A 51,006-nucleotide genomic window follows, 5' to 3' on the forward strand; every position below is an offset into this window, starting at 1 on the left:
CTAATCTATCATGGCCAAAATCTTCAATATCTTCCCAGCCTTGGCACCCAGATATGACAGCGCTGACAGCTAAGAATATGATATCAAAAAGTTTATGGACAACTTTACCCTGCTGGCGAGGGTCGTCAATTGATTCGAAATATTTAAATAGTTGAATATCAGGCATGGGGGCTCCTTAAAAAGGAGTATAAGATCATACTTTTAAGTCAAGGTAAAGTTCGTGATCTTGCCCTGGGTACTTTAGCTTTTTTATATGTTTCTTCGGTGGTTACAACTCAAAATCAGTTTTTAGATTTACCAATTAAGGGGTCGGTACTACTTTCTCTATATGACTTTGTGACAATATTTTCTTCACTAGATGATTCAAAATCACTTATTTCTTTTTTCAACTACCTACAACAAGATGAACTTACTTTCGGTTTATCAGGCCCTGTAGACAAACTTGCAGCCTATGTTGATTCGCATTCTGTTTTAGTCGACGGAGCAAATGAACCGACTCATATAATGTTAGACCCTCATTACGGTTGTGATTGGCGATTTGGTAAGCTAAAAGAGTACTGGTGTAAAGCCCCAAAACAATTTCCAGTAAAATATAAGTCTTGGTGTTTGGAAAGTAATTATGATGAGATTTACTCAATAATAGCCAAAGATGACTTCACAATCTCTTGGTATACAGTAATTGGTGAGTGTGAAGTTCACTTTTACAGTGTGAACATTAGTGAAAATTTAGAGATCGAAGATGCTAAAATTCTTACCCTTGCTTTAGAAGCTTTTACTGATGCACTTAAGCAAAGAGAGGAATTAATTTCGAGCCTAAATATATTTTGCAGAAGCTTTATTAGGATTAATTGTATTGCTGCTCCGGCTAAATATGATGATAAAAATATCACGGATGCATTAAATAGCGACTTCTTAACAAATTATCATCTAACAAAGAAAGATAATGAAGTATTAGAATTAACTACCAACTTTAATCTAAGCTCTATTTTTGCTCACTTTCGTGAAGCTAAAGATGCTTCAGCACAAGCAAAAGCTGTTCATGAGTTAATTGTTATGCTGAGAACATTAGCTAACTCAGATTATCCAGAGAATGTAGCTAAAGCTATCAAAGAAAGTTGTTCTAGATCCCCAAGGGTTTTGATTAATGCAATTGAAAAAAATATTTCCTTACCTGAGTATTCAGATTATGAGACTGCAAATCCTCGAGATTATAAATTAGCTAGAAAAGAGTTAGCTATTATTTTAAAAAGTTTGGGGGTGAAACCAGGTCGCTATGAACTAAGCGCTGCTAAGAAAATAATAAATGATGCAAGAGATAAATTTAGGGTTGATATTCATAGGAAAATACAGAGTTTTAACAGGGTTAAGCTGATAGAGCTATGTGTAACCCAACATGAGAAGTTATTTGTAAAATCTAAGGAGTTCCAGCAGCGAATTATACAGAGTTTGAAGCATGAAGTTGCATATGATCGAGAAGAAAAGCTTCATGAAACTAAAGATAAAAACTCTAAGGACTCTCAAAATATAAGATACCTAATAGAGTTTTGTGTTGGTATGGAGTGGGATGGAGGAATTAATTGTAAACTTCAAAATTTTCAAGAATTGATTGGAAAAGTTGATTGGTTAAGTGTTCTATATTCTGCTAGTGATATTTTACATAATGGAATTCAAGTAGCTGGAATAGAAATTAATGACGACTTTATTCCAGAAGTTTTCTATTCAAAAGAACGCGAAGACCAAGAAAAAAAGTTTACTCGACTAGAATCAGAGATCAAACTTGGAAAAGGTTTAAATGAAGAAGACCAGGTAAGCTCAAAGCTTGAACGGTTTGTTCCTAGTTTGGATTCTGCGTTTGAAACAGATTTAGGTTTTAAATTTACATTGATGATTGAAGTGCTCTCGGTTATGTCAAAGTGGACACAATATAAAGAAGGCGTGAAAGAGTCATTTATATATCAAAGCGAGCCAAGAGAGTTGGTAAATGTTATATCAATGGCTTTAGGCGAATCTAATCGAAATGCAATAAATAATGCTATTAACTTCCTCACTCTAGAACCAAAGAAAACTCTAATTTTGTTTGGAAAAAATACTAAGGAACCAGATGTTCCTGTATGGGAGCATAACAAGAGGGCTTACAGGTATACATTAAGGCCTATTGTTCCACTCTTAGGGAGTAATGATTTGTTGTGGGGAGCTGGTATGGCAGAACAGGCTCGAAATATTTGGGCTGGAGCTATAGCTGAAGGATACCTACCTACGGAACAAAGCTCTAAATTGATAAATGGATCTGTCAGGAGAATTAAAGAGAGCATTGAAAAAGATCTTGAGTACGCATCTGAAAAAGTTGTGCGTAGATACTCGAATTATGTTTTACGCGGTATCGATTTCAAAAGACGCTTCAAGTCAGAGAATTTTGACGACGTTGGTGACTATGATGTCCTAGCATATTGGCCAAATGAAAATCGTTGGCTCACTATTGAGTGTAAGTACGTTCAACCATCATTTTGTATAAAGGACTCAAAGCGGTTACAGGAAAAAATGTTTGATAAATCTAAAGGTAAAAGCCATTTATGTAAAATAGCTAAAAGGAGAGAGTTTTTATTAAAAAACCTAGAAAAATTAAGAGAGCTATTAAAATGGCCCGCCGTCACAAATAGTAGTGATGTAGTAATTGAAGAGCTCTATGTTAGTAAAAATACCTATTGGTGTATGTATGTAACACCATATCCCGTTCCGACTGAATTCGTGCAGATAGATAGGCTAGATAATTGGTTTATAACTAACGGTTTTACTAAATGAGGAGCTGCATAATGAGGGGAGTAGAAATAATTACGATACCTGTATATCGTATTGAAAGGGGGAAATATAACAAACAAAAAGATTTGTTTTCTGAAAAGGTAATGTTTGGAGGCCCTGATGGTGAATTTAAAAGAGCTTATGCTAAAAGTGATAGGAATTGGTATTTAAATTTCAAAAGTCACTTAGATGAAAACTTTGGTGGTTCTTGGGAATATAATGAAATCATCGGTTATTTAGAAATTTATATACTTGGTAATCAAGTTAGAGCTCAATATTGGCAAGACAATAAAAAAAGAATTGTAAAAACAAGGAAAAAACTATTTGTATTTAAAACACACAAATTAGTTCCAGAAGTTAGCTTTGATAGAAGCCCCACAAATGAAGATATTTTTGATGTCATAAATGAGTGCATTTCAGATTGTAAGCAAGAATTAAAAGGCAGGTTCCTTGATACAAGTACTCTAGATCGTTTAGGGCCCTACATAAATTGGAAGGAATTGATCAAAAATGAGAATTGACACAATTAATCGTGTATAAAAACCACTCCTTTCAAATCCTGTAAAGCCATAAATCGGAACCTTTCAAGCCGGGCACCCCTTATTTCGTAACCCTTTGGGCGATTTCTAGCTTGACTGGCTTTTCAAATAAAGCGGGAAAGAGGGAATATAAAAAACTATATTAATTTGTTTTTATTATACTTTCCCATATTTCCCAACCTAATATCCCTTATTGAAATAGACTTGGTAGGGTGGTCATAGCCTCTTTTCGTTTACGATCTATAATAACTTCCTCTTTGGTGGACCAATAGTGGCCCATAACAAAGATAGTGGTGGGCCATTCAAGACCCATATTATGTAACTAAAGGAAACTATTGAAAGATTAAAAATCTATTAGATTTATGAATAAATTAGATATTTTAACTTTCGTTGGATGTTTGTTTCCTTTAGTTTACCTTGTTATTTACCGATACAAAACGAGCTGAAAATTTTGCCAAGTAGATCGTCAGAGGTAAATTCACCGGTGATCTCGTTTAAGTAGTTTTGTGTTAAACGTAGTTCTTCAGCTAGGATCTCACCGGCAATATGCATCTCTAATTGGTCTTTGCCAGTTTGTAAATGATGAGCTGCGCTATCGAGTGCATCCAAGTGACGACGACGGGCCATAAAGCCGCCTTCGGTAGCTCCCTGAAAACCTATACATGCCTTTAAGTGAGTACGAACTAACTCTATACCATCAGCATTTTTAGCACTTAAGCTGATCACTGGATATTGCTGGTTTTCGCTCATACCGACTTCGTCACCCGATAAATCGGCTTTATTTCGGATCACGGTTACGCCCATACCGGCAGGTAGTTTTGCCATAAACTCTGGCCAAATAGCATGTGGGTCAGTGTCTTTGGTATCAGTGCCATCAAGCATAAACAACACGCGGTCGGCTTGTTTTATTTCATCCCATGCGCGTTCAATGCCTATTTGCTCAACGCGGTCTGGGCTTTCGCGCAGGCCTGCAGTATCTATAATATGTAGCGGCATGCCATCAATGTGAATGTGTTCTCGTAGTACGTCACGGGTGGTGCCGGCAATTTCAGTAACAATAGCGGCTTCACGCCCTGCAAGTGCATTTAGTAAACTAGATTTGCCTGCGTTAGGGCGCCCAGCAATCACCACGCGCATACCTTCACGCATAATGCTGCCTTGTTTTGCTTGATTGGTCACATTGCTTAGCTGAGTGATAATGGCATTTAGATCACCAGAGACTTTACCGTCAGATAAAAAGTCTATTTCCTCATCGGGAAAATCAATGGCCGCTTCAACGTACATACGCAAGTGAATGACTTTTTCAACTAAGGTATCAATGTGCTTAGAGAACTCGCCCTGGAGTGATTGTAAGGCGCTTTTGGCTGCTTGTTCTGAAGTGGCATTAATTAAGTCAGCAATTGCTTCTGCTTGGGTTAAGTCCATTTTGTCGTTCATAAAGGCGCGCTCAGAAAACTCGCCTGGCTTTGCTAATCGCACACCTTCAATTTGGCTAATTTCTTTAAGTAGCATATCCAGTACTACAGGACCTCCATGGCCTTGTAGTTCAAGTACATCTTCGCCAGTGAAAGAGTTTGGCCCGGCAAAATAAATAGCAATACCTTGATCAAGTTGCTCGCCAGCAAGACTGTTAAATGGCACGTAATCGGCGTAACGCACCTTAGGGCAACGACCAATAATCTGTTCGGCGACGGTTTTTACTAAACTGCCAGAAACGCGAATAATACCAACGCCACCACGACCAGGTGCGGTTGCTTGTGCTGCAATTGTGTCTTGATTGATCATGCTAATAGTTTGCCAACTTAAAGAGTAATGGTATGGGCGTATTGTAACCTATGCAGTTATGACTGGCGAATAGCGGGCAATAAAAAAGGCGACCAATGGTCGCCTTAATTTAAGTAACTGAGCAAATTAGCCCCTGACTTTTATTCCTTGCTTTTCCATACCGCGATAGATGATCAGCATCTGTGCGATAGAGATAAGGTTTGATACTAACCAGTAAAGTACTAGACCAGATGGGAACCAAAGGAAGAACACTGAGAAGATAACCGGCATAAAGGTCATCATCTTTTGTTGCATCGGATCAGTTACCGTCATTGGTTGTAGCTTCTGAGTAATAAACATACTGGCACCAAATAAGATTGGTAGTACGTAGTATGGGTCTTTCGCAGATAAGTCAGTTAACCAAAAAATAAATTCAGCATGACGCAGTTCTGTTGATTCTAAGAATACATAAAATAGCGCTAAGAAAATTGGCATTTGCAGCAAAATAGGGAAACAGCCACCCATAGGGTTTACTTTCTCTTTGCGGTACATTTCCATGGTTGCTTGGCCGAATTTTTGACGGTCATCACCAAACTTTTCTTTTAATGCAGCCATTTTAGGCTGTAGGGCACGCATCTTCGCCATTGACGTATATTGCGCTTTGGTAAGTGGGTACATTGCTGATTTAACAATCACAGTAATGGCGATAATTGCCACACCCCAGTTACCTAGTATGCTATGTAGCCATTTTAATAGTATAAATAACGGCTGTGAGATAAACCATAACCAACCGTAATCGACAGTTAAATCTAAGTTCGGATGAATAGCTTCAAGTATATCCGACTCTTTAGGGCCCATATAGTAAGTTGCACCAAGAGTTGCTTGTTGGTTCGCTTGTACATTTATCGGCTCACCTTTAGCACCAATAATTGCTGCGTTGCCTTTAGCAATTAAGCTGTAAAGGGTATTTTGCTGTTCTTGCGAAGGAACCCACGCACTTACAAAGTAGTGCTGAATAAAAGCAATATAACCACCTTGCGTATTAATGCTAAGGTTTTTGTCGGCCATATCAGAAAAGCTATATTTCTCGTACTTTTCCTCAGCAGAACCATAGGCAGCACCTAAGTAGTTTTGGTCAACTAAGCTGCCTTTATCTTGTACTGTGCGTTTTACTTGCGTATACAGCTGTACTTGAATTGGCTCTGCGGTGGTGTTATTTACTGAGTATTCTAAAGCAACATCGTATTGACCTTTTTTGAATACATACGTTTTAGTAAAACTAACACCTTTGCTATCAGTAAATGTAAGTGGTACGCGAAGTTCGTCACCTGTTAAAGCAAATGTTTTTTGCTCAGAGTGATAAACCGGGCGACCTTCTGCAGATGCATCTGGGCCATTTAAGCCTATTAAACCACTTTGAGAGAAATATTGTTTACCATCAAACTCACCAAGTAACATATAAGGCGTTTCGCTGCCTTTTGTTTCTTCGTATTGCAGTAAGTCAGCTTCAACAATATCACCACCACGGGTGTCAATTTTAACTTTGAATACGTCAGTCGTAATTTCAATAACTGAACGTTTCGCGGTTGTTGCTGCAGTAGGTAATTCACCATCGGTTGATGATGGAACATAATCATCGGAGTCAGGGGAATTAGTTTGTAGTGTTTGTGTGTTGGCACTAGGATCGACTTTTGGTGCGTTGTAGTCTTTATTCCACTCTTGGAACAATAAAAACGATACAAGCATCAGGCCGATGAATAAAAACGTGCGTTGCGATTCCATAACAGCTCTTATTTCTCGTGTTGGTGGTTAATATGGGTTAATTTTTCAGGTACGGGATCATCCCCACCTGAATGTAAAGGATGACATTTTAATATGCGTTTAACCGCTAACCAACTCCCTTTTACAGATCCATGCAAATTAATTGCTTGAATAGCATAACTAGAGCAGGTTGGATTAAAGCGACAATGCGGACCTAACAGCGGACTAATCCACTTTTGATAACCACGAATTAATAACACTAAACAGCGCTTAGGAAAAGCAACAAGTGGTTTTAGTAACCTCATGATGTTCAAGCCTCTGCGTAATATTTAGTGAATGGATACCATGAATTTAAACGCCCAAAATGGAATTTTAAATGCATGATTAAAAGGTGAGCTAAAGATACCTTAATTAACCATGTAATTCTATTGCTATTGGCTCTGTTTATTGGATTTAGCCGATTTGTTGGGGCGTTTTTTAAACGGCGGTGGTTTTGGTGCACCAGGTTTACAGCGTTCGTTAATCTTGCGCCATAATTTAGTGAGTTGTTTAGTTAGCTCTTCATTTGACTGTTCATCAATACCACTTTTAACCATCAGCACAATATCGACATTATCAATAGTGTGTTGGTTTAAACGAAAACTTTCGCGAGCAAGACGTTTAATACGGTTTCGTTGGCAAGCTTTTTTAACCCGTTTTTTAGCGACAGTGAGTCCTAAGCGAGGTTTTGCTTGGTCATTGGGTTTTGCTAATAAGGTAAAGAAAGGAGTTGCGGCCCGAGCGGGTTCATTAAAGATGCGAGAGTAATGCGAGGGAGTTAACAGACGTAACTCCCTGCCAAAGTTAAAGTCTTCCACTTATATATTAAGCAGAAAGAACTTTGCGGCCTTTAGCGCGGCGACGAGCTAATACTTTACGGCCATTTACAGTTGCCATGCGAGCACGGAAACCGTGTGCACGTTTGCGTTTTAAAACGCTAGGTTGAAAAGTTCTTTTCATAACAATTCCATCCGATCGGTTAAAGGTTAAAACATCCTATGCAGGTCGCGATCCTGGCACAGGTGCCATTGCGAGCGCGAGATATTATCGATGAAGTGCCTTAAAGTCAACCATAATCGCATTTATAATAGAGGGGCGATAATAGATCTGTTGGCAGGATCTGCTAGGATCCTTATATTAAAGAAGTTTTCCACAGGCTCTGTATAAAAAGTGCATAAAAGCTTGGGGTAAGTAAAATAGATCACATAATTTGATCGCGATCCAAGCCCTTTTTTGCTATGATCATACTTTGAAGTTAAAAATAATTGCTATTAAAAATCAACGTCTTGCTTGTTTTTTTTAGCCAGATCATATTTTTCAAAAAAATCAATCTTGTACTTGTGGATAAAGTGCATTCATAATACTCGGTCTTGGGTTAATAAATTGCCTAAATAATAGTAATAAATGTATGATTTCCGGACACTAAAGATGACCGGGAATAAATACTAAGTCTTTGGGAGTTTAACTGTGTATCTGTCGGTTTGGCAAAGTTGTTTATATGTATTGCAAGATGAACTGCCTTCGCAGCAGTTCAGTATGTGGGTAAGACCACTACAAGCAGAAAGTACCGAAGATACCCTGACGATTTATGCACCTAATCGCTTTGTGCTTGATTGGGTAAGAGAAAAGTACTTAAACCGAATTAATGAATTACTTGTTGAGATTTGTAAGGATGAAGCGCCAGAGTTACGCTTTGATGTAGGTAGCAAGCCAATCCACAATGCGCAAGTGATTGCGCCTGCAACAACTGGCTCTGCGACCCCGATGAATCAGCCGGCAGCAAAGCAGCAACCAAAAGCAGCTAAAGCTGTGGTTGAGCCTGCTCCTAAGTCTGGTTACAAATCAAACATTAAAGAAAACTACACCTTTGATAGTTTTGTTGAAGGTAAATCTAACCAGTTAGCAAAAGCTGCTGCGACGCAAGTTGCGGATAATCCTGGTGCTGCCTTTAACCCGGTATTTATATATGGTGGAACGGGTTTAGGTAAAACGCATTTATTACATGCGGTTGGCAATGGCATTATGGCAAATAAGCCAGATGCAAAAATTGTTTATATGCACTCAGAACGCTTTGTGCAAGATATGGTTAAAGCCCTGCAAAATAATGCTATTGAAGAATTTAAGCGTTATTACCGCAGTGTTGATGCTTTAATGATCGATGATATTCAGTTTTTTGCTAACAAAGAACGCTCACAAGAAGAATTCTTTCATACTTTCAATGCATTACTTGAAGGTAACCAACAAATTATTTTAACCTCAGATCGTTATCCAAAAGAGATTGAAGGGGTTGAAGATCGCCTTAAATCACGTTTTGGTTGGGGTTTAACCATCGCGATTGAGCCGCCAGAGCTTGAAACGCGAGTGGCTATTTTGATGAAAAAAGCCCAGCAGAGTAAAATAAATTTACCTCACGAAGTGGCCTTTTTTATCGCTAAAAAATTACGTTCAAATGTGCGTGAGTTAGAGGGCGCGCTTAATCGTGTGATTGCTAATGCAAACTTTACTGGTCGACCAATTTCGATCGACTTTGTAAAAGAAGCATTACGTGACTTGCTCGCTTTGCAGGACAAACTGGTCACGATAGACAATATTCAACGTACGGTTGCTGAATATTATCGTATTCGTGTCTCAGACCTGCTATCTAAGCGCCGCAGCCGCTCTATCGCAAGACCTCGTCAAGTTGCTATGGCACTGTCTAAAGAACTTACCAATCACAGCTTACCTGAGATTGGTGATGCCTTTGGTGGCCGCGACCACACTACAGTATTGCATGCTTGCAGAAAGATTAAATCACTACGTGATGAAAGCCACGAAGTGAAAGAAGATTACCAAAACCTAATAAGAACATTGTCATCTTAGGGCTGACTTTATTATGCAAATAACTATATCAAGAGAACAATTTTTAAAACCTTTGGTGCAAGTATCCGGCGCAATTGAACGCAAGCATACCTTGCCAATTTTATCTAACGTTTTGTTAGAGGTTGAAAATGGCGAGCTTTCAATGACAGGCACAGACCTTGAAATTGAACTTGTTGCAAAGGTTTTTGTTGGCGATGATACCGCTGATACTAAATTGACTTTGCCAGCTAAAAAATTACTCGATATTTGTAAAAGTCTGCCAGACGGTTCAGATTTAACGTTGAGCAGTCAAGATCACCAACTATTACTGACCAGTGGAAAAAGTCGCTTTTCATTAACTACACTCGCTGCGGAAGACTTTCCTAATCTTGAGCAGTGGGACGGTGAAGTTGAATTTCAACTAACGCGCTTAGAACTGCGAAAGTTACTTGAAAGCACTCACTTTTCGATGGCCAATCAAGACGTACGCTATTACTTAAATGGTATGTCGTTTGAAGTAGATAATACTGATATAAAAACAGTGGCTACTGATGGTCACCGTTTAGCAATTGCGCAAAAACAATTAACGCAATCGTTAAACACTCAACGTCAGCTAATAATTCCGCGTAAAGGCGTACAAGAAATTATGCGGCTAATGGTTGCTGATGATGAGTTGGTGACAATTCAATTTGGTGCAAATCATATTCGTATTTTAGATACAGAGTTTACTTTTACTAGTAAATTAGTTGATGGGCGTTTTCCTGATTACCGCCGAGTATTGCCACGTGGTGGTGATAAAGTGATTACCGCAAATCGTGAATGGTTACGCAGTGCGTTTCAACGGGTATCTATTTTATCGAACGAGAAGTTTAGAGGTGTACGGTTAAACTTATCGAACGGACTATTAAAAATTACCGCCAACAACCCAGAGCAAGAGCAAGCTGAGGAAGTGGTTGAAGTGAGCTATCAAGGTGATGACTTAGAAATTGGCTTTAACGTATCGTATGTTTTAGATGTATTAAATACATTAAAAACAGAAGACGTTTTATTTACGCTTGCTGATTCAAATAGTAGTGCATTGATAGAAGGTGCTGGCGATGAAGAAGCCATGTACGTTGTTATGCCAATGCGCTTATAAGGCACTATGAGTTTAAGTCATTTGAGCCTCAATAATTTTCGGAATATTGAGGCACTCACTGTAGAGCCAGTGAATGGTATTAACATAATTTATGGTGAAAATGGCAGTGGCAAAACCAGCCTTCTTGAGGCTATTTATTACCTTTCTCATGGCAAGTCTTTCCGCACCCCAAAACACAAAAGTATCATTACGCACCATAAAGAAAAATTCACCATTCATGGTCGTAAATCACTTTATAACTTATCAATTCCAATCGGTATTAGTAAGACTTTAAGTGGTGAGACCGAATTAAAAATACAGGGTAAGTCTAGTCGTCGAGTGTCTGAACTTGCCCAGTTAATGCCAGTACAAGTGATCACCCCTGAAAGCTATTCGTTGTTTTTTGGAGGTCCAAAAGAACGCCGAAAATTTTTAGATTTAGGATTGTTCCACGTGGAACAAGACTTTTTTTATTTGTGGCAATCTTTCAATAAAGTATTAAAGCAACGTAATGCATTATTGAAAAGTAAGCCTAAGAATTATTTTGATCAAATCAAGTTTTGGGATAAAGAATTTGTTAGACTGGCAGACCAAATAAATAATTTACGAATTGCGTATATAAGTAGGTTTAAGCAGCAATTTTTTGATAAAATGTGTGCAGAATTAACGCTTATACGCGATTTAGAAATAAGTTTTTATGCTGGTTGGAAAGAAAATGAATCTCTAGCCGACGCTCTCGAACAAAGCTTTGAGCGTGATAGTCGCCAAGGTTTTACAAATAAAGGGCCGCATAAAGCTGATTTCAGTTTTAGTGTCGCTGGCAATAGTGTGGAAAACACCTTTTCACGCGGTCAATTGAAACTATTGCTTTATGCGTTAAAAGTAACGCAAAATAGTTTGATTGAGTCAGAGACAGAAAAGCAATCAATATTGCTAATAGATGATCTACCTTCAGAGTTAGGGGAAGATACGAAAGAGAAAGTAGGACAGTTATTGTCGCACTGTAGCTCTCAAATATTTATCTCTACAATTCAATCTGAAAGTATTTCTGCTGTGGTGGAACCCATGCAACGAGAACTACAAATGTTCCACGTGAAACATGGCAACCTAATAACAAGATAAGTGGGATTAACCATGTCTGAGAATTACGATTCGTCGAGTATTAAAGTACTAAAAGGATTAGACGCAGTAAGAAAGCGTCCTGGAATGTATATAGGGGACACCGATGATGGCACAGGCTTACACCACATGGTGTTTGAAGTCGTTGATAACTCTATCGATGAAGCCTTAGCAGGTCATTGTGATGACATCTTTGTCTCAATTCATTTAGATGGTTCAGTCTCTGTTCGAGATAACGGCCGTGGTATTCCAACTTCAATTCATGAAGAAGAAGGCGTGTCAGCTGCTGAAGTAATTATGACAGTACTACATGCTGGTGGTAAGTTTGATGATAACTCATATAAAGTATCAGGCGGCTTACACGGTGTTGGTGTTTCAGTAGTAAATGCGCTTTCAGAAAAATTAAAGCTAACAGTTCGTCGTGAAGGCAAGTTACATGAGCAATTTTACACTATGGGTGTTCCTGATGCGCCACTAGCTGTAATTGGCGAATCAGAAACCACAGGTACTGAACTTCGTTTTTGGCCAAGTGGTGAGACTTTCACAAATTTAGATTTCCATTACGATATTTTAGCTAAGCGCTTACGCGAGTTATCATTCCTGAATTCAGGTGTGAGTATTATTTTAAATGATGAACGCGAAGAAAATAAAACAGACCACTTTAAATATGAAGGGGGTATTCGTGCCTTCGTTGAGTATTTAAACCGTAACAAGACACCTATTCATAAAGGTGTATTCCACTTTACTCATGAACGTGAAGAAGATGGTATTAGCGTTGAAGTATCAATGCAGTGGAATGATGCTTACCAAGAAAACATTTACTGTTTTACAAACAACATTCCACAACGTGATGGTGGTACTCACTTAGCCGGTTTTAGATCTGCGCTAACTCGTACACTTAACAACTATATGGAAAAAGAAGGCTTTAACAAAAAAGCTAAAACAACCAGTAATGCAACAGGCGATGATGCCCGTGAAGGCTTAACTGCAGTTGTTAGTGTTAAAGTTCCTGATCCTAAGTTCTCATCACAAACCAAAGATAAGCTAGTTTCAAGCGAAGTTAAATCAGCTGTAGAACAGGCAATGGCTGAGAAATTCACTGAATTCTTATTAGAAAATCCAGTAGATGCAAAAATAGTTGTTGGTAAAATCATTGATGCTTCTCGTGCTCGTGAAGCGGCGCGTAAAGCCCGTGAAATGACTCGTCGTAAAGGCGCAATGGACTTAGCAGGTTTACCTGGTAAGTTAGCGGATTGCCAAGAAAAAGATCCAGCCCTGTCTGAACTATATATAGTGGAAGGGGACTCTGCTGGCGGATCAGCCAAGCAGGGTCGTAACCGTAAGAATCAAGCGATTCTTCCGCTTAAAGGTAAAATACTAAACGTAGAGAAAGCGCGTTTTGATAAGATGTTATCTTCACAAGAAGTTGCCACGTTAATTACAGCCCTTGGTTGTGGTATTGGTCGCGATGAGTATAACCCTGAAAAATTACGCTATCACCGCATCATTATCATGACCGATGCTGACGTCGATGGTTCGCACATTCGTACGTTACTATTGACCTTTTTCTACCGTCAAATGCCAGAAATCGTTGAACGTGGTTATATCTATATTGCTCAACCACCACTTTATAAAGTGAAAAAAGGTAAACAAGAGCGCTATATTAAAGATGATCCAGCACTTGTCGAATACCTAACTTCATTAGCATTAAATGGTGCCGCACTTTATACCGGTGCTGATGCATCTGCACTTGAAGGTGAAGCTTTAGAGGCTATCGTTCATGATTATCAAAACACAGTTAAAGTTATTGAGCGCTTAAAACGTAAATACCCGAATACGGTTATGGAACGTTTGATTTATCAAACAGAGCTAAACGAAACTGATTTAGCCGATGAAGCTAAAGTAATCGAGTGGACCAAAACGTTAGTCGATGACTTAGTCGCACGTGATGAAGATGCAACTATCTTCGCTGCTGCAACAGAGCATGATACTGAACGTAACTTATATTACCCAGTTATCAATATTCGCCAACACGGTGTTGATAAGGCACACGTACTAAGCCATGACTTTATCTCTTCACGTGATTATAAACGCATCGCAGTAACTGGTACTAACATTGCCAATATCTTAAGTGAAGGTGCTTATATTCAACGTGGTGAGAAGACTCTAGCTGTTGATAACTTTGTGGATGCATTGGAATGGTTGATCGCAGAATCTAAGCGTGGGCTATATATCCAGCGCTATAAAGGACTAGGTGAGATGAATCCAAGTCAGCTGTGGGAAACTACCATGGATCCTTCAGCGCGTCGCATGTTACAAGTAACCATTGAAGATGCTGTTGGTGCAGACCAATTATTCGCAACCTTGATGGGTGACCAAGTTGAGCCGCGTCGTGAGTTCATAGAAACGAATGCACTACGTGTAGTTAACTTAGACGTATAATTAAATTATAGTAATTACAAAAAAGGAGCCTTAGGCTCCTTTTTTATTTTCTCAATTGCACAAACTGCTTAAAACATGACTACGCACAAGGTATACTGAAGGTAATTTTCACGCTACATCACAGCAGATACTAAAAGCCAAATATGCAAAAATATGACGTTAAAACCTTTCAAGGTTTGATCCTGGCTTTACAGGATTACTGGGCACAGCAAGGCTGTGTCATTATTCAGCCACTTGATATGGAAGTTGGTGCAGGCACATTTCATCCGCAAACATTTTTAAAGTCTATTGGTCCTGAACCAATGTCGAGCGCGTATGTGCAACCATGTCGTCGTCCTACCGATGGCCGTTATGGTGAGAATCCAAATCGCCTGCAACATTACTACCAGTTCCAAGTTGTATTAAAACCATCACCAGATAACATCCAAGAGCTATATTTAGGCTCATTAGCGGCTGTTGGCATTGATACCCTTACTGACGAAGTACGCTTCGTTGAAGACAACTGGGAATCACCTACGCTAGGCGCATGGGGTCTTGGTTGGGAGATCTGGTTAAACGGTATGGAAGTAACCCAGTTTACCTACTTCCAACAAGTAGGGGGCTTAGAGTGCTCTCCTGTTACTGGTGAGATCACTTATGGTCTTGAGCGTTTAGCTATGTACATTCAAGGCGTAAATAGCATCTACGATTTAGTATGGGCTGATGGCCCAATGGGCCGTGTTACTTACGGTGATGTATTCCATCAGAACGAAGTTGAGCAATCAACTTATAACTTTGAGCATGCAAATGTTGACGATTTATTTGCCCAGTTTGATAAATGCGAAGCTGAGAGCCAAAAGCTAATTGAAGCAAGCTTACCATTACCTGCTTATGAGCAAGTAATGAAAGCATCACACGCATTTAACTTATTGGATGCACGTCACGCTATTTCGGTGACAGAGCGCCAGCGTTATATCTTGCGCGTTCGTGCATTATCTAAAGCGTGTGCACAAAGTTATTATGACAAACGCGAAGCGCTTGGTTTCCCGTTGTGTAAGGATAAGTAAGCATGTCAGCACAAAATTTATTAGTAGAAATTGGCACCGAAGAGTTGCCACCAAAATCATTGCGTAAACTTGCCGAAGCATTTGCTGCAAATCTGACTGCAGAGCTTGAGAGTCTAGAGCTTAATCACCAAGGCGTAAGCTGGTATGCATCTCCTCGTCGCTTAGGTTTACAAGTAACAGCACTTGAAGCTCAGCAACAAGACAAAGAAGTAGAAAAACGTGGTCCAGCAACGAAGGCTGCATTTGATGCCGATGGCAAGCCGACCAAAGCTGCAATGGGTTGGGCTCGTGGTTGTGGTATTGAAGTAAGTGAAGCGCAAACACTCGAGACCGATAAAGGTGCATGGTTGTTACACATTGCTAAAGTAGCAGGCAAAGAAACCACAGCCTTGATGGCTGATGCGGTAAATAAAGCGTTAGCTAAACTTCCTATTCCTAAACCAATGCGTTGGGGGGCGAATAAAACACAATTTATTCGTCCTGTTCATACCGCAACTATTTTGTTTGGCGAACAGCTAATTGAAGGCGAAGTCCTTGGTAAAGCAGTGGGTAACCAACTGCAAGGCCATCGTTTTCATCATCCAGAAAAAATCACAATCAAACACGCTGATGATGTTTTTGAGGTGCTTAAGTCTGCACATGTTGTTGCTGATTACCAGCAGCGTAAAGCACAAATTCGTAGCCAAATCGAAGCTGCAGCAACAGCCGTTAATGCAGTAGTAGCTATGGATGAAGATTTACTTGAAGAAGTAACTTCATTGGTTGAATGGCCAGTAACTCTTACTGCAACATTTGAAGAAGCGTTTTTAGATGTACCAGCCGAAGCGCTGATCTACACTATGAAAGACGATCAAAAATACTTCCCATTACTTGATCAAGACGGCAAGCTACTTAATAAGTTTTTGTTTGTTTCAAACATCGAAAGTAAAAACCCAAGCGTAGTTATTGCTGGTAACGAGAAAGTAGTGCGCCCGCGTTTAGCTGATGCGCAGTTCTTCTTTGAAACAGATAAAAAGAAAACTCTTGAAAGCCGTTTAGAATCACTTAATAGCGTATTGTTCCAACAGCAATTGGGTACGCTTAAAGATAAGTCAGAGCGTATTAGTGAACTTGCTGGTTACATTGCTGAGCAATTAGGTGCCGATAAAACACTTGCTAAGCGTGCTGGTTTATTAAGTAAAACCGATCTAATGACCGAAATGGTGATGGAGTTTACTGACGTACAAGGTGTGATGGGGATGCACTATGCACGCCATGACGGTGAAGCTGAAGATGTTGCCATTGCCCAAAACGAGCAATACATGCCGCGTTTTGCCGGTGATAATTTACCTACAAACTTAATTAGCTGCGCGGTAGCGATTGCCGATAAGTTCGATACACTGGTAGGTATTTTTGGTATTGGCCAAGCACCAAAAGGTGATAAAGATCCGTTTGCGCTTCGTCGTGCAGCCATTGGTGCGCTGCGTATCATGGTAGAAAAAGAACTACCACTTGATATTTTAGATCTAGTCGCAAAATCACAAACCCTGTTTGGCGACAAGCTAACTAACTTAAATGTATCAGCCGATGTGTTTGAATTTATGCTAGGGCGTTTTCGTGCATGGTATCAAGATGAAGGTATTGAAGTAGACGTTATTCAAGCTGTACTAGTACGTCGCCCAACTAAGCCTGTTGATTTTGACCGTCGTGTTAAAGCGGTAAGTCACTTCCGTACATTAGACGCCGCAGAAGCGCTTGCAGCAGCTAATAAACGGGTAAGTAATATTCTGGCTAAAAATGACATTACAACGCAAGGCACTGTTGATGAGAGCTTATTAAGCGATGATGCCGAAAAGGCATTAGCGGCACAAGTTGCTAAGTTTGCCACTGAATTAGCGCCGTTATACGCGGCTGGCGACTATCAAGAAGCGCTTGCCCAACTTGCGGGTATTCGTGAAAGTGTTGATAACTTCTTCGACAACGTGATGGTAATGGCAGACGATGAAGCCGTTAAGCAAAACCGTTTAGCATTACTAAGTCAACTGAGTGGTCTATTTTTAGATATTGCTGATATTTCTGTATTACAGAAATAAATTCAGCTTCGCTTAAAAAGCCAGCAGCTATGCTGGCTTTTTAGTATTAGAGGGAATACCTATGAAACGTATATTAACAGTGGCTCTAGTTGCTTTACTGAGTGCTTGTTCGAGCCAAATACAAATGCCAGATCTTAGCGATGTACTGCCAGGCCAAGAACTTGACCGTACAATGTACCTACGCGGCGACTTCAATTTATGGGATGCAGAAACGCAATATGAATTTACTCAAGTCGCGCCTGCGCTTTATCAAGCACAAGTAAAGTTTTCAACACCGGGTAAAGTGTATGAGTTTAAAATCGCTGATATGGAGTGGAGCGCAGGTTATAACTGTGGGTTCAGTGAACAAGATCCAACCGGTCAATCTCTGACGTTAGGGCAAAGCGTTGTTGCCGATTGTGACACTACTTATAATTATTTTAGCTTCACTCCTGCAATTAAAGGCAGCTACATCGTTAGCATCGATTATCATAATAACGATCAGCCAAAAGTAACAATAACTAAAAAATAGAGCTACAGGGTAAATATTGCCATTATAATGTCTGATTATATTTACAGAAGTAATAACACCCTGTTAAAATTGGTACAGACTTTTTGTAATAATCGAAGTCAATTATTTTTGAGTACTATATCAAAAATAATTTAAAACCTCTAAAGCGCCAAATATAATCATAATATACTTGGATCGTTAATATGAATAAAAAAAATTAAAATAGGATTACAGATGTTAAAAGCTACAGTAACAGCAGTTGTTTTAGCGGGGGCTTTTATAGCCGCTCCATTACAGGCTAAAGAGGGTCTTAACCCTTGGCAGGATTGTGGTATCGGCGCAATGGTATTTCCAGAGAATGGAACCGCAGCAGCAATTTCAAATATTATTTGGGATTTAGGTACTACAGCAGTATCTTCAAATATATCATCTGTTGGTAGCTGTGAAGGCGCAGGTGCAAAAACAGCTCTATTTATTCAACAAACATTCCCTGTACTTGAGCAAGAAATTGCTGAAGGTGAAGGTGAGTATGTTACTGCAATGCTAAATGTACGTGGTTGTGACGCTAGTTCTCATGGTCAAATTGTAAATGCTATCCGTAACGATTTTGCGACTAAACCTGCTCAAAATCCTCAAGCATTATATGCAATTGTTGAAAGCAAAGTGACTACACAGTTTGCAGCTACTTGCCCAGTTATTTAACTGTTAATAGAGTAGGTGTCAGCACCTACTCATACTTATGACTACAATCAAATACTTACCAGCACTAGCACTGTTTGCTACGTTTTCATCTTATTCATCTAGCTCACTTTCCGAGCATCCAACCTGGTTGAAATTAGGGCATTATAAAAACGCATCATCTCCTCAAAGTTATATTGAGAGTGATTCATTTTTTATCTCAAAAAATGGCAAAAATAACCCTTCATCCGAGTTAAAAGCAACGATTGATGCATTTAATAAAGACGCACAAATGCAATGCAAGTATCCTGCTAGATATCAGTGGTTACTATCACAAGGGCTTGAATTCTCAGAGCCAAAGGTTGAATGCACCGAACTTATAGAGTGGAGAGATAAACAACCGATTCACTCTGTAAGTTTAGTCTTTGCTTCAGGGTATATGAGCAATCCGGCTTCGCTTTATGGCCATATGCTTTTAAAGCTAAATAGATCAACGCCAGAGCACAATAAGTTACTAGATTACAGCTTAAATTATGGGGCACTAGTTCCTGATAATGAAAACGGTTTGGTCTATATTACGAAAGGGTTATTTGGCGGTTACGAGGCTGGTTTTTCTGATCAACTATTTTACCGTCATCAACATAACTATGGTGAAATAGAGCTGAGAGATATATGGGAATATAAGCTTAACTTTAGCCAAGAAGACGTCCTCTTTTTAACTAATCATTTATGGGAAATTATGGGGGCTAAGTATTCTTACTATTTTGCGGATGAAAACTGTGCATTTCATATCGCAAGGGTTGTTGAATTAATTATAGGGGAGCAGTTAACGAATGAGCTTTCGCCTTGGGTTATTCCTGCGACTATTTTTTCTCGCTTAAATAGTGCTCAATATAATAACGAAAAGCTAGTAAAGCAGATTGAGTTTACTCCTTCAAGAAGTAGTGTTTTTCATCAATATGAAAACAATCTTTCAGTAAAAGACTCTAAGCTGGCTTTAGCTATTTATCATTCGCAAAATATACTTTTTGAGCCGACATTTACAAATCTAGATGTGGTAACTAAAAAACGAATTATTGAAACTCTTTTTGAGTTTGTTCAGTTGCAGCAAATAAAAAAATATGATGTTGAACACATTGAAAAGTTAAAAAAAGCTCTTATTAAAGCTCGTTTAGTCCTACCTCCAGGTAAAGAAACCTCTTTTATTAATTATGATAAATATGCACCGCATTCAGCTCAGAAACCCTCAAATATATCTATTTCTTCGACTGTGTATAAAAATGAACAAAGCCTAAATTTAGGTTTCAGATTGAGTTATTTTGATTCATTAGCTTCTGATATTGCCAGAGTTCCTTACTCTAATTTAGAGATGTTGGATGTTGAGGTTGCTTTATTTGATTCGCAGTTATATCTAGAAAAATTACATCTTTTAGATCTAGAATCATTTAACCCAGCCTATAGTCAGTGGCCAAATGAAGGCGGTTGGGCATGGCAGATAAATGTAGGTTATGAAAGAAATCGCAGTCAGTGCTTTAGTTGCTCAAGTACATTTGCCATGGCAGGAGTTGGAAAGTCATGGTTATTAAATGCTAATCAGTCGCTAGTGTACGGTATGATTAATGGTTATGCTGGTGAATTACAAAGCACCCAACAATGGCTGGATACTTCAATAGAGCTAGGATTTTTAACGACTGTAACTTCTAATTTAAAACTAAGAACATCAATTGAGAAGTTTTATCACCAACAGTTAAGCGGTATTGCAACGAACATCGAGCTATCAGTGCCTATCAATCAAGATTTCGACATACGATTTGGTTATAAACATGCAACAGAGTTTCAGTGGCAGTTGAAATTAAACTTTTACTGGGATTAATGAATGTTTTAATTAGGGTTAATTATTGATTTATAGCCCTTTTTTAACTAAATATCGATACGGTATGGCATCTACTTCTTTTTCTAACAGTGTATGATCCATAAACATACAAAAGCTGGGGATATCACGGGTGGTTGATGGATCGTCGGCAATAATTAATAAAGTTTCGCCATTTTCCATTTTACGTACCGCGCTTCTGATCATCATTACAGGCTCCGGACAGCGTAGGCCAATGGCATCTAATTGGTGATCGGGATTCTCAAAACTCATTGCATAACCTTTACTGTTTATTTAGCGCTTAACGATTAATTTAAGGCTGCTAGTTTAACGACCTCAGCCTGATAAATAAAGTCACTTCACTTGTGCTTATAAAGCGACATAACTTAGCTGCAAAAAATTAATTATAAAAAAGCCGCGTTGATTTAATCAACGCGGCTTTTTATCACCAAGGTATTACTTAATACATTTTATTAATCTTGCACACGTTCAAATACAGTTGCGATGCCTTGGCCTAAACCAATGCACATAGTTGCTAAACCATATTTTGCGTTTTTATCTTCCATTAAGTGAATAAGTGAGGTGCTGATACGTGAACCAGAACAACCTAAAGGATGACCCAGAGCAATAGCACCGCCGTTTAAATTCACTTTTTCATCAACTACATCAGCAAGACCTAGGTCTTTTAATACTGGTAGTGACTGTGCTGCGAATGCTTCGTTAAGCTCAGCAACATCGATATCATCAATAGTGATACCGGCTTGTGCTAATGCTTTTTTACTTGCTGGTACTGGGCCGTAACCCATGATTGATGGATCGCAACCTGCAACCGCCATGGCTTTAACACGTGCACGAATTGGTAAGCCTAAAGCTTTGGCTTTTTCTTCGCTCATTACTAACATAGCAGATGCGCCGTCAGAAAGAGCTGAAGACGTACCGGCAGTGACTGAGCCTGATGCAGGGTTAAATACTGGGCGAAGCTGTGATAAGCCTTCTACCGTTGTTTCTGGACGAATTACTTCGTCATCTTCAACTAAAATCAGTGAACCATCTGCGTCATGACCTTCCATTGCGAGGATTTCGCGGCGGAAACGTCCTTCAACCGTTGCTGCATGAGCTCGTTGATGTGAGCGGTATGCAAATTGGTCTTGCTGCTCACGGGTAATACCGTGAATAGTTGCAAGGTACTCTGCGGTTAAGCCCATTGAGCCAGATGCTTGTGCAATTGAAGTTGCTAAGCCTGGGTGAAAGTCGTTACCGTGGGTCATTGGCACATGACCCATGTGCTCAACACCACCAATGATGTAGGTATCACCAGCGCCAGTCATGATTGCGCGAGCAGCATCGTGTAATGCTTGCATTGATGATCCACATAAGCGGTTTACTGTTACCGCTGGCACTGTGTGAGGAATGCCGGCAAGTAATGCGGCATTACGAGCAACGTTAAAACCTTGCTCTAAAGTTTGTTGTACACAACCCCAATAGATATCGTCAATCGATGCTGGATCAACGGCTGGGTTGCGATCAAGTAAGCCCTTCATTAGGTGGGCGCTTAAATCTTCGGCACGCTTATGTTTAAATACACCGTTTTTTGAACGGCCCATTGGCGTGCGGATACAATCTACAATTACTGGAGTATTCATGGTCTTATCCTTCCACCTTATAGAAAATACGGCCTTCTTCAGCCCATTTGCGAGTTTGTTCAGATACTTGGTAAATCGCACCTAGATGAGCGTATTTGTCAGCTGTTGCAACAAAGTCAGCTAGTCCAGTTTGATCTAAGTAACGGAACGCGCCGCCTCTAAATGGAGGGAAACCAATACCGTAAATAAGTGCCATATCAGCTTCTTGTGGAGAAGCAACAATGTTTTCTTGTAAACACAGTAGCACTTCGTTGATCATAGGTATCATACAACGGTCGATAATTTCTTGTTTATCAAACTCTTTCGGTGCATCAGTGATTGCACTAAGTAGCTCAACTGCTTGTGGATCTTGAGCTTTTTTCAAGCGACCTCGACGATCCGGAGCATACTGGTAGAAACCCGCTTTGTTCTTTTGACCAAAACGCTTTTCGTTAGCGAATATTGTTACCGGATCTTTTTCGGCACGTGACATGCGCTCAGGGAAACCATCTGCCATCACGCCAGTACAGTGGTAAGCCGTATCAATACCGACAACATCAAGTAAGTATGCAGGACCCATAGGCCAGCCAAATACGTTTTCCATTACTTTATCTACTTTGGCAAAATCAGCGCCTTCAACAACTAACTTACTAAAGCCGGCAAAGTATGGGAATAATACACGGTTTACAAAGAATCCTGGGCAATCGTTAACAACGATAGGTGATTTACCTAACTTTAAGGCGTAATCAACAACGGCGTTAATCGTTTGCTCTGAAGTTTTCTCACCGCGAATAATTTCTACCAGTGGCATTTTTGGCACTGGGTTAAAGAAGTGCATACCACAGAAATTTTCAGGTTTTTCAAGAGCTGTGGCTAATTCATCAATACGAATAGTTGATGTGTTAGACGTTAAGATAGTGCCTGCAGGCATGTCTTTTTCAAGACCTGCTAAAACGGCTTGTTTAACTTTAGGGTTTTCAACAACTGCTTCAACAATGATATCAGCGCTTTGTAAATCGCTATCATTAAGAGTTGGTTTGATTTTACCTAACGTTGCTACCATTTTGTCCATCGCCATATGGCCGCGTTGAACTTTTTGACCTAATAGCTTAGATGCTTCACCCATACCTAAATCAAGCGCATCCTGTTGGATGTCTTTCATTATAATAGGTGTTCCTTTATAAGCTGACTGGTAAGCGATACCGCCACCCATAATACCAGCACCAAGTACTGCAGCTTGTTTAATTACTACATCACTGGTTTTAGCTTGTTTGCGCGCTTTCCCCTTGATGTATTGATCTGCTAAGAAAATACCCGTTTGGGCTGCGGCTTCTGGAGTGCGTGCTAATTTAGCAAAGTTGGCATTTTCAATCGCCATTGCTTCATCACGAGTACAGTTTGCTGCTGCTTTAATAGTACGAACTGCCATAATAGGAGCAGGATAGTGGCCTTTGGTTTTACCCATTACCATACCTTCTGCCATTGCAAAGCTCATACCTTGCTCAACACGGTTCAATTTAAGTGGTTGTAATTTTACTTGTCGCTTAGCTTGCCAATCTAGTTTTCCAGAGATTGCTAATTCAAGCGTTGAAATTCCTGAATCTATAAGTTTGTCAGTACTAACTACCGCATCAACTGCACCTACTTTTAAAGCATCAGCTGCGCGGTTTTCGGCACCAGAGGTGATCCAAAGCATCGCATTATCAGCACCAACAATGCGTGGTAAGCGAACTGTGCCGCCAAATCCAGGCATGATGCCAAGTTTTACTTCTGGTAGGCCAATTTTAGCATCAGTGCTAGCAACACGATAATCGGTAGCAAGTACCCACTCACAACCACCACCAAGTGCTAAGCCATTGATAGCGCTTAAAGTTGGGAATGGTAAATCTTCTAGCGCGTCAAAAACATCAGTGGCATCTTTGATCCACGTTACTAATTCAGCTTCTGGTTTAGTAAAGGTAGGTAAAAATTCGAAAATATCGGCGCCAATAATAAAGTGTTCTTTATCACTGGTAAAAATCATGCCTTTGATATCACTGTTTGCGGCTAATTCTTTTAATGCAGAGGCGCAATCTTTCAAGGTTTGCTGAGACAAAGTGTTTACAGAACCTGCAACACAAAATTTGAACTCGGCGATATTATCCTTGATGAAAGCAACTTCAAAGGAATCGCTTTTATATAACATTATTATTCTCCCTAGTTAGTGAACTAAGACTGGTACGATGAGTTTGCATTTCAATCAGTGTGCTTGCTTTAAATTAAAAATGCAACGAAAAATTTACTGTGGTGCCTTACTACTGGTTAAAATATAGCTTGTTTGGTGCTAAGGTGTAGGCGAAGTGTTTGTCTTTTATTTACCTTTGAATATTTAAGGTCATCATGAAAAAACAATTTTTAAGTGTAACGGCAGCAGCATTATTATTTCCTTTATTTTCTGCCTACGCTAATACTGAACATGACGCATTTTTAGATGCTGAAAGAAAAGTTAAATATGCTAGTTATCAGGAGTTTAAAGAAATAACAGCACAGCTAGACCATCCATTAAAGCCTTATGTGGAACAAGTCTATTGGCAGCGCCATCCCGATATTGAGCACCAATCTGAAATAGAGCGTTATTTAACTATTTACCAAAGTACGCCTTTAGAGTGGCCAGTGCGCAAAGCATGGCTGCAGAATTTGCAAAAGCAAAACCGCAAAGCCGCTTTTATTAATAATTATCGTGAGACTACAAATACTGAACTGACTTGCACTTACCTGCAGTATCAGCTTGATTTAGGGGCACCAGAACAAGCGATAATGAGACAAGTAACAAATTTATGGACTGTTGGGAAATCACAGCCTGAAGAATGTGACCTATTATTTAGTACTTGGCGTAAAAAAGGTTATATGAGCCAAGAGCAAATATGGCAACGTATTACGTTATCAGCACAAGGTGGTTCGCAAAGTTTATTGCCATACTTAAAAACTTTATTACCAAAAAATGAGCAATACTTGGCTGACTTTTATCGAAAAGTTCGCAGCGATCCCAGTGCAGTTGCAGGAATGTATCGTTACAAGCATAAAACAGTTAAGGAAAGCGAAATTGCACACTATGGAATTAAACGCTTAATTTGGCGAGATAAAACCTTAGCGCTCAAGGCGTGGGAAAAGTTAGACAAAATGTTTAACTATTCTGACGAGCAAAAGGCTGATGTGTATTATAGTTTTGCTTTAGCGTTGGCATCAAGAGGTCATCCTGAGGCACGTTTCTGGTTGAGTAAAGTGCCCAAAGATCGTCAAGATCGTAAATTAATGCAATGGCAGTTAGGCAATATGCTGAAAACTCAGGATTGGTCGGGCATCGTTGCGTTTTTTACAGGTAAAGAAAATCTCAGTCTGGGTCAGCAATATTGGTTAGCCTACAGTTTAGCTCAACGAGGTGATACACAGCGTGCTAAAGCTATTTGGCAAATAGTCGCAAAAGAGCGTGACTATTATGGCTTTTTGGCTGCCGCGCGGTTGGGGTTACCTATTGAACTCAATAATCAACCATTGTTAGTGAGCGATAAATTAATGCATGAGGTCGCTAATGCCCCAGGTTTTAAACGTGCTAAAGCGATGTATGAACTTGAGCGGTTTACTTCGGCTCGTCGCGAATGGAATTATTTAACAAGCACTTCTAGCGATGGAGAAAAGCTCGCGGCTTCAAAACTCGCAGCAGAATTAGATTGGTACGACAGTACTATTTATACTTTAGCGCAAATTAAGGCATGGGATTATGTAGAGTTACGTTTCCCATTTGCTTTTCAAGATTTATTTGAGCGTTATAGTAAACGTAATCATATAGATGTTACTTGGAGCATTGCTATTTCGCGCCGTGAAAGCTCTTTTGCACCTGATGCGCGTTCTCACGCCAATGCGCGTGGTTTAATGCAGTTATTACCAAGTACAGCGAAGTATGTCAATAAAAGTACTGTTTCAGGAAGTCGCTTAAATCAGCCGAAAACAAATATACGTTTAGGCACAGAGTATTTAGAATATTTAAAAAACAAAAACCATGGCAACGAAATACTAGCAACTGCCTCGTATAACGCTGGTTACCATAGAATCAAAAAGTGGTTACCAAATGAAGCTATGCCTGCTGAATTATGGATTGAGCTTATCCCGTACCGTGAAACTCGGGAGTACGTAAAAAATGTGTTTGCTTATCGTCAGGTTTATCACACGCGTTTAGGGCGCGAAGGAAACATACTGGCACCAATATTGGATATGAAGATGGGTGGCTAAGGCACAAGTGCTTTAGCGCATCTGCATTGGGGTTAAACAGGGTCTATGTTAGACTTAAAATAAGTTAAATTTAACAGATGGGTTTTCTATGGATAAATTAGCCGTTTTATACGCCGAACATATTGCAACACTGCAGCAGCGTACTCGTACTATTATTGAGCGTGAAGGATTAGAAGGTTTAGTGATCCATTCAGGACAAGCTAAACGTCAGTTTTTAGACGATATGTATTATCCGTTTAAAGTCAACCCGCATTTCAAAGCTTGGTTACCGGTCATCGATAATCCACACTGTTGGATTGTTGTGAATGGCAGTGATAAACCAAAACTGATTTTTTATCGCCCTGTCGATTTTTGGCACAAAGTACCAGATGAGCCACGAGATTTTTGGGCTGATTACTTTGATATCGAGCTATTATTACAGCCTGATCAAGTTGAAAAACTATTACCATACGATAAGGCGAAGTACGCTTATATCGGTGAATACCTAGAAGTAGCTCAAGCGCTAGGCTTTAGCATTATGAACCCAGAGCCGGTGCTCAATTACTTTAATTACCACCGTGCTTATAAAACTCAATACGAACTTGAATGCTTACGCCAAGCTAATCGTATTGCGGTTGATGGCCACAAAGCTGCGCGTGATACCTTTTTTAACGGTGGCTCTGAATTTGATATTCAGCAAGCGTATTTAATGGCCACTCGCCAAAGCGAAAACGAAATGCCGTATGGCAATATTGTTGCGCTTAACGAAAATTGCGCTATTTTGCACTACACTCATTTTGAGCCTCAAGCCCCAAAAGCACATCATTCGTTCTTAATTGATGCTGGCGCTAATTTTAATGGCTATGCTGCAGATATAACTCGTACTTATGATTTTAAAAAGTCGGGCGAGTTTGCCGAATTAATTGCCGCAATGACACAGCATCAAATTGCATTGGGTAAAGCACTGAAACCAGGTTTGTTATACGGTGAACTGCACTTAGATTGCCATCAACGTATTGCTCAGGTGCTTAGTGATTTTAATATTGTTAAGTTACCAGCCACTGAGATCGTTGAGCGCGGTATTACGTCGACTTTCTTTCCGCATGGGCTTGGCCATCATCTTGGTTTACAAGTGCACGATATGGGTGGTTTTATGGCTGATGAAAAGGGTACACATCAAGCGCCACCAGAAGGTCATCCATTCTTGCGTTGTACGCGCTTGATTGAGAAAAACCAAGTATTCACGATTGAACCTGGTTTGTACTTTATCGATTCATTACTTGGTGATTTAACGCAAACAGACAACAAGCAGTTTATTAACTGGGAAAAGGTTGAAGCGTTTAAACCATTTGGCGGTATTCGCATCGAGGACAACATTATTGTTCATGAAGATAGCTTAGAAAATATGACCCGTGATTTAGCATTAGATTAATCATCCGGTGTTAAAAGTTGGGGCCATATGGCCCCATTTTTTGCTTCATTATTTGGGTTTATCAAAGAATGTCAGAATATAAGTACCCAGCAGCAACCGTTTTTCATCAAGAAGAAATAAAAAAAAGCACCTTTATTGTGCATATTGCTCATACGCCAGATTTAGCCTCGGCAAAAGCGTTTATCCGTGAGATTGAAAGTAAATATAGCGATGCTCGTCATAACTGTTGGGCGCATGTTGCAGGTAATCCTGGTGGTAGTCATGTTTATGGTTTCTCTGATGATGGTGAACCAAATGGTACTGCAGGCAAACCTATGCTTAATGTATTAATGGGATCTGGGCTTGGAGAAGTCACCGCGGTAGTTACTCGTTATTTTGGCGGTATAAAGCTGGGTACTGGCGGGTTAGTCAGAGCATATGGCGGCTCGCTAAATAATGCCTTGGCACATTTAACAACTACATTAAAAGTTCCTAGTGTTGAGCTGGTGGGCTGTAGTGATTACAGCGCGCAAGGAGCGATAGAGCAGTTACTAAAAACGCAATTTCAAGTACTTAACATAGAAAAGCAATTTACTGCTAATATAGAATGGGTTATTACTATAGATAGCCGCCAAGCCACACAAGCCATAAAAGATATTTATGATTTGAGCCATGGCGCGGTTGAGTTAAGTATTAAAGAGTAAGACAATAGCATTCACGCACTAATCATTACTTAATAAAAAAGCGATAGCTCAATGCAATTTCGTACCATCATAAAAATTCTCGGCCAACTGGTTGTACTGTTCAGTATCACTATGGTGCCGCCGGCAATTGTATCGCTCATTTATAAAGATGGTGGTGGCGTGCCATTTGTTCTCGCATTTATATTCAGTGTCATTATTGGTTTACTTGCATACTATCCAAATAGACGCGAGCAGGGAGATTTAAAAGCTCGCGAAGGTTTTTTAATTGTGGTGCTATTTTGGTTAGTTCTAGGGGCATTCGCATCTTTACCGCTGATTTTTTTACAAGAACCTAATTTATCATTAGCGGATGCGGTATTCGAAGCGTTTTCAGGGCTAACTACAACCGGTGCTACAGTGTTAACAGGCATTGAATATCTCCCTAAATCGGTATTGTTTTATCGCCAACAACTGCAATGGTTAGGCGGTATGGGGATAATCGTATTAGCGGTTGCAGTGCTACCCATGCTTGGCGTTGGTGGTATGCAGTTGTATCGAGCTGAAACTCCAGGGCCTGTAAAAGATTCCAAAATGACGCCACGTATTGCCGATACCGCAAAACATCTTTGGTATATTTATGTGTCGTTAACTATCGCGTGTACTTTAGCGTACTGGGCTGCCGGAATGAATTGGTTTGATGCTATTTGTCATTCATTTTCTACTGTTGCAATAGGCGGATTCTCTACTTACGATGCTTCTATGGGACATTTTGACAGTCCATTAATCAACTTTATTTGCGTGATATTTCTAATCATCGCTGCCGTTAATTTCACCTTGCATTACGCAGCTGTTTCGAGTCGAAATCTCAGAGTGTATATCCGCGACCCTGAGTTTAAAGTGTTTTTGTTTATTCAACTAGCGCTGGTGATAGTGTGTTTTACGGTACTGTCGTCCAATAACATATATGCAAACGGTGACGAAACGCTCGATCAGGCATTATTTCAAGCGGTATCAATTAGTACTACTGCGGGTTTTGCCACCGATAATTTTTCAGCATGGCCCTTATTCTTGCCTATTTTACTGATATTTTCGAGCTTTATTGGTGGTTGTGCAGGTTCCACTGGCGGCGGTATGAAAGTAGTCCGAGTGTTTTTACTTTATCTGCAAGGAATACGTGAGCTTAATCGGTTAGTGCATCCTCGTGCTATTTACTCTATTAAACTTGGTCGTAAGGCATTACCAGATAAAGTAGTTGAAGCCGTATGGGGATTTTTCTCTGCTTATGCGTTGGTATTTGTCATTATTATGTTAGCGTTAATGGGGACCGGTATGGATAACATAACGGCGTTCTCAGCCACCGCAGCTTGCTTAAATAACCTCGGCCCTGGTTTGGGGGATGTTGCGTCGCATTATGGCGCTATTAGTGATGGCGCTAAATGGCTATTAACCATTGCGATGGTGTTCGGGCGATTAGAGATATTCACCTTATTAGTGTTGTTTACACCGACCTTCTGGCGTGGTTAGTTTGTATAAAAGCGAGCACTTGTACAAGGTTATTTATAGTTGGAAAGGAAATGGCAAAAACAAGACAACAATTAAACTTAGAAAACCTTGCCTACATTAGTGCTGGTAGCATTGTTGATGTCGAAATATTAACACCCACAGCCAGTAAGCGAATTAAAACTGAATTTGTTGGTTTATTGCATGAGCGTTTTGTGATTTTAAATTATCCATCAGCCAAGCGCTTAAGTAACGCGGGTGAATATTTAAAAGATGGTGTTGTGGTGATCGTCAGAGCGGTGCTTGAAACCGGTGGCGGGCAAGTTATAGCATTTCGTCAGCAGGTTATGTCAGTGTCGTCGCACCCGGCACGGCTTATTTATTTAAATTTCCCAACTGAAGTGCAATTATTTAGTTTGCGATCACAAACTCGTATTCCCACATTATTAGCTGCAAAAATAAAGTTTAATGACGAACGCGAGATGCAAGGAGTTATTAAAGATATCTCAGTAACTGGGGTAATGTTTGATGTAAAAAGTAAAGCTGATCTCAGTGAATTAAAGAATACTCAGTGTCATATTATGCTCGATAAAAACAATAAAGGTGTTACTGAGTTTAGCGGACAAATATGCAGTGTTAAAAGCCATGCCACTAGCGCCCAGTTTGGTATTCAACTAACGGCAAGTGAAGACGAGATGAAAACTTTCATGAAAGACCACTTTATTGACCTTTCAGTGCTTGAGCCACTGGTGTAAATTTGTGCATATTCGCTGTTTTGCGACAAAATAGCGGATATACCGTAACCCACCTTAAAGAACTCTAAATTTATTTTTATTGTTATTAATTATCAGCAACATAGATTTTTTATTTATTTCAGTTGCTAATTTTTAGCTGGTTAATTTCAGCGCCTGTCACTCTTCTTGCCTATAAAAATATAAATACGAACACTGTAAGTACGGATCTGTGTCTTTTCTATTAAACCTAATCAATTGATTTTTATAAACTATATTTTATAGGTGGTTTACGTGTTGCTAAAAAGCAACAAAAAACACCGTAAATAGCCAGTCAAAAGTAAATTTTATTTTTAATAATTTGATTTTAAACGTTTTTTTAAATGTGGCACCGAAGTTGTAATAGTCTAGTTGTACAGAACGAAAATGTGATTAGCACATCGTTCGAAACCATAAACATTGAAGGAATATTTATTATGAACACATTAAATAAAACGTTGGCACTTATTGCTCTAGCATCTTCTTCAGCCGCATTTGCTGCAACAGACTTTGACACATTAGATGTTGATGGTAATGGCGCAATTAGCCAAAGTGAAGCTTCAGTTGATGCTGAGCTTATGAGCCAATTTGCAGAGCTTGATACCGACGGTAACGGCGAACTTTCAAAAGCAGAGTTTTCAAAAGCTTAATGTCGCTTTTTGACAGGGAAAAATGAAAAGGACTTCGTAACACACTATTCATCATCTCAGGTGAAAGGAGATAACCAATGAACATACTAAATAAAGCGATAGTACTTATTGCATTAACCTCTTCATCAGCAGCATTTGCTTTTGAGGCGTTAGACTTCGATACCCTTGATGTTGATGAAAATGGTGTGATCAGTCAAGTTGAAGCCGCAGAAGATGCTGAGCTTTTAAATAGATTTGCAGAGCGTGATACTGACCAAAACGGTGAGTTATCAAAAGAAGAGTTTTCAAAAGCTTAATAATTTAATACTGAGTTTATCCTGAGTTGCCAAAGACAACCTAAGTGGGCAGGGAACCCATGATAAAGGATAACAAGGAAGACTTTACTCGCATTGAAAACCAGTATTGAGACAAATTTTTTGATAGTACATTGAAGGAATATTAATTATGAACACATTAAATAAAACATTAGCACTTATTGCACTGGCATCTTCATCAGCGGCGTTTGCTGCTACCGATTTTGATACGCTAGATGTTGATGGGAATGGAGCTCTGAGCCAGCAAGAAGCATCAATGGGTGGTATTACATCTACAACATTTTCAGAGCTTGATACTGACCAAAACGGTGAGTTATCAAAAGAAGAGTTTTCAAAAGCTTAATAATTTAATATTGAGTTTATCCTGAGTTGCCAAAGACAACCTAAGTGGGCAGGGAACCCATGATAAAGGATAACAAGGAAGACTTTACTCGCATTGAAAACCAGTATTGAGACAAATTCTTTGATAGTACATTGAAGGAATATTAATTATGAACACATTAAATAAAACATTAGCACTTATTGCACTGGCATCTTCATCAGCGGCGTTTGCTGCTACCGATTTTGATACGCTAGATGTTGATGGCAACGGCGCAATCAGCCAAAGTGAAGCATCGGTTGATGCTGAGCTTATGAGTAAATTTGCAGAGCTTGATACAGACGGTAACGGTGAGCTCTCAAAAGCTGAGTTCGCAAAGGCCTAATTATAGCTTCCGCCTACAAGGAATTTTAAAAGGACTTTTACATTGATTACGTTCAAAAGCAGCCAATACCCCCGGGCTGCTTTTTTTATGCCTGTGTGCTTCCTGTGCGGTTAAGTGCATTATTTACAACATAAATACATCAGCTTATTATCGTGGTATTAATTTATACATGGAAGTTGCTAATGTTAGAGATTATTAGTTTATATTCAGCACTAAGCGCGAGTATATGGATTGTTGCTGGGGTGTATATCGCTGGTAGGTGTTATCCAAACTATAGTCATGCAAAGCAATTTTGCAGCGAGCTCGGTGCTGCTGGCAGTCCCACGGAAAAACTATCCCCGCTTATTAATAACTATCCTCTTGGGTTACTATTTTGTTTATTTGGTTGGTATGTCGTACAGCTGGAAAATACCGCTATATTAATTATGTTGGTCGGTTGGCTTGTCATGATTCATGGTGTGGGTACCTGGATTGCCGGTTACTTCCCCATGGATGCGGATCCTAATACTAAAAACCCTACTTTGAGTTGCCAAATACATTCTTGGGCTGGCTTGGTAATGCTGCTGTCTTTGCTGATTGCGCCAATTTTTGTTGCTGTAAGTTCATATACCGGTATTTCATTTCGGCTTTTTTCAATTTTGTGTGTGTGTATTACCTGTTACTTTTTAGTTTTGTTGACGCAAGCATTTAAGCAAAAAGGCAGTGTAGGCACTTATCAACGATTAGCTTATGGTGTGCAGTTGTTGTGGTTGAGTGCATTTTCGTTGGTGCTTTAACCGTAAAATAATTTTTAATGGGAGTTTCAATGTCTGAATATGTAGCAAGTGTTGTCTGGTCTCGCCAAGCAGAAGAGTTGTTTATTGATAATAAATATAGCCGAGCTCACCAGTGGCAATTTGATGGTGGGGCAACTATTGCTGCATCTTCCTCACCGCATATCGTGCCACTGCCATATTCTGTGGCAGAAAGTGTCGACCCCGAAGAGGCATTTATTGTGTCATTGTCGAGCTGTCATATGTTATTTTTCTTATCTATTGCGGCAAAAAATAAGTTTATAGTTGATAGCTATCAAGATGATGCCGTTGGTTTGATGCAGCGCGCTAGTGATGGGCGTATGTCGATGACTCAAGTAACTTTAAAACCATGTGTGAAGTTTGCCGAAAATGAGCAACCTAGTGCAGAGCAATTAGAAGAAATGCATCACCAGGCTCATGAGTTATGTTTTATCGCCAATTCGGTGAAAACACATATTGTGATTGAAATTGTTGGTGCTTAATTAAATTGTAAGAATACCCAGAGCGTTAAAACTGCAATATCGTTGCTATTGTTTCGCATAATGGCAACAAAACACGAATTTTCATAAACTAACTGCGTTTTTATTTTTTACTTACCAAAATAAATTTAATTTCCCCTTACAATTCAGATTGTTAATTTATGAAAAAAATTTAATTTTTATCAGTTAAAGTTGCTGTTCAGTTGCGGTTAGGGTACTCATCTTTGAAAAAAACACTATTATCAGCATAGTTTATCGAGTTGTGTCATTTTTATAACTATTAACCATTTGATTTATATGGTTTTATAGGTTAACGCATAAATTTTGTTGCTAAACTGCAACAGAATAGTTCTTCTAAATTCCACGAAAATATCAAAATACAATGTAACTTCATGATTTTTAATGATAATAAATTGTTGGCACCGAAGTTGTAATACTCTAGTTGTCTTGAACGAAACGGTGATTATCACTTAAGTTCACAACCATAAACTTTGAAGGAATATTTATTATGAACACATTAAATAAAACATTAGCACTTATCGCATTAGCTTCTTCATCAGCAGCATTTGCAGGTACTGACTTTGACACCTTAGATGTTGATGGTAGCGGCACGATCAGCCAAAGCGAAGCGGCAGTTGATGCAAAATTAATGAGCCAGTTTGCTGAGTTAGATACTGATGGTAATGGTGAGCTTTCAAAAGCTGAGTTTTCTGAAGCGTAATCGCTTATTTTCATACAAGGATCTTTGCAAAGGACCTGCGCATTTGATTAAGCAAGCACACTAAATTTTGGAAGGAAGATAATTATGAACACATTAAATAAAACTTTAGCACTTATCGCGTTGGCATCATCATCAGCTGCTTTTGCAGCAACTGACTTCGATACTCTTGATGTTGATGGCAATGGTGTAATCAGCCAACAAGAAGCATCTGCTGATGCGACTATTTCAGCTAAGTTTGCTGAGCTTGATACTGACCAAAACGGTGAGTTATCAAAAGAAGAATTTTCAAAAGCGTAATTTCAGTTTCCACAAACAGGGATCTCTGAAAAGGATTTCTTTCTTTTAAATTATTAGGAATAACACTATGAAACATATTAATACAGCACTTGCTATTTTTGCCTTAGCGGCTTCATCAACTGCGTTTGCAGCAGTTAGTTTTGACACATTTGATACTGATGGAGACGGAGTGATTAGCCAAAAAGAAGCCTCTGTGAATGCACAGTTAGTTGAAATTTTTGCTGACTTAGATACAGATCAAAATGGTGAGCTATCGAAAGAAGAGTTTGCCAGAGTACAATAAAACGTACAGCACAGTACCAAAAAAGCAGCTTCATTAAGCTGCTTTTTTGGTTAACTTGAAGGTGGCTTGCTATAAACTGTAGTCAAATTGCAGTGAAAATTTTCGCGGGTTACCATAGCGGTATTGATTATAAAAACCGATTTGGTTGTAATAAATTTTATCAAATAAATTATCAATATTAAGGCTAACAGTCATCTGCTTATTAATTTGATAGCTGGCCATTAAACTGGCTATACCATAGGCTTTTTGTGCAACTTCAACCGTGCCAAATGCAGGGTTTTTTACATCATCGTAGCTGCGACTCTGCCAGCGATAACCACCGCCAATTTTTACGCCCTGTAAGCTATCGCTTAATTGATAACTAGTGAATAACTTAAACTGATCTTTTGGATTGATGGTATTTAAAGTTGTGCCATCTGGTCTTTCACCTTTACTGCGAGTATAGCCAAAGTAAGCATCCCAAGTATCGCTTATCGCGCCATTGAGTTCTAGTTCAAAGCCTTCAGTAATGGTGCCATCAATCGCTTGGTAAATATCTTGGTTAGTTCCTGGAATTGTTGCACCGGTATATTCTCCCCAGTTATCTTGATGGATTTCAAAACCAGACAGTGACATATCTAAACGCTCATTAAATAATGAGGCTTTAATACCCACTTCGTAGTTTTTACCTTGAATTGGTGCTAAGTAATTACCATTTTCGTCCACACGGCTTTGTGGTGTGAATATATCGGTGTAATTGGCATACAGCGCCCAGCTGTCGTTTAACGTATAAGTGGTACCAAGATAATTGGTCGGTTCATTATTCAACTCGTAATCATGCTTGCTACCAAAACTGTCTTGTGTGGTTTGCCATTGATTTAAACGACTACCCAAAATAATAGATAGCGCATTAGTTACGTTAAACTGTGAAGCAAAATAAAGTGCGCTTTGCTTTGTCGTGCCATACGAGCCATAGGCAGGTGTGGTTTGCCAGTTAGGTTTTGGGTAGTCATAATCTGTTGCAGTAAAGTCGCCAATGACAGTCGGTGGCTGTTGGTTTGCAAAATAAGGCGTTGAAAAATCTTGATCTTGGTTGTTGTAACCAAAAAGCAATTGGTGGTTTTGCCCAAACCAGTTAAACCTACCTGCTAGCTCTATTTCATAGGTTCGTTGTATTCTTTTCGCATCAATATAATTTACTGAACCGGGCTTCATGCCTATATTCGTTTGTGAGTCAGGGTTACCTGTCGCCCAAAAAACATCGTAATGTAGGTCATTATTACCATATATATAGCTCGCACTTAGCTGCCAATTAGCATTGAAGTAATGCTCAATACTCATAAAGCTATTCAATGCTTTAGTTTTTGAAGATGACCAATTTGGCGCTGTTGAAGTTTCTCGGTCATAGTTAGTACGGCTGCCATCGCTATAAAAAATAGGTAGTCCACCCGACATCGTGCCTTTTGGGTCTGTGGTTTGCGTATCAACAGCAAAAGTTAACAGGGTACTATCAGTTAGGTCAGCTTCAACAATACCGTATAACGTGGTTTTTTCTTGGCTGAACCTGTCTTGATATGATTGCTGATCTTGATAGGCGAGTACGGCACGCGCACGCACGGTTTCACTGCTATTTAAACTACCCGATGCATCAACCACACCACGATAGTTTTGCCAAGAACCAACCGTTGCAGAAATATTTACTTGGTTATGCACAGTAGGGCGCTTACGTATTAAGTTAATTGCTGCTGATGGATTACCTGCACCGAGCATTAACCCTGTGGCACCCCGGACGACTTCAATGCGTTCAAAAATTGCTGTGTCTGTTAAATTATCGCCGTAATTAAAGCGGGTATCGTAGGTTGTTGCTATGCCATCATATAAAATACTGGTAACACTGATACCGCGCGCTGAAATTGAATATTTACCATTATCGGCCTCTCTTGCATTGATGCCGGTTACGCTGGTGATGGCTTCAATAGCACTATTTAATTGTTGATCGGCCATAAATTGACTGGTGATAGCGATAGCTGATTGCGGAGTTTGCAAGTGGCTGAGATCAAGCCCTGTTGCTGAGTTCATTGCACTTACTTTGTAGCCGCTATCTTGCTGGCCCACGATGGTTAGTTTTTCAATGTCGTTTTTAGCTTCGGCATTTGCATTCGTTGACAGTCCACACACAAGAATACCAATAACACTGCAATATGTAACACAAAGAGGGGTGTTTAAAGTTGGGTGTATCATTTGAAGAAATCCATTTATATTAAAAAATGTGAAATTAACTTCTCACAGAAAGAGAAAACGCTTGATTATCAAACAGCGTGAGAGTAATGGATTTGGGTACATAAGTAAATGCTTTTGAGATTGATTTTCATTTGCATGTGTTGGAGGTGGAAATTCACCTTTCGATACAGTTGCTTTGTGTCGAAAGGTGAGGAGTAACTTAGAGAAAGATAGCGCTAACTTGGAACAGTTTTTCAACTACGTTGATATGCTTTTTATCGATCAAGAACATAATGACGTGATCGCCTGAGTGAATTATCGTGTCGTCGTGGGCAATGAGTACATCATCATTACGGACAATCGCGCCAATCGTGGTACCTGCAGGCAGCTTAATATCAGCAATTGCACGGCCGACAACTTTAGAGGTATGTTCGTCGCCATGGGCCACCGCCTCAATGGCTTCTGCTGCGCCTTTACGTAATGAATACACATTAACAATATCACCGCGGCGAACATGGGTAAGCAGGGCGGAAATCGTGGCTTGCTGTGGTGAAATGGCAATATCAATTTCGCCACCTTGCACTAAATCAACATATGCGCCGCGCTGAATAAGCACCATGGTTTTTTGCGCACCCATGCGTTTAGCGAGCATGGCTGACATAATATTAGCTTCATCATCATTGGTTACCGCGATGAATACATCAACTTGTTCGATGTGTTCTTCTGATAACAACTCCTGATCTGACGCATCACCACAAAACACCACTGTATTATCAAGCATTTCTGATAACTGCTCAGCACGTTCTTTATTTCGTTCAAGCAATTTTACGCTATGATTCTTTTCCAGAGAGCGAGCAAGCCCAGCACCAATATTACCGCCACCAGCAATCATAATTTTTTTGTATGAACGCTCTAATTTCTGTAGTTCATTCATTACTGCACGAATATGTTTGGTGGCAGCGAGGAAGAACACTTCATCATCCGCTTCAATTACTGTAGTACCCAGTGGTTTGATTGCTTTACCTTGGCGGTAAATCGCGGCAACACGAGTTTCAACATTAGGAATATGCTCTTTTAATGCTGACAATGCATAACCGACTAACAATCCGCCGTAGTAAGCCTTTACCGCAACCAGCGAGAGCATGCCATCGCCAAACTCTAAAACTTGTAACGCACCAGGATAATCAATCAAGCGACGAATATACTTAGTCACTAGTTGCTCTGGAGCAATATAGTGGTCAACAGGTAAATCATCGTTTTGAAAGAGCTTTTCGCGGTACTTTAAGTATTGCTCAGAACGGATCCGAGCAATTTTAGTCGGCGTATTAAAAATACTATACGCGACTTGGCAAGCGACCATGTTCACTTCATCTGAACTGGTTACTGCGATGATCATATCGGCGTCTTCCGCACCGGCGCGGCGTAATACATCAGGGTGGGCACTATGACCTGTAACACCCTGTAGATCGTATTTATCTTGTAACTCACGTAATCGGTTGCCATCAATATCAACAACCGTGATTTCGTTTTGTTCACCTACCAGGTTTTCAGCGAGTGTACCGCCTACTTGTCCTGCACCGAGTATGATTATTTTCATGGTTTACTAAAAGCTTCTTATGAGTGTGTTTTTATAAGCTTGGCATAATAAAATCCGTCACTCTCACCAGGCAGTAACTGCAGCCCAGGGTTGCTTGGGGTATCGTTATCATGTAGCGGGATATGTTCAACATCGTTATTATTTGCTAAAAATTTAGCGACTTGCTGTTGGTTCTCTTGTGGTAATACTGAGCAGGTTGCATAAATTAGCGTGCCACCTGGTTTCAATAATGGCCAAATGCTATTGAGAATATCGCCTTGGAGTGTCGCCAGATCATTGATATCTGATGCACGACGTAGCCATTTGATATCTGGGTGACGACGAATTACACCCGTTGCAGAGCAAGGAACGTCTAATAGAATACGGTCAAACTGTTGCTCATCCCACCATTTGTGTGGCTGCGAAGCATCGGCACATTGTAAATCAGCGCCTAAGCCAATTCTTTCAAGGTTTTGCTTTACACGTTCAAGGCGGGTGGCATCGCTATCAAGTGCCAGTACATCAGCATCTGCGAGTTCTAGAATGTGACAGGTTTTACCACCGGGTGCTGCGCAGGCATCTAAAATATGCTCGTCAGCTTTTGGATCTAACAAGCGTGCCGCAAGCTGTGCTGCTGCATCTTGTACTGAACATGCGCCGGTGTCGAATTCAGGCAACGAAAACACATCGCGCGGTTTATCCAGCTTAATACCATCAGGGAAATCAGGATTGAGTGTATGTTCAATGTCATTAGCAGTGAGCATTTCGCTATATTCAGCGGTGCTATATTGCGCTTGGTTAACACGCAACCACATTGGTGCTTGCTGCTGGTTCGCTTCTAGTAGAGCTTGCCAAGAGTCAGGGTAAGCTTCAGTTACTTGTTTGATAAACCAGTTTGGGTGGTTGTATAAACACACTGGTATTTGCTTGGCTTTTTCTTCCAGCTCTACTTGCTGGCGCTGAAAGCTGCGTAAAATAGCGTTGATCAAGCCTTTTAAACCCAATGCGCGCAGTTGTTCTAATGCATTAACCGTTTCGCTAATGGCTGCATGCGGTGGAACCCGCATATGTTGTAGTTGGTAAATGCCCACATACAGTAAGAACTGGAATATACGGCGCTTACCTTTAAGTGGCTGCTCAACTAAATGTTGACAATAATTTTCTAAACTTGGTAAATAACGCAGTACGCCGTAACAAATTTGCTGTAATAACGCTTTATCTTTAGGTGGTAAACCTTGGCTGGCAAAAGGCAGCTCTTGATTTAATGAGGCGCCTTTATCAACCACGTTATATAAAGTTTCGGCGGCAAGCGCCCTGACATTACTCATTGTGTTCGCCTATTCGTGTGCCAGGAGTTACCCAGTCTGCTCGACCATTTAAAAAGTCAGTAATGGCCATTGGCTTTTTACCTTGTGGTTGTACTTGAGTGATATTAAGTGCGTTAGTACCACAGGCAATCACAATGCCGTGTTTATCGCTTTGTAATACCGTGCCTGCCGTGCCTTGCTGGTCAACGACATTAGCTTGATAAACTTTTACAGTGTGTTCACCCATTTGGGTAAAACAGACCGGCCATGGATTGAATGAGCGGATATTACGCTCTATTTGCGCTGCGTCCATCGACCAATCAATATTTGCTTCGTCTTTCGATAGTTTTTTAGCGTAATTGGCAAGCTCGTCATTTTGTACTTGCGGGGTAATTTCGCCATTAGCTAACTTAGTAATGGTGTCTATTAGTGCGCTTGGGCCTAAATCGGCAAGCTTAGCGTATAAACTTGCACTTGTTTCAGTGGCGGTAATAGGGCAGCGGCTAATATGCAGCATGTCGCCGGTATCTAGGCCTTCATCCATTTGCATTATGGTGACGCCAGTCTCTTCATCGCCCGCCCAGATAGCGCGTTGAATCGGCGCGGCACCACGCCAGCGCGGTAAAATTGAGCCGTGTACATTTAAACAACCAAGCCGTGGCGCCTCTAAAATTGCTTTTGGTAACAGTAATCCATAAGCGACCACGATCATAAGGTCAGCATTTAAGCTGCTTAGTTCAGCCAGAGCGTCGTCACTTTTTAATGAGGCAGGTTGAAACACTGCTAACTCATTGGCCAGTGCGAGTTCTTTCACTTCACTGGCTTTGAGTTTTTTACCGCGCCCTGCTGGACGGTCGGGTTGGCTATACACGCCAACAATTTGATGCTCTGAGTCGATAAGAGCTTGTAAATGGCGCGCAGCAAAGTCTGGCGTACCGGCAAAAATAATGCGTAATGGTTGTGTCACTGAACTTCCTAATTATTACTAAGGTATTATTGCGCTGCTAACTTAGCTTCTTTTTCAAGTTTTTTACGAATACGTTGGCGCTTTAACGGTGATAAGTAATCGATAAATAGTTTACCCTGTAAATGGTCAAGCTCATGCTGGATGCAAATTGCTAATAGCTCATCAGCATCTAAACTAAACTCTTCGCCATTTTCGTTTAATGCGGTCACTGTTACAGTTTCTGCGCGGTCAACTTTTGCATAAGAGTGTGGCACAGATAAACAGCCTTCTTCACTTACCGTGGTGCCATCTTGTTTAGTGATTTTCGGGTTGATCAATACTAACGGTTCATCACGTTCTTCTGATACGTCAATGACCACAATACGTTGATGAATATCGACTTGAGTCGCAGCTAATCCAATGCCGTTTTCATCATACATAGTTTCCAGCATGTCTTTTACAATTTGGCGAATTTGGTCGTCAACTTGCACCACTTCTTTTGCTATTGTACGTAAACGCTCATCTGGAAATCTTAAAACTTCTAACCTAGCCATAGTAACCTTTTTCACTTGTGCTTAATTTAGGGTATTGTATGCTCTTATTTTAGCCATTCGCGTTCACCTTTAACAGGTTTTGGTTGATAATAATGAAAAAACACCACAAGGAAGCTCAATGAAATACCCATTACTCGCGGCAATGTTGGCATTAAGTGCTACTTTCCCATCGTTAGCAGATGTATTAACTATAAAAAAAGATGCGCCTAAACAATACGTTGTGAAAAATGGCGATACACTTTGGGATATTTCAGGGGTTTATTTGCAAGAGCCTTGGCAGTGGCCGGAACTTTGGCAAATGAATCCACAAATTAATAATCCACACCTAATTTACCCAGGGGATGCACTGTCTTTAATCTATGATGAGCACGGTAATCCACGTTTGGTGATTAATCAGGGTTATAAAAAGCTTTCTCCACATGGTCGAATTGTACAAAAAGGTAAAAATGCGATCCCTACTTTACCTCTTGAGCTGCTGCGTCCTTACCTAATCTATGAGCAAGCACTAAATGCTGATGACATTGCCGATAAACCTTATATTTTAGGAGCCAATGTCAACACTAAAATGAATACCGAAGGCCATATAGTTTATGTTAAAGGTGAGCTGAAATTACACGAGTCATACGCTATTTACCGCAAGGGCGAAGCATATGTTGATCCGCAAACAAACGAAGTGTTGGCTAATAAAGCACAATTAGTGGCGGTGGGTCGTGTATTTAGAAAAGGTGATATTGCCAATGGTGTACCTGCTTCAGTTAAAATTGAACAGGTAAAGAGAGAGATCAAAGCGGGTGATTTTTTAATGCCTGCGATAGAAGGTCAGCTATTACCTGCGTATTTTAATATTCACCGTCCTGAGCAGCCAGTGCAAGGTGAAATCATCGCATCAGTGAGTGGATTACGAGAATTCAGCACAATGGATATTGTAGTGCTAAACTTAGGGTCAGAGCAGCAAATTAAAGAAGGCCACATTTTAGATATTGAGCGTCAATCACCGACTGTTTTTGATGGTCGTAATGGCCCACGCTACAAAGAAGATTCAAATAGCCTTGAAAAGTTAGTAACAAACGCCAACGAATTTTTTGGCGTAGAGGCAGATGCCGACACGACTGTGTGGCATATGCCAAAAGAACAGGTCGGTCAGCTAATGGTGTTTAAAGTTTATAAAAACGTTAGTTATGCCTTAATCGTAAAAAACCAGCACCCAATCCGAGTCGGTGATTTTGCAGTTATAAATTAATTCAGGTTTGAGTGCTCTAAGGAGGGAGCATGAAAGATTCATCAGGCAAGCTAACCCATTGGCTTGCCTTTTATTTATGTAAAGGCTTAGGTGTTAAAACCTTATTGGCATTGGCACAAAAACTGCCATTAGATGATTTGTTTGAGCTGACTCATGAGCAGCTTACCGGTCATGGTTTAAGCCCGCAGGTCGCCACTAATTTACTGGCAACCGATTGGCAGCAAGTTGACTATTATCAACAGATAATTGTTAACTCACAGATAACCGCAATTGATTACTTCGATCCTCACTATCCACCATTATTAAAAGAAATTGCTAGCGCGCCTTTATTGCTATTTTGCCGAGGCAATTTAGAGTTATTGACCAGTCCGCAAATCGCTATTGTTGGAAGCCGCAATGCCACGCCAATCGGTTTAGAGATCGCCGCTGAATTTGCTCATCAACTCACTTTGGCAGGATTAACGGTAACTTCCGGAATGGCGCTTGGTATTGATGGTGCTGCCCACAAAGGAGCGCTGGCGGGCAATGGTAAAACCATTGCAGTGCTTGGTACTGGAGTGGATGTTTATTATCCTAAACGGCATAAGTTACTCACCGATCAAGTATCCGAACGGGGGATGTTGGTGAGCGAGTTTTTACCCGGTACAGCCGCTAATGCTAATAACTTCCCAAGACGTAATCGTATAATATCTGGTTTGTCATTAGGTGTGTTGATTGTCGAGGCTGAAATAAAAAGCGGTTCGCTTATCACCGTGCGGTATGCGCTGGAGCAAAACAAAGAAGTTTTTGCAGTGCCTGGTTCAATTAAAAATCCACTCTCTGAAGCCAGTCACTTTTTAATTAAACAAGGTGCAAAGCTGGTGGAAAATGTCAGTGATATTCTAGACGAAGTGAGCTTTTTCTGCGAAAACAGTCTATATACTATAGAAGAAGCAACGGTTGATGAACCTGCCTGCGAAATACTAAACAGTGTTGGTTTTGAAGTAACAGCTGTTGATTTAATTGCTCAGCGTAGCCAGTGGCCAATAGATAAAGTGCAAGCACGTTTACTTGATCTTGAATTGGAAGATAGAGTAGAGCGTGTATTAGATGGCTATATTAGAGTTCGATAAGCTTAGTGTGGAGGAAAGTAACATGTTCGATATCCTCATGTATCTGTTTGAAAACTACATTCACAGCGAAGCCGAAGTCTTTGTTGAGCATAATGAACTCACTGACGAATTATTACGTGCCGGCTTTAATAAGCCCGAAATATACAAAGCACTTGATTGGCTTGAGCAGCTTGCTGACTTGCAGCACAGTGATGAATTCCCTTATTTAAACCGCCTCCCACAACATGCGATACGTATTTTCACCGATAGTGAATGCCACATGCTGAGCGTAGAGTGTCGGGGCTTTTTAATGTTTGTAGAACAAGTAGGAGTGATCAACAGCGCAACGCGTGAAATGGTTATGGATCGTTTGTTCGCATTAGATAAAGCTTATATATCACTTGATGATTTAAAATGGGTGGTACTTATGGTGTTGTTTAATGTGCCAGGCTCAGAGCAAGCTTATGCACAAATGGAAGAACTTATTTTTGATGAGCCGGCAGAGGTACTACATTAAGCAAGTGCTGCGCTTGTATCTTTAATTAGTTTGGGTATATTAGGCGAAAATTAGTCAGCTGCTTAGGGAACACATGAGTAAAATCGACCAATCGCTTTTTTCTGCAAATCAACATGCCTTAGAAAAAGAATACGAAGTGTGCCCTAAATGCGGTTCAGAGCTTGTGATCCGCAACAGTAAATCAGGTCCTTTCCTTGGCTGTGCGAGTTATCCCGAATGTAATTTTATTCGCTCGCTTGCTCAACATGATACTCAACAAATCAAAGTACTTGATGATAGCCCTTGTCCAGAGTGTGGTAATCCGCTAGTAGTGAAGAATGGCCGCTATGGTATGTTTATTGGCTGTACGGGTTATCCTGAGTGTCACTATATTGCTCATGATGAGCCTGAGCCAAATGAAGAAGTTTTACCTGCTTGCCCTAAGTGTAAAAAAGGCCAGTTAGTGGCGCGTAGTAATAAATTTGGTAAAACATTTTATTCATGTAATAGCTATCCAAGTTGTAAATACACACTCAATTACAAACCAGTTAGCCATATCTGCCCCGCGTGCCAATGGCCAGTAATGATGCAAAAGCAAATGACCAATAGTGTTGTGCTACAATGCCCTCAGAAAAGTTGCTCGCATAAATTCACGGTGAGCGAATAATTACCGGCTTTAATTTTATTGTATTTGGAGATTTTCAGTGACTGATACTACCTCAGTTCCTTTAACTGCCCTTGCTGCTGTGTCGCAAGGCGGGGTTATTGTTTACCCAACCGAAGCTGTTTATGGCTTAGGCTGTGACCCCGATAATCAGCAAGCTGTGGAGCGCTTACTTGCAATAAAGCAGCGGCCATTTGAAAAAGGCTTAATTTTAATTGCCGATAATTATGGGCAATTATTAAAGTATGTTGATGATGCAAAAATTCCGATGGATAAACGCGCTGATATTTTTTCCAGCTGGCCCGGCGCAATTACTTGGGTTATGCCAGCGGCTAAAGGTACGCCTAAATGGTTAACAGGACAATTTGATAGTATTGCTGTGCGTGTAACTAATCACCCAACAGTAAAGCGCTTATGCCAAGAATTAGGCAAACCTCTTGTGTCTACTAGTGCTAACTTATCAGGACATGATACGGTCACTAGTATTGCAATGGCTAAAAGTGAGTTTGGCGAGCTGGTGGCATTTTATGTAGATGAACCACTTGGTGGTAACACGCAGCCTAGCACTATTAAAGATGTAATGACCGGCAAAGTATTTAGAGGATAACCATGCACAGCAATTTACTCGAACAAGTAAAAACCTACCTGATGGCCTTGCAAGACACAATTTGCCAAGGTTTAGAGCAAGCTGATGGCCAAGCCAAGTTTGTAGAAGACAGTTGGCAGCGCGAAGAAGGCGGTGGTGGCCGAACTCGTGTTATTCGTGGTGGCAATGTGATCGAGCAAGGTGGGGTGAACTACTCGCATGTGTTTGGTGCTTCGATGCCGGCATCTGCAACTGCGCATCGTCCAGAACTTGCTGGTCGTAGCTTCCATGCCTGTGGTGTCTCGCTAGTGATCCACCCAAACAATCCTCATATTCCAACGAGCCACGCTAACGTACGCTTTTTCATTGCAGAAAAGCAAGGTGAGGAGCCTATTTGGTGGTTTGGTGGTGGTTTTGACTTAACGCCATTTTATCCTGAGCTTGAAGATGTTCAACATTGGCATCAAGTCGCGCATGATTTATGTGCGCCGTTTGGAGATGAGGTTTACCCTAAATATAAAAAATGGTGTGACGAGTATTTTTACCTAAAACATCGCGATGAAACGCGCGGTGTCGGCGGTTTATTCTTTGATGATTTGAATGAAGCCGGGTTTGAGCAAAGCTTTGCCTTTATGCAAGCAGTAGGCAATGGCTTTTTAGGGGCTTATTTACCTATTATTGAACGTAGAAAAGCAACCCCATTTACTGAGCAGCAACGAGACTTCCAACTTTATCGTCGTGGCCGTTATGTTGAGTTTAACTTAGTGTGGGATCGTGGCACTTTATTTGGCTTGCAAAGTGGCGGACGTACAGAATCAATATTAATGTCGATGCCGCCGCTAGCGCGTTGGGAATATAACTATACACCCGAAGAAGGCAGTGCTGAAAATAAGCTATACGCTGACTTTTTAAAACCAAGAGACTGGTTAGGGCTAGCATAGTAAGCAGGCTGCCAGTCAATATCTGGTTTATTGACTGGCAACTTTAAGTATTACATCAATTTAAAGCTTCTTACTTGCTCATCCAGTGAACGCGCTAGATTTAACAGCTCCTCACTTACTTTTTGGTTATCGTTAGCATCCACTAATGACCGCTCAGCGTTATCACTAATACCAATAACACTCCTATTTATTTCCTCTGCGGCTAAGTTTTGTTGTTCTGTCGCGTCGGCTATTTGAATATTAAGTTGATTTATTTCATTCATCTGCATAGAAATATCTTTTAAAGCTTGAGCAACATTTTTTACTTGTTGCGCTCTAGCATCAGCCTCCTCACACGATTCACCCATGGTTTTAACCGTTTGCGCCGCTTCGGATTGTAGTTTGTCGATTGTGCGACGAATTTCATCGGTGGATGCATGAGTACGAGTTGCCAATGTACGTACTTCATCAGCCACCACAGCAAAGCCCCGCCCAGCTTCACCTGCACGTGCGGCTTCAATCGCAGCATTAAGAGCTAACAAATTGGTCTGTTCAGCAATACTGCTAATCACTTCGAGTACTTTTCCTACCTCAAGTGTTTGTACTTGTAGTTGACTTACTTGCGCTGCAGCTTGGCGAACATCGTCTGCTAATTGATTAATACTGAGTTCTGTTTGTTCAGCAACATGCATACTTTGTTGTGCAAGTTCATTACTGTTTTCTGATTTTTCAGAGGCAAAGTGAGTGGTGTTTTTTACTTCATTAGAGGAGCTCTCTAGTTCGTTTATAGCAGCTGCCACGGAGTCTGTATTTTTCTTTTGCTCTAAAATAGCGCGCTCAGTAGTATCCGCTGAGGTATAAATTTTTTCTGCTGAGTGGATCAATACTTTTGATGAATGAGATACTTGAGCAATATTATCTTTAAAGGTAGCGATCATCTTATTAAAGCTGGTGGCGAGCCAACCCAGTTCATCTTCAGCGCTATCGTCAATTCGCAGGCTTAAATCTTTGTTGGTTGTAGCTAAATGCATAGCATGACCTAGCTTTTTAAGGCGTACAATAAAAATTTGTCTAAACATAATGCCCAGTAATACAAAGGCAATAATAAAAATAATAGAGAGTAATGCGGTATTTACTAGGGTGTTGTAAGTCACCGCATTATCAATATCAGCTAATGAGTAACTAATTTTAACTACGCCGAGTACATCACCTTCTTGTGCTTGATGACAGCCAAGGCAATTAGTGCCTTTATAATCGCTACTGGCAAACATAGGGCGCAGAAAAGTTATACTGCGGCTATTATTTTGCTGATCAATTAGCAATGTTTCCTTGCCTTTTAAAGCCTCGCGTTCGATATCGTTGCTCGGCGCTTGATTTTTATTGCCCGGCCCATAAAGTTTATTAACAATTGGGGAGCGAATAATATGCGCATCTTCAATATTTGGGTGCTTGCGTAGTTTTTGGCTTAATAGCTCTCTATTTGCCATGGTGCCTGTGATCATCAAAGTATTGATAGAGTCAAAGTAGTTATCAGCAAGAAGCTTAATATTTTCTGCAACAGTGTCTTGCGCAAGCGTTCGTTGTTGGCTTGAGCTACTAAGAATACTGGCAATTAACACAATAATGCCTGTTAGGGCCAATAGGGCATAAATTTTATGTTGGATTGATTTCACACGCACGACGCTTTTTCTAAATATTTGATCACGTATTATCTATATTTAAAAAAAGGCCGTTTTGACTTAGCGCAAATAACGTGCAGTTAAAGAGAAGTGCTAGTGCTGATTAATCATATGACTGGCAAGTTGTGCCAAAGATTTACGTAACCCTTCTCGTAATAAGGGATTATCAATTTCCGCGTCTAACGCTTTATTCATGCAATACATCCATTGATCTCGTAAATCTTGATTAATTGGAAAAGGCATATGGCGTTTACGCAGCATAGGGTGACCATGCTTTTCAACAAACAAGTCTGGGCCGCCTAACCACCCTGATAAAAACTCAAAAAACACTTGGCGAATACGGTCCAATGGTTGAGGATGCATATCATATAACGGTTTAGCGTATTCATCGCTGGCCATAATGTCGTAGAATCGATTCGCAAGTGCTAAAGCACCAGCTTCTCCACCCATCAGTTGATAAGGTGTTTTTTCTGGCGTTGGTGCTTGCTGTTGTTCTGGTGGTTTCGATTTTGAAAAGAATCGTTTAATCATAGTTTTATCATCATTAATTAGCAGTAAGTTACGAGGTAATGTTACTGCACAAAGAGGTTGCTCAAATATGGACAAATATGCAGTTTTTGGAAATCCTATTAAACACTCAAAATCCCCTGCGATACATCAGCAATTTGCAACCTCATTGGGCGAACAAATCGAATACAGCGCAATATTAGCACCGATTGATGGTTTTAAAAAAGCCGTGGCCGATTTTTTTGCCACAGGCGGTAAAGGAGCTAATGTTACAGTGCCATTTAAAGAGCAAGCATTTGCGCTAGTTGATGAGCGAACTGAATTGGCAACCATTGTCGGAGCAGTAAATACTATTAAGTTATTAGATGATGGGCGCTTGCTAGGTGACAACACCGATGGCATTGGTTTTGTGAACGATCTGCTTGCGAATCAGGTTACCATTAAAGATAAACGGGTCTTACTTATAGGTGCCGGAGGCGCTGCACGTGGCGTGGTTTTACCGTTATTGGCACAACAGCCGAGTGAAATCATTATAGTCAATCGTACGGCAGCAAAAGCTAAGGAACTAGCTGAATTATTTGCCCAATACGGTAATGTAACTGGCTATGGTTTTGATGATTTGCCAGTAAGTGATTACTCGCTAATTGTAAACTCTACATCTAGCAGTATGCTTGGTGAATTGCCTGCGCTTGATAAAAAACACCTTGATGGCTGTGAACATGTTTATGATATGTTTTATTCACAGCAAAATACGCTGTTTATGCAATGGGCCCAGGGCTATAAGGCTAATATTAACGTACTTGATGGAAGTGGCATGCTAGTAGGGCAAGCTGCACAAGCCTATTTTGTGTGGCGCAATAATATGCCTGAAATACTCCCTGTTGTTCGGGCATTAAAAACCGGAGAGCTTGCATGAATCAAGCAATCCAATTTATCGACCGATTTGAATTTAACGTACAATCCCAGCTGTTAACGTTTTTTGCTCAAGTAAGTGGCTTAATGGTTGAATGTGTCATTGACACACACACGCTAGCATTGGCAGACCAACAAGCTGCAAAGTTACATTTTGAACAGGCGCGTTTTGACTATGAAGATATAGCCGAGCAACTAATCGAGAATGAAGAATATAACTCGGCAGGACAAATCATTGTTTCAGTGCTGAGTTAATCCTCAGCTAGATACTCATCTTTAAGCTCAACATAATTAGTTGCTGATATTTTTAAAAAACTCAGCTCTTGCTCGGTTAAATGGCGCGCCTGCTTTACTGGACTACCCACATAGAGAAAGCCCGATTCCAAGCGCTTGTTTGGCGGGACTAATGAACCGCCACCAATTATCACATCATCTTCAACAATGGCATTATCCATTACAATCGCGCCCATGCCGACTAAAATACGATTCCCCAAACAACAGCCGTGCAACATAACCTTGTGACCAACGGTAACATCATCACCAATAATTAATGGATAACCATCTGGGTTACTTTTACTGGCACGCGTTAGATGTAACACGCTGCCGTCTTGCACGTTAGTACGTTCACCAATGCGTATATAGTTAACGTCCCCTCGTGCTGCTACTAATGGCCATACACTACTATCTTCACCTAATGTGATATCACCAACTAAAACAGCCGACTCATCTATATAAACAGACTGGTTAAAACGAGGAGTAATTCCTTTATAAGAACGGATTGCCATAAAACACCTAATAAATTAAGAATAAGTTCAATAGTAAGAGGTAAATAGTGTAGCAGTAGAGCCTATAAAATGGCCAGCTAGGATCTGTGCTGTATACTAAACTAGCACTTTTGAGCTGTTTAGCGCGTAAATTGAACGAACAGCACTTTATTTCAAGTTTTCTTTAAAAAACGCTTGCGTAAAATTCGCCGCGCCCTATAATGCGACCCCACTGAGACGGCAGACAGCAACGCTTAGCGAGGCAAGAGTTAATCAGTTAGTCGAGTAAAACTTGAGTTTAGATTTTTAATAAAGTTTAAAATTAAGTGTTGACAAAAAAATAGGACAGCGTAATATGCGCAGCCCTAGCGAGATAAAGTTTAACTTTAACCGCAACGTTCTTTAACAATATAAAGCAATCATCTGTGTGGGCACTCGTACAGATTGAGTTCTAACAGCCGAGCTTAGTTCGCTAAGCAAGGCAAAAAATTTAGAGTCTCAATTGAAACTGAGTGACCAAC

50 protein-coding genes are annotated in these 51,006 nt (G+C 40.2%); 33 read left to right on the forward strand and 17 right to left on the reverse strand.

Annotated elements, in window-relative coordinates:
* Positions 1-166, reverse strand: a 166-nt coding sequence (locus H5180_RS19485) for a transposase family protein (protein ID WP_182740696.1), incomplete at its 3' end; no start/stop codon positions are given.
* A 98-nt stretch (positions 167-264) separates the two neighbouring features.
* Between H5180_RS19485 and H5180_RS19490 the strand changes: the two genes are divergently transcribed.
* Complete coding sequence (locus tag H5180_RS19490) at positions 265-2,799, forward strand: hypothetical protein (RefSeq protein WP_182758888.1); 2,535 nt, start codon at positions 265-267, stop codon at positions 2,797-2,799.
* 11 nt (positions 2,800-2,810) lie between these two features.
* Positions 2,811-3,317, forward strand: coding sequence for a hypothetical protein (locus H5180_RS19495; RefSeq protein ID WP_182758889.1), 507 nt, complete (start codon positions 2,811-2,813; stop codon positions 3,315-3,317).
* A 438-nt stretch (positions 3,318-3,755) separates the two neighbouring features.
* On the opposite strand, the gene mnmE is transcribed toward H5180_RS19495, so the two are convergent.
* The 5 genes from mnmE to rpmH form a co-directional block, all read right to left on the reverse strand.
* Positions 3,756-5,120, reverse strand: coding sequence for a tRNA uridine-5-carboxymethylaminomethyl(34) synthesis GTPase MnmE (mnmE, locus tag H5180_RS19500; protein ID WP_145241707.1), 1,365 nt, complete (start codon positions 5,118-5,120; stop codon positions 3,756-3,758).
* A 126-nt stretch (positions 5,121-5,246) separates the two neighbouring features.
* A complete protein-coding gene (gene yidC / locus H5180_RS19505) occupies positions 5,247-6,881 on the reverse strand; it encodes a membrane protein insertase YidC (protein ID WP_145241709.1) in 1,635 nt (544 codons plus the stop codon).
* A gap of 8 nt (positions 6,882-6,889) precedes the next feature.
* Positions 6,890-7,165 (reverse strand): membrane protein insertion efficiency factor YidD, encoded by a 276-nt coding sequence (gene yidD / locus H5180_RS19510; RefSeq protein ID WP_064668255.1) that lies wholly within the window; start codon positions 7,163-7,165, stop codon positions 6,890-6,892.
* Between the two features lie 126 nt (positions 7,166-7,291).
* Entirely contained in the window at positions 7,292-7,717 is a 426-nt protein-coding gene (gene rnpA, locus H5180_RS19515; protein WP_145241711.1) for a ribonuclease P protein component, read from the reverse strand.
* A 7-nt stretch (positions 7,718-7,724) separates the two neighbouring features.
* Entirely contained in the window at positions 7,725-7,859 is a 135-nt protein-coding gene (gene rpmH / locus H5180_RS19520) for a 50S ribosomal protein L34 (protein ID WP_004335215.1), read from the reverse strand.
* A gap of 507 nt (positions 7,860-8,366) precedes the next feature.
* On the opposite strand from rpmH, the gene dnaA reads away from it, so the two are divergent.
* The 9 genes from dnaA to H5180_RS19565 all read left to right on the forward strand — a co-directional run bounded on the left by dnaA (position 8,367) and on the right by H5180_RS19565 (position 20,574).
* Complete coding sequence (gene dnaA, locus H5180_RS19525) at positions 8,367-9,758, forward strand: chromosomal replication initiator protein DnaA (RefSeq protein WP_145241713.1); 1,392 nt, start codon at positions 8,367-8,369, stop codon at positions 9,756-9,758.
* 13 nt (positions 9,759-9,771) lie between these two features.
* Positions 9,772-10,875, forward strand: a complete 1,104-nt coding sequence (gene dnaN, locus H5180_RS19530) for a DNA polymerase III subunit beta (RefSeq protein WP_145241715.1) — start codon at positions 9,772-9,774, stop codon at positions 10,873-10,875.
* 6 nt (positions 10,876-10,881) lie between these two features.
* Complete coding sequence (gene recF / locus H5180_RS19535; protein WP_145241717.1) at positions 10,882-11,976, forward strand: DNA replication/repair protein RecF; 1,095 nt, start codon at positions 10,882-10,884, stop codon at positions 11,974-11,976.
* A gap of 12 nt (positions 11,977-11,988) precedes the next feature.
* The gene (gene gyrB / locus H5180_RS19540) at positions 11,989-14,415 is read left to right on the forward strand and encodes a DNA topoisomerase (ATP-hydrolyzing) subunit B (RefSeq protein ID WP_145241719.1); all 2,427 of its coding nucleotides are present in this window, start codon (positions 11,989-11,991) and stop codon (positions 14,413-14,415) included.
* A 143-nt stretch (positions 14,416-14,558) separates the two neighbouring features.
* Positions 14,559-15,461, forward strand: coding sequence for a glycine--tRNA ligase subunit alpha (gene glyQ, locus H5180_RS19545; RefSeq protein WP_182758890.1), 903 nt, complete (start codon positions 14,559-14,561; stop codon positions 15,459-15,461).
* Between the two features lie 2 nt (positions 15,462-15,463).
* Entirely contained in the window at positions 15,464-17,533 is a 2,070-nt protein-coding gene (glyS, locus tag H5180_RS19550) for a glycine--tRNA ligase subunit beta (RefSeq protein WP_182758891.1), read from the forward strand.
* 61 nt (positions 17,534-17,594) lie between these two features.
* Entirely contained in the window at positions 17,595-18,044 is a 450-nt protein-coding gene (locus H5180_RS19555) for a hypothetical protein (RefSeq protein ID WP_182735381.1), read from the forward strand.
* A gap of 213 nt (positions 18,045-18,257) precedes the next feature.
* Positions 18,258-18,725, forward strand: coding sequence for a DUF3015 family protein (locus H5180_RS19560; RefSeq protein ID WP_182758892.1), 468 nt, complete (start codon positions 18,258-18,260; stop codon positions 18,723-18,725).
* Between the two features lie 37 nt (positions 18,726-18,762).
* Complete coding sequence (locus H5180_RS19565; protein WP_182731930.1) at positions 18,763-20,574, forward strand: DUF4105 domain-containing protein; 1,812 nt, start codon at positions 18,763-18,765, stop codon at positions 20,572-20,574.
* A gap of 30 nt (positions 20,575-20,604) precedes the next feature.
* Here the strand turns inward: H5180_RS19565 and tusA are convergent, their stop codons facing one another.
* The 3 genes from tusA to fadB form a co-directional block, all read right to left on the reverse strand.
* Complete coding sequence (gene tusA, locus H5180_RS19570) at positions 20,605-20,844, reverse strand: sulfurtransferase TusA (protein ID WP_182731931.1); 240 nt, start codon at positions 20,842-20,844, stop codon at positions 20,605-20,607.
* Between the two features lie 200 nt (positions 20,845-21,044).
* Positions 21,045-22,214 carry an acetyl-CoA C-acyltransferase FadA gene (fadA, locus tag H5180_RS19575; RefSeq protein WP_145241734.1) on the reverse strand — a complete coding sequence of 390 codons (1,170 nt, stop codon included), beginning with the start codon at positions 22,212-22,214 and terminating at the stop codon, positions 21,045-21,047.
* A gap of 4 nt (positions 22,215-22,218) precedes the next feature.
* On the reverse strand, positions 22,219-24,378 hold the full coding sequence (gene fadB, locus H5180_RS19580; RefSeq protein ID WP_182758893.1) for a fatty acid oxidation complex subunit alpha FadB: 2,160 nt from the start codon (positions 24,376-24,378) through the stop codon (positions 22,219-22,221).
* Between the two features lie 194 nt (positions 24,379-24,572).
* Here fadB and H5180_RS19585 point away from each other — a divergent pair, with 194 nt between their 5' ends.
* From H5180_RS19585 to H5180_RS19650, 14 genes are all read left to right on the forward strand, one after another.
* Positions 24,573-26,459, forward strand: coding sequence for a transglycosylase SLT domain-containing protein (locus H5180_RS19585; RefSeq protein WP_182735378.1), 1,887 nt, complete (start codon positions 24,573-24,575; stop codon positions 26,457-26,459).
* Positions 26,460-26,547: 88 nt separating this feature from the next.
* On the forward strand, positions 26,548-27,870 hold the full coding sequence (gene pepQ / locus H5180_RS19590) for a Xaa-Pro dipeptidase (protein ID WP_145241740.1): 1,323 nt from the start codon (positions 26,548-26,550) through the stop codon (positions 27,868-27,870).
* A gap of 68 nt (positions 27,871-27,938) precedes the next feature.
* The gene (locus H5180_RS19595) at positions 27,939-28,553 is read left to right on the forward strand and encodes a YigZ family protein (protein WP_149983180.1); all 615 of its coding nucleotides are present in this window, start codon (positions 27,939-27,941) and stop codon (positions 28,551-28,553) included.
* 51 nt (positions 28,554-28,604) lie between these two features.
* Positions 28,605-30,056 carry a TrkH family potassium uptake protein gene (locus H5180_RS19600; RefSeq protein WP_145241744.1) on the forward strand — a complete coding sequence of 484 codons (1,452 nt, stop codon included), beginning with the start codon at positions 28,605-28,607 and terminating at the stop codon, positions 30,054-30,056.
* Between the two features lie 50 nt (positions 30,057-30,106).
* Complete coding sequence (locus H5180_RS19605; RefSeq protein WP_149983181.1) at positions 30,107-30,787, forward strand: flagellar brake protein; 681 nt, start codon at positions 30,107-30,109, stop codon at positions 30,785-30,787.
* A 452-nt stretch (positions 30,788-31,239) separates the two neighbouring features.
* Positions 31,240-31,452, forward strand: a complete 213-nt coding sequence (locus tag H5180_RS19610; RefSeq protein ID WP_145241748.1) for a calmodulin — start codon at positions 31,240-31,242, stop codon at positions 31,450-31,452.
* Between the two features lie 77 nt (positions 31,453-31,529).
* Positions 31,530-31,748, forward strand: coding sequence for a calmodulin (locus tag H5180_RS19615; protein WP_145241750.1), 219 nt, complete (start codon positions 31,530-31,532; stop codon positions 31,746-31,748).
* 148 nt (positions 31,749-31,896) lie between these two features.
* The gene (locus H5180_RS19620) at positions 31,897-32,109 is read left to right on the forward strand and encodes a calmodulin (RefSeq protein ID WP_182758894.1); all 213 of its coding nucleotides are present in this window, start codon (positions 31,897-31,899) and stop codon (positions 32,107-32,109) included.
* A gap of 148 nt (positions 32,110-32,257) precedes the next feature.
* Positions 32,258-32,470: a calmodulin gene (locus tag H5180_RS19625; RefSeq protein WP_145241754.1), complete on the forward strand. Its 213-nt coding sequence runs from the start codon at positions 32,258-32,260 to the stop codon at positions 32,468-32,470.
* A gap of 182 nt (positions 32,471-32,652) precedes the next feature.
* Positions 32,653-33,246, forward strand: coding sequence for a DUF998 domain-containing protein (locus H5180_RS19630; RefSeq protein ID WP_149983182.1), 594 nt, complete (start codon positions 32,653-32,655; stop codon positions 33,244-33,246).
* Positions 33,247-33,275: 29 nt separating this feature from the next.
* Positions 33,276-33,746, forward strand: coding sequence for an OsmC family protein (locus H5180_RS19635; protein WP_182758895.1), 471 nt, complete (start codon positions 33,276-33,278; stop codon positions 33,744-33,746).
* A gap of 505 nt (positions 33,747-34,251) precedes the next feature.
* Positions 34,252-34,464, forward strand: coding sequence for a calmodulin (locus H5180_RS19640; protein ID WP_145241758.1), 213 nt, complete (start codon positions 34,252-34,254; stop codon positions 34,462-34,464).
* Positions 34,465-34,548: 84 nt separating this feature from the next.
* Complete coding sequence (locus H5180_RS19645; protein WP_145241760.1) at positions 34,549-34,761, forward strand: calmodulin; 213 nt, start codon at positions 34,549-34,551, stop codon at positions 34,759-34,761.
* Positions 34,762-34,828: 67 nt separating this feature from the next.
* The gene (locus H5180_RS19650; RefSeq protein WP_182718498.1) at positions 34,829-35,044 is read left to right on the forward strand and encodes an EF-hand domain-containing protein; all 216 of its coding nucleotides are present in this window, start codon (positions 34,829-34,831) and stop codon (positions 35,042-35,044) included.
* A 69-nt stretch (positions 35,045-35,113) separates the two neighbouring features.
* On the opposite strand, the gene H5180_RS19655 is transcribed toward H5180_RS19650, so the two are convergent.
* The 5 genes from H5180_RS19655 to def form a co-directional block, all read right to left on the reverse strand.
* Positions 35,114-37,264, reverse strand: coding sequence for a TonB-dependent siderophore receptor (locus tag H5180_RS19655; protein ID WP_259399593.1), 2,151 nt, complete (start codon positions 37,262-37,264; stop codon positions 35,114-35,116).
* Between the two features lie 199 nt (positions 37,265-37,463).
* Complete coding sequence (gene trkA / locus H5180_RS19660) at positions 37,464-38,840, reverse strand: Trk system potassium transporter TrkA (RefSeq protein WP_064668279.1); 1,377 nt, start codon at positions 38,838-38,840, stop codon at positions 37,464-37,466.
* A 17-nt stretch (positions 38,841-38,857) separates the two neighbouring features.
* On the reverse strand, positions 38,858-40,147 hold the full coding sequence (rsmB, locus tag H5180_RS19665) for a 16S rRNA (cytosine(967)-C(5))-methyltransferase RsmB (RefSeq protein ID WP_145241763.1): 1,290 nt from the start codon (positions 40,145-40,147) through the stop codon (positions 38,858-38,860).
* The gene (fmt, locus tag H5180_RS19670; RefSeq protein ID WP_145241764.1) at positions 40,140-41,093 is read right to left on the reverse strand and encodes a methionyl-tRNA formyltransferase; all 954 of its coding nucleotides are present in this window, start codon (positions 41,091-41,093) and stop codon (positions 40,140-40,142) included. Before fmt ends, rsmB begins: the two co-directional genes overlap by 8 nt.
* A 26-nt stretch (positions 41,094-41,119) precedes the next feature.
* Positions 41,120-41,626 carry a peptide deformylase gene (gene def / locus H5180_RS19675; RefSeq protein ID WP_182758896.1) on the reverse strand — a complete coding sequence of 169 codons (507 nt, stop codon included), beginning with the start codon at positions 41,624-41,626 and terminating at the stop codon, positions 41,120-41,122.
* Positions 41,627-41,744: 118 nt separating this feature from the next.
* On the opposite strand from def, the gene H5180_RS19680 reads away from it, so the two are divergent.
* From H5180_RS19680 to hemF, 6 genes are all read left to right on the forward strand, one after another.
* The gene (locus H5180_RS19680; protein ID WP_182758897.1) at positions 41,745-42,866 is read left to right on the forward strand and encodes a LysM peptidoglycan-binding domain-containing protein; all 1,122 of its coding nucleotides are present in this window, start codon (positions 41,745-41,747) and stop codon (positions 42,864-42,866) included.
* A 29-nt stretch (positions 42,867-42,895) separates the two neighbouring features.
* Complete coding sequence (gene dprA, locus H5180_RS19685; RefSeq protein ID WP_145241770.1) at positions 42,896-43,978, forward strand: DNA-processing protein DprA; 1,083 nt, start codon at positions 42,896-42,898, stop codon at positions 43,976-43,978.
* Between the two features lie 22 nt (positions 43,979-44,000).
* Complete coding sequence (locus H5180_RS19690; RefSeq protein ID WP_149983187.1) at positions 44,001-44,474, forward strand: DUF494 family protein; 474 nt, start codon at positions 44,001-44,003, stop codon at positions 44,472-44,474.
* 73 nt (positions 44,475-44,547) lie between these two features.
* A complete protein-coding gene (locus H5180_RS19695) occupies positions 44,548-45,120 on the forward strand; it encodes a type I DNA topoisomerase (RefSeq protein ID WP_182758898.1) in 573 nt (190 codons plus the stop codon).
* 37 nt (positions 45,121-45,157) lie between these two features.
* A complete protein-coding gene (locus H5180_RS19700; RefSeq protein ID WP_182731936.1) occupies positions 45,158-45,724 on the forward strand; it encodes an L-threonylcarbamoyladenylate synthase in 567 nt (188 codons plus the stop codon).
* 2 nt (positions 45,725-45,726) lie between these two features.
* A complete protein-coding gene (hemF, locus tag H5180_RS19705; protein ID WP_149983190.1) occupies positions 45,727-46,644 on the forward strand; it encodes an oxygen-dependent coproporphyrinogen oxidase in 918 nt (305 codons plus the stop codon).
* A gap of 50 nt (positions 46,645-46,694) precedes the next feature.
* Here hemF and H5180_RS19710 read toward each other — a convergent pair whose 3' ends face one another.
* Positions 46,695-48,296: a methyl-accepting chemotaxis protein gene (locus tag H5180_RS19710; RefSeq protein ID WP_145241780.1), complete on the reverse strand. Its 1,602-nt coding sequence runs from the start codon at positions 48,294-48,296 to the stop codon at positions 46,695-46,697.
* Between the two features lie 99 nt (positions 48,297-48,395).
* Entirely contained in the window at positions 48,396-48,833 is a 438-nt protein-coding gene (locus tag H5180_RS19715; protein WP_182758899.1) for a group II truncated hemoglobin, read from the reverse strand.
* A 67-nt stretch (positions 48,834-48,900) separates the two neighbouring features.
* Here H5180_RS19715 and aroE point away from each other — a divergent pair, with 67 nt between their 5' ends.
* Positions 48,901-49,725 (forward strand): shikimate dehydrogenase, encoded by an 825-nt coding sequence (gene aroE / locus H5180_RS19720; RefSeq protein WP_145241784.1) that lies wholly within the window; start codon positions 48,901-48,903, stop codon positions 49,723-49,725.
* Positions 49,722-49,976 (forward strand): DUF1488 domain-containing protein, encoded by a 255-nt coding sequence (locus tag H5180_RS19725; protein ID WP_145241786.1) that lies wholly within the window; start codon positions 49,722-49,724, stop codon positions 49,974-49,976. Before aroE ends, H5180_RS19725 begins: the two co-directional genes overlap by 4 nt.
* Here H5180_RS19725 and H5180_RS19730 read toward each other — a convergent pair.
* On the reverse strand, positions 49,973-50,506 hold the full coding sequence (locus tag H5180_RS19730; RefSeq protein WP_145241788.1) for a gamma carbonic anhydrase family protein: 534 nt from the start codon (positions 50,504-50,506) through the stop codon (positions 49,973-49,975). The genes H5180_RS19725 and H5180_RS19730 overlap by 4 nt on opposite strands.
* Between the last annotated feature and the right edge of the window lie 500 nt (positions 50,507-51,006).

This window comes from Pseudoalteromonas sp. SR41-4 (assembly GCF_014163985.1).
Lineage (GTDB): Bacteria > Pseudomonadota > Gammaproteobacteria > Enterobacterales > Alteromonadaceae > Pseudoalteromonas > Pseudoalteromonas rhizosphaerae.

Bases quoted from the DNA above. Each gene is read 5' to 3' on its own strand.
- glyS (WP_182758891.1), top strand. From the start codon at position 15,464: ATGTCAGCACAAAATTTATTAGTAGAAATTGGCACCGAAGAGTTGCCA.
- H5180_RS19645 (WP_145241760.1), top strand. From the start codon at position 34,549: ATGAACACATTAAATAAAACTTTAGCACTTATCGCGTTGGCATCATCA.
- H5180_RS19730 (WP_145241788.1), bottom strand. From the start codon at position 50,506: ATGGCAATCCGTTCTTATAAAGGAATTACTCCTCGTTTTAACCAGTCT.
- dnaN (WP_145241715.1), top strand. From the start codon at position 9,772: ATGCAAATAACTATATCAAGAGAACAATTTTTAAAACCTTTGGTGCAA.
- H5180_RS19680 (WP_182758897.1), top strand. From the start codon at position 41,745: ATGAAATACCCATTACTCGCGGCAATGTTGGCATTAAGTGCTACTTTC.
- H5180_RS19695 (WP_182758898.1), top strand. From the start codon at position 44,548: ATGAGTAAAATCGACCAATCGCTTTTTTCTGCAAATCAACATGCCTTA.
- H5180_RS19715 (WP_182758899.1), bottom strand. From the start codon at position 48,833: ATGATTAAACGATTCTTTTCAAAATCGAAACCACCAGAACAACAGCAA.
- H5180_RS19560 (WP_182758892.1), top strand. From the start codon at position 18,258: ATGTTAAAAGCTACAGTAACAGCAGTTGTTTTAGCGGGGGCTTTTATA.
- gyrB (WP_145241719.1), top strand. From the start codon at position 11,989: ATGTCTGAGAATTACGATTCGTCGAGTATTAAAGTACTAAAAGGATTA.
- tusA (WP_182731931.1), bottom strand. From the start codon at position 20,844: ATGAGTTTTGAGAATCCCGATCACCAATTAGATGCCATTGGCCTACGC.
- yidC (WP_145241709.1), bottom strand. From the start codon at position 6,881: ATGGAATCGCAACGCACGTTTTTATTCATCGGCCTGATGCTTGTATCG.
- H5180_RS19595 (WP_149983180.1), top strand. From the start codon at position 27,939: ATGTCAGAATATAAGTACCCAGCAGCAACCGTTTTTCATCAAGAAGAA.
- trkA (WP_064668279.1), bottom strand. From the start codon at position 38,840: ATGAAAATAATCATACTCGGTGCAGGACAAGTAGGCGGTACACTCGCT.
- H5180_RS19555 (WP_182735381.1), top strand. From the start codon at position 17,595: ATGAAACGTATATTAACAGTGGCTCTAGTTGCTTTACTGAGTGCTTGT.
- pepQ (WP_145241740.1), top strand. From the start codon at position 26,548: ATGGATAAATTAGCCGTTTTATACGCCGAACATATTGCAACACTGCAG.
- rsmB (WP_145241763.1), bottom strand. From the start codon at position 40,147: ATGAGTAATGTCAGGGCGCTTGCCGCCGAAACTTTATATAACGTGGTT.
- H5180_RS19565 (WP_182731930.1), top strand. From the start codon at position 18,763: ATGACTACAATCAAATACTTACCAGCACTAGCACTGTTTGCTACGTTT.
- H5180_RS19650 (WP_182718498.1), top strand. From the start codon at position 34,829: ATGAAACATATTAATACAGCACTTGCTATTTTTGCCTTAGCGGCTTCA.
- H5180_RS19630 (WP_149983182.1), top strand. From the start codon at position 32,653: ATGTTAGAGATTATTAGTTTATATTCAGCACTAAGCGCGAGTATATGG.
- hemF (WP_149983190.1), top strand. From the start codon at position 45,727: ATGCACAGCAATTTACTCGAACAAGTAAAAACCTACCTGATGGCCTTG.
- H5180_RS19690 (WP_149983187.1), top strand. From the start codon at position 44,001: ATGTTCGATATCCTCATGTATCTGTTTGAAAACTACATTCACAGCGAA.
- H5180_RS19620 (WP_182758894.1), top strand. From the start codon at position 31,897: ATGAACACATTAAATAAAACATTAGCACTTATTGCACTGGCATCTTCA.
- H5180_RS19610 (WP_145241748.1), top strand. From the start codon at position 31,240: ATGAACACATTAAATAAAACGTTGGCACTTATTGCTCTAGCATCTTCT.
- dprA (WP_145241770.1), top strand. From the start codon at position 42,896: ATGAAAGATTCATCAGGCAAGCTAACCCATTGGCTTGCCTTTTATTTA.
- H5180_RS19635 (WP_182758895.1), top strand. From the start codon at position 33,276: ATGTCTGAATATGTAGCAAGTGTTGTCTGGTCTCGCCAAGCAGAAGAG.
- yidD (WP_064668255.1), bottom strand. From the start codon at position 7,165: ATGAGGTTACTAAAACCACTTGTTGCTTTTCCTAAGCGCTGTTTAGTG.
- H5180_RS19615 (WP_145241750.1), top strand. From the start codon at position 31,530: ATGAACATACTAAATAAAGCGATAGTACTTATTGCATTAACCTCTTCA.
- mnmE (WP_145241707.1), bottom strand. From the start codon at position 5,120: ATGATCAATCAAGACACAATTGCAGCACAAGCAACCGCACCTGGTCGT.
- glyQ (WP_182758890.1), top strand. From the start codon at position 14,559: ATGCAAAAATATGACGTTAAAACCTTTCAAGGTTTGATCCTGGCTTTA.
- H5180_RS19585 (WP_182735378.1), top strand. From the start codon at position 24,573: ATGAAAAAACAATTTTTAAGTGTAACGGCAGCAGCATTATTATTTCCT.
- H5180_RS19655 (WP_259399593.1), bottom strand. From the start codon at position 37,264: ATGATACACCCAACTTTAAACACCCCTCTTTGTGTTACATATTGCAGT.
- H5180_RS19605 (WP_149983181.1), top strand. From the start codon at position 30,107: ATGGCAAAAACAAGACAACAATTAAACTTAGAAAACCTTGCCTACATT.
- aroE (WP_145241784.1), top strand. From the start codon at position 48,901: ATGGACAAATATGCAGTTTTTGGAAATCCTATTAAACACTCAAAATCC.
- recF (WP_145241717.1), top strand. From the start codon at position 10,882: ATGAGTTTAAGTCATTTGAGCCTCAATAATTTTCGGAATATTGAGGCA.
- H5180_RS19640 (WP_145241758.1), top strand. From the start codon at position 34,252: ATGAACACATTAAATAAAACATTAGCACTTATCGCATTAGCTTCTTCA.
- H5180_RS19625 (WP_145241754.1), top strand. From the start codon at position 32,258: ATGAACACATTAAATAAAACATTAGCACTTATTGCACTGGCATCTTCA.
- fadB (WP_182758893.1), bottom strand. From the start codon at position 24,378: ATGTTATATAAAAGCGATTCCTTTGAAGTTGCTTTCATCAAGGATAAT.
- fadA (WP_145241734.1), bottom strand. From the start codon at position 22,214: ATGAATACTCCAGTAATTGTAGATTGTATCCGCACGCCAATGGGCCGT.
- rpmH (WP_004335215.1), bottom strand. From the start codon at position 7,859: ATGAAAAGAACTTTTCAACCTAGCGTTTTAAAACGCAAACGTGCACAC.
- H5180_RS19495 (WP_182758889.1), top strand. From the start codon at position 2,811: ATGAGGGGAGTAGAAATAATTACGATACCTGTATATCGTATTGAAAGG.
- H5180_RS19600 (WP_145241744.1), top strand. From the start codon at position 28,605: ATGCAATTTCGTACCATCATAAAAATTCTCGGCCAACTGGTTGTACTG.
- def (WP_182758896.1), bottom strand. From the start codon at position 41,626: ATGGCTAGGTTAGAAGTTTTAAGATTTCCAGATGAGCGTTTACGTACA.
- H5180_RS19725 (WP_145241786.1), top strand. From the start codon at position 49,722: ATGAATCAAGCAATCCAATTTATCGACCGATTTGAATTTAACGTACAA.